Source organism: Cupriavidus pauculus, assembly GCF_002858765.1.
In the GTDB taxonomy this organism is placed as follows: domain Bacteria; phylum Pseudomonadota; class Gammaproteobacteria; order Burkholderiales; family Burkholderiaceae; genus Cupriavidus; species Cupriavidus pauculus_B.
Genome location: NZ_PJRP01000028.1, coordinates 1 through 48,404 on the forward strand (window position 1 = coordinate 1; position 48,404 = coordinate 48,404).

General features: G+C 66.2%; 43 protein-coding genes and 1 tRNA gene. 19 read left to right on the forward strand and 25 right to left on the reverse strand.

The features are described from left to right. Positions 1-101: 101 nt before the first annotated feature. Positions 102-773, reverse strand: a complete 672-nt coding sequence (gene trmB, locus CYJ10_RS32345; RefSeq protein WP_180863141.1) for a tRNA (guanine(46)-N(7))-methyltransferase TrmB — start codon at positions 771-773, stop codon at positions 102-104. A gap of 125 nt (positions 774-898) precedes the next feature. On the opposite strand from trmB, the gene CYJ10_RS32350 reads away from it, so the two are divergent. Both CYJ10_RS32350 and CYJ10_RS32355 read left to right on the forward strand, forming a co-directional pair. Beyond that, positions 899-2,485, forward strand: coding sequence for an ABC transporter substrate-binding protein (locus tag CYJ10_RS32350; RefSeq protein ID WP_101685525.1), 1,587 nt, complete (start codon positions 899-901; stop codon positions 2,483-2,485). A 214-nt stretch (positions 2,486-2,699) separates the two neighbouring features. Further along, positions 2,700-3,868 (forward strand): IS3 family transposase gene (locus tag CYJ10_RS32355; protein WP_101680030.1). Its coding sequence is split into 2 segments (ribosomal slippage): positions 2,700-2,967 and positions 2,967-3,868, totalling 1,170 coding nucleotides; the frame shifts between segments, so codons are not numbered across the junction. Positions 3,869-3,896: 28 nt separating this feature from the next. On the opposite strand, the gene CYJ10_RS32360 is transcribed toward CYJ10_RS32355, so the two are convergent. Further along, entirely contained in the window at positions 3,897-4,778 is an 882-nt protein-coding gene (locus CYJ10_RS32360) for a spermidine synthase (RefSeq protein ID WP_101685526.1), read from the reverse strand. A 29-nt stretch (positions 4,779-4,807) separates the two neighbouring features. Further along, complete coding sequence (locus CYJ10_RS32365) at positions 4,808-5,581, reverse strand: tetratricopeptide repeat protein (RefSeq protein WP_101685527.1); 774 nt, start codon at positions 5,579-5,581, stop codon at positions 4,808-4,810. Positions 5,582-5,726: 145 nt separating this feature from the next. Between CYJ10_RS32365 and CYJ10_RS32370 the strand changes: the two genes are divergently transcribed. From CYJ10_RS32370 to CYJ10_RS32380, 3 genes are all read left to right on the forward strand, one after another. After that, entirely contained in the window at positions 5,727-6,236 is a 510-nt protein-coding gene (locus CYJ10_RS32370; RefSeq protein WP_101685528.1) for a hypothetical protein, read from the forward strand. 196 nt (positions 6,237-6,432) lie between these two features. After that, positions 6,433-6,798, forward strand: coding sequence for an ArsR/SmtB family transcription factor (locus CYJ10_RS32375; RefSeq protein WP_101685529.1), 366 nt, complete (start codon positions 6,433-6,435; stop codon positions 6,796-6,798). Beyond that, positions 6,795-7,880 carry an SRPBCC domain-containing protein gene (locus CYJ10_RS32380; RefSeq protein WP_101685530.1) on the forward strand — a complete coding sequence of 362 codons (1,086 nt, stop codon included), beginning with the start codon at positions 6,795-6,797 and terminating at the stop codon, positions 7,878-7,880. The genes CYJ10_RS32375 and CYJ10_RS32380 overlap by 4 nt, the downstream gene beginning before the upstream one ends. A gap of 36 nt (positions 7,881-7,916) precedes the next feature. On the opposite strand, the gene CYJ10_RS32385 is transcribed toward CYJ10_RS32380, so the two are convergent. The 3 genes from CYJ10_RS32385 to CYJ10_RS32395 all read right to left on the reverse strand — a co-directional run bounded on the left by CYJ10_RS32385 (position 7,917) and on the right by CYJ10_RS32395 (position 12,073). Beyond that, complete coding sequence (locus CYJ10_RS32385) at positions 7,917-8,411, reverse strand: DNA-deoxyinosine glycosylase (RefSeq protein WP_101685531.1); 495 nt, start codon at positions 8,409-8,411, stop codon at positions 7,917-7,919. Positions 8,412-8,497: 86 nt separating this feature from the next. Further along, positions 8,498-10,399 carry a molecular chaperone HtpG gene (gene htpG / locus CYJ10_RS32390; RefSeq protein ID WP_101685532.1) on the reverse strand — a complete coding sequence of 634 codons (1,902 nt, stop codon included), beginning with the start codon at positions 10,397-10,399 and terminating at the stop codon, positions 8,498-8,500. 117 nt (positions 10,400-10,516) lie between these two features. Beyond that, complete coding sequence (locus CYJ10_RS32395) at positions 10,517-12,073, reverse strand: aminotransferase-like domain-containing protein (RefSeq protein WP_101685533.1); 1,557 nt, start codon at positions 12,071-12,073, stop codon at positions 10,517-10,519. Between the two features lie 84 nt (positions 12,074-12,157). Between CYJ10_RS32395 and CYJ10_RS32400 the strand changes: the two genes are divergently transcribed. The 7 genes from CYJ10_RS32400 to CYJ10_RS32430 all read left to right on the forward strand — a co-directional run bounded on the left by CYJ10_RS32400 (position 12,158) and on the right by CYJ10_RS32430 (position 17,668). Beyond that, positions 12,158-12,835, forward strand: a complete 678-nt coding sequence (locus CYJ10_RS32400; RefSeq protein ID WP_101685534.1) for a VOC family protein — start codon at positions 12,158-12,160, stop codon at positions 12,833-12,835. Positions 12,836-12,874: 39 nt separating this feature from the next. Next, positions 12,875-13,591 carry an alanyl-tRNA editing protein gene (locus CYJ10_RS32405; RefSeq protein ID WP_101685535.1) on the forward strand — a complete coding sequence of 239 codons (717 nt, stop codon included), beginning with the start codon at positions 12,875-12,877 and terminating at the stop codon, positions 13,589-13,591. A gap of 5 nt (positions 13,592-13,596) precedes the next feature. Beyond that, positions 13,597-14,229, forward strand: a complete 633-nt coding sequence (locus CYJ10_RS32410; RefSeq protein WP_101685561.1) for a LysE family translocator — start codon at positions 13,597-13,599, stop codon at positions 14,227-14,229. A gap of 16 nt (positions 14,230-14,245) precedes the next feature. After that, positions 14,246-15,217, forward strand: coding sequence for a DMT family transporter (locus CYJ10_RS32415; RefSeq protein ID WP_101685536.1), 972 nt, complete (start codon positions 14,246-14,248; stop codon positions 15,215-15,217). Between the two features lie 13 nt (positions 15,218-15,230). Beyond that, positions 15,231-15,683, forward strand: a complete 453-nt coding sequence (locus tag CYJ10_RS32420; protein ID WP_101685537.1) for a RidA family protein — start codon at positions 15,231-15,233, stop codon at positions 15,681-15,683. A 114-nt stretch (positions 15,684-15,797) separates the two neighbouring features. Next, on the forward strand, positions 15,798-16,985 hold the full coding sequence (locus tag CYJ10_RS32425) for an aminotransferase-like domain-containing protein (protein ID WP_101685538.1): 1,188 nt from the start codon (positions 15,798-15,800) through the stop codon (positions 16,983-16,985). 38 nt (positions 16,986-17,023) lie between these two features. Continuing rightward, the gene (locus CYJ10_RS32430) at positions 17,024-17,668 is read left to right on the forward strand and encodes a glutathione S-transferase family protein (RefSeq protein WP_101685562.1); all 645 of its coding nucleotides are present in this window, start codon (positions 17,024-17,026) and stop codon (positions 17,666-17,668) included. A gap of 69 nt (positions 17,669-17,737) precedes the next feature. Here CYJ10_RS32430 and CYJ10_RS32435 read toward each other — a convergent pair whose 3' ends face one another. The 5 genes from CYJ10_RS32435 to CYJ10_RS32455 form a co-directional block, all read right to left on the reverse strand. Then, a complete protein-coding gene (locus CYJ10_RS32435) occupies positions 17,738-18,268 on the reverse strand; it encodes a chromate transporter (protein ID WP_101685563.1) in 531 nt (176 codons plus the stop codon). Continuing rightward, on the reverse strand, positions 18,268-18,846 hold the full coding sequence (locus tag CYJ10_RS32440) for a chromate transporter (RefSeq protein ID WP_101685539.1): 579 nt from the start codon (positions 18,844-18,846) through the stop codon (positions 18,268-18,270). Before CYJ10_RS32440 ends, CYJ10_RS32435 begins: the two co-directional genes overlap by 1 nt. A gap of 241 nt (positions 18,847-19,087) precedes the next feature. Continuing rightward, positions 19,088-21,418, reverse strand: a complete 2,331-nt coding sequence (gene parC, locus CYJ10_RS32445; protein ID WP_101685540.1) for a DNA topoisomerase IV subunit A — start codon at positions 21,416-21,418, stop codon at positions 19,088-19,090. Positions 21,419-21,547: 129 nt separating this feature from the next. Next, positions 21,548-22,354 (reverse strand): lytic transglycosylase domain-containing protein, encoded by an 807-nt coding sequence (locus tag CYJ10_RS32450; RefSeq protein WP_101685541.1) that lies wholly within the window; start codon positions 22,352-22,354, stop codon positions 21,548-21,550. A 25-nt stretch (positions 22,355-22,379) separates the two neighbouring features. After that, positions 22,380-24,374: a DNA topoisomerase IV subunit B gene (locus CYJ10_RS32455; protein WP_101685542.1), complete on the reverse strand. Its 1,995-nt coding sequence runs from the start codon at positions 24,372-24,374 to the stop codon at positions 22,380-22,382. A gap of 249 nt (positions 24,375-24,623) precedes the next feature. On the opposite strand from CYJ10_RS32455, the gene CYJ10_RS32460 reads away from it, so the two are divergent. Further along, on the forward strand, positions 24,624-25,835 hold the full coding sequence (locus CYJ10_RS32460) for an MFS transporter (RefSeq protein WP_101685543.1): 1,212 nt from the start codon (positions 24,624-24,626) through the stop codon (positions 25,833-25,835). A 1-nt stretch (position 25,836) separates the two neighbouring features. Further along, positions 25,837-25,962, forward strand: a complete 126-nt coding sequence (locus CYJ10_RS35050) for a hypothetical protein (protein ID WP_257993636.1) — start codon at positions 25,837-25,839, stop codon at positions 25,960-25,962. 163 nt (positions 25,963-26,125) lie between these two features. Here CYJ10_RS35050 and abc-f read toward each other — a convergent pair whose 3' ends face one another. After that, positions 26,126-28,048 (reverse strand): ribosomal protection-like ABC-F family protein, encoded by a 1,923-nt coding sequence (abc-f, locus tag CYJ10_RS32465; protein WP_101685544.1) that lies wholly within the window; start codon positions 28,046-28,048, stop codon positions 26,126-26,128. Between the two features lie 523 nt (positions 28,049-28,571). On the opposite strand from abc-f, the gene CYJ10_RS32470 reads away from it, so the two are divergent. Both CYJ10_RS32470 and CYJ10_RS32475 read left to right on the forward strand, forming a co-directional pair. Continuing rightward, positions 28,572-29,507, forward strand: coding sequence for an amino acid ABC transporter substrate-binding protein (locus tag CYJ10_RS32470; protein ID WP_101685545.1), 936 nt, complete (start codon positions 28,572-28,574; stop codon positions 29,505-29,507). 236 nt (positions 29,508-29,743) lie between these two features. After that, positions 29,744-30,934, forward strand: a complete 1,191-nt coding sequence (locus tag CYJ10_RS32475) for a benzoate/H(+) symporter BenE family transporter (RefSeq protein WP_101685546.1) — start codon at positions 29,744-29,746, stop codon at positions 30,932-30,934. 24 nt (positions 30,935-30,958) lie between these two features. Here CYJ10_RS32475 and CYJ10_RS32480 read toward each other — a convergent pair whose 3' ends face one another. Then, positions 30,959-31,486 (reverse strand): hypothetical protein, encoded by a 528-nt coding sequence (locus CYJ10_RS32480; RefSeq protein WP_101685547.1) that lies wholly within the window; start codon positions 31,484-31,486, stop codon positions 30,959-30,961. Positions 31,487-31,847: 361 nt separating this feature from the next. On the opposite strand from CYJ10_RS32480, the gene CYJ10_RS32485 reads away from it, so the two are divergent. Further along, positions 31,848-32,177, forward strand: coding sequence for a DMT family transporter (locus CYJ10_RS32485; RefSeq protein ID WP_101685548.1), 330 nt, complete (start codon positions 31,848-31,850; stop codon positions 32,175-32,177). Positions 32,178-32,213: 36 nt separating this feature from the next. Here the strand turns inward: CYJ10_RS32485 and CYJ10_RS32490 are convergent, their stop codons facing one another. From CYJ10_RS32490 to CYJ10_RS32510, 4 genes are all read right to left on the reverse strand, one after another. Beyond that, complete coding sequence (locus tag CYJ10_RS32490; RefSeq protein ID WP_257993637.1) at positions 32,214-32,495, reverse strand: hypothetical protein; 282 nt, start codon at positions 32,493-32,495, stop codon at positions 32,214-32,216. Positions 32,496-32,743: 248 nt separating this feature from the next. Then, entirely contained in the window at positions 32,744-32,944 is a 201-nt protein-coding gene (locus CYJ10_RS32495) for a hypothetical protein (protein ID WP_101685549.1), read from the reverse strand. 686 nt (positions 32,945-33,630) lie between these two features. Next, positions 33,631-33,705, reverse strand: a tRNA-Arg gene (locus CYJ10_RS32505). Positions 33,706-34,003: 298 nt separating this feature from the next. Continuing rightward, positions 34,004-34,471 (reverse strand): lecithin retinol acyltransferase family protein, encoded by a 468-nt coding sequence (locus CYJ10_RS32510; RefSeq protein WP_101685551.1) that lies wholly within the window; start codon positions 34,469-34,471, stop codon positions 34,004-34,006. Between the two features lie 449 nt (positions 34,472-34,920). Here CYJ10_RS32510 and CYJ10_RS32515 point away from each other — a divergent pair, with 449 nt between their 5' ends. Then, positions 34,921-35,211 carry a hypothetical protein gene (locus tag CYJ10_RS32515; RefSeq protein WP_101685552.1) on the forward strand — a complete coding sequence of 97 codons (291 nt, stop codon included), beginning with the start codon at positions 34,921-34,923 and terminating at the stop codon, positions 35,209-35,211. Positions 35,212-35,313: 102 nt separating this feature from the next. Continuing rightward, entirely contained in the window at positions 35,314-36,093 is a 780-nt protein-coding gene (locus CYJ10_RS32520) for a PP2C family protein-serine/threonine phosphatase (RefSeq protein WP_101685553.1), read from the forward strand. Positions 36,094-36,117: 24 nt separating this feature from the next. Here CYJ10_RS32520 and CYJ10_RS32525 read toward each other — a convergent pair whose 3' ends face one another. The 8 genes from CYJ10_RS32525 to CYJ10_RS32560 form a co-directional block, all read right to left on the reverse strand. Further along, positions 36,118-37,440: a sigma-54 interaction domain-containing protein gene (locus CYJ10_RS32525; RefSeq protein ID WP_101685554.1), complete on the reverse strand. Its 1,323-nt coding sequence runs from the start codon at positions 37,438-37,440 to the stop codon at positions 36,118-36,120. Continuing rightward, on the reverse strand, positions 37,437-40,535 hold the full coding sequence (locus tag CYJ10_RS32530) for a peptidase domain-containing ABC transporter (RefSeq protein WP_101685555.1): 3,099 nt from the start codon (positions 40,533-40,535) through the stop codon (positions 37,437-37,439). Before CYJ10_RS32530 ends, CYJ10_RS32525 begins: the two co-directional genes overlap by 4 nt. Further along, positions 40,516-41,268 (reverse strand): peptidylprolyl isomerase, encoded by a 753-nt coding sequence (locus tag CYJ10_RS32535; RefSeq protein ID WP_101685556.1) that lies wholly within the window; start codon positions 41,266-41,268, stop codon positions 40,516-40,518. The genes CYJ10_RS32530 and CYJ10_RS32535 overlap by 20 nt, the downstream gene beginning before the upstream one ends. Positions 41,269-41,285: 17 nt before the next feature. After that, on the reverse strand, positions 41,286-42,668 hold the full coding sequence (locus tag CYJ10_RS32540) for an HlyD family secretion protein (protein ID WP_101685557.1): 1,383 nt from the start codon (positions 42,666-42,668) through the stop codon (positions 41,286-41,288). Beyond that, the gene (locus CYJ10_RS32545) at positions 42,665-45,310 is read right to left on the reverse strand and encodes an FHA domain-containing protein (protein WP_101685558.1); all 2,646 of its coding nucleotides are present in this window, start codon (positions 45,308-45,310) and stop codon (positions 42,665-42,667) included. Before CYJ10_RS32545 ends, CYJ10_RS32540 begins: the two co-directional genes overlap by 4 nt. Before the next feature lie 210 nt (positions 45,311-45,520). Beyond that, positions 45,521-46,972, reverse strand: a complete 1,452-nt coding sequence (locus CYJ10_RS32550; RefSeq protein WP_101685564.1) for an efflux transporter outer membrane subunit — start codon at positions 46,970-46,972, stop codon at positions 45,521-45,523. A gap of 278 nt (positions 46,973-47,250) precedes the next feature. Beyond that, the gene (locus CYJ10_RS32555; RefSeq protein ID WP_101685565.1) at positions 47,251-47,517 is read right to left on the reverse strand and encodes a hypothetical protein; all 267 of its coding nucleotides are present in this window, start codon (positions 47,515-47,517) and stop codon (positions 47,251-47,253) included. A 364-nt stretch (positions 47,518-47,881) separates the two neighbouring features. Further along, positions 47,882-48,370: a DUF4399 domain-containing protein gene (locus CYJ10_RS32560; protein ID WP_374703330.1), complete on the reverse strand. Its 489-nt coding sequence runs from the start codon at positions 48,368-48,370 to the stop codon at positions 47,882-47,884. Positions 48,371-48,404: the final 34 nt, after the last annotated feature.

Genomic DNA, 48,404 nt, shown 5'->3' on the forward strand with positions numbered 1-48,404 from the left:
ACGCCGAACTGCCCGAGGATGCCCCGACCCAGCAGCCGCTGTTCCACTAAGGCGTCGCACACGCACCTCAACGAAAAACCCGCCAGTCACGGCGGGTTTTTTTATGCCAGCCGCAGGCTGGTGCAGCGCCAGAGCCCATGGCCGGACGCGCCATACTTGCGCTCGAACGGCGTCATCGGCGTTTCCGGCTGCCAGGCTTCGGTCTGCGCCGGGCGCCCGACCATCGTCAGCGCCGCCGCAAATTCGTCGATATAGACCTTCCAGTTGCTGCGGCATTCCAGGTAGTCGCCGCAGGCTGCCAGCGCAGGGAACACCGCGTGCCCCTGCCAGCGCCGACCCAGGTGCCCAATCTTCGGCCACGGATTCGGATACAGCACATAGTGACGCACCACATGCACCCCGCCCTGCTGCAGCAGGCGCCAGAAATCAACGAGATCGGCCCGCGCCCAATGAAAATTCACTGGCATCTCGGCATCCCACCAGTCCTTGCCCGCGGTTAATCGCTTTTCCGACTGATCGACGCCGATCACGTAGTGATCGGGAAACGCCGTGGCCAGCCGCAGCGTGCTCTCCCCGATTCCGCAGCCCGCGTCGATAATCAGGGGCTTGGCGCCAGCGCGCTGCCAGGCTTCGCTGGCGGCATCAAACGCCTGTTGGCTCGGGGCGCCGATGGGCTTGCGGAACGGCTCGTCCAGATGACGCTGCACGCGCGCCGCCAGCTGGTCGTGGATATCGGTCTGCGCCGACGAAATGGTGCGGGAATTGGCAAACATGGGCGCGATTGTACCGGGCACCCTGCCGCGTCCCGCATCCATCCTGCCTTCCGTCCCGGATGTATCGGACATGGAAGTACATTTGACGGCACAATAGCGGCCAACACCGTACGAGGAGCCCACTCATGATCCGCCGCACGCTGCTGCAAGCATCTGTTTCGATTGCGCTGAGCGCCACGGCGCTGACGCTGATTCCCGTCCACGCCGCCCACGCGGAAGACCTGCGCATTGGCCTGGCTGCCGACGTGACGTCGATGGACCCGCACTGGAACAACGCGGGCCCCAACAACGCCATCGCGCTTCATATCTTCGAGTCGCTGGTGTTCATGGACAAGAACGCCCGCTACATTCCCGGCCTGGCGTTGTCCTGGAAGCCGGTCAACGCCATCACCTGGGAAATCAAGCTGCGCCCCAACGTGAAATGGCACGACGGCTCGCCGTTCACGAGCGAAGACGTCAAGGCATCGCTGGAACGCCCCGAGAAGCTGACCAACGCGCCGGGATCGTTCACCAGCTACACCAAGCCCATCGCACGCATCGACACCCCCGACGCGCTCACGGTGCGCCTGACGATGAACGTGCCGAACTACGCCAACCTGGCCAATGACCTGAACAGCGTGCCGATCATGCCGAAGAAGATCGCCGCTGACCTGAGCCAGGCCGATTTCGACTCGGGCAAGGCCATGATCGGCACCGGTCCGTACAAGTTCGTGCGCTTCGCGCGGGGCCAGGAAATCGTGATGCAGCGCAACCCCGACTACTGGGGTCCGAAGCCCGAGTTCGACCGCGCCATCTTCCGCATCCTGACCGATAACGGCGCGCGCACCGCCGCGCTGCTGGCCGGCGATGTCGATGTGATCGAGAGCATCCCGGCCGCCGATGTGGCCAAACTTAAGCAAAATCCGAAGTTCAAGATCGAGCAGACTACGTCGTGGCGCACCATCTTCTGGCAGATGGACCAGTCGCGCGACAACCCGCCGTTCGTCACCGACAAGGCCGGCAAGCCGCTGGGCAAGAACCCCTTCAAGGATGCCCGCGTGCGCGCCGCAATCAGCAAGGCGCTGAACCGCGACGCCATCGTCAGCCGCATCATGGAAGGCCTGGCCGTGCCGGCATCGTCGATCGTGTCGCCGCAGATCTTCGGCCATCCGGGCACCAAGCCCGACGCCTATGACGTCGAAGGCGCGAAGAAGCTGCTGGCCCAGGCCGGCTATCCCGATGGCTTCGCGCTGACGCTGCACGCCACCAACAACCGCTATTTGAACGATGCCCAGGTGGCGCAGGCCACCGCCGGCATGCTGACGCGCATCGGCATCCAGACCAAGGTCGAAACGTTGCCTGTGGCCGCCTACTTCACGCGCGCCCGCCAGGGCGACTTCGCCTTCGAGATGCTGGGCTGGGGCTCGGCCGCCGCCGACGTGGCGCTACGCTCGATCACCGGCACGCCAAACCCGAAGACCGGCTATGGCACGTGGAACTGGGGCAAGTACAGCAATCCGAAGCTGGATCAACTGATCGAGAAATCGCTGACCACGGTGTCGAGCGACAAGGACCGCGAGCAGAACGCCCGCACGGCCGCCAAATTTGCGCTGGACGACCACGCCATCGTCCCGTCGCACAGCCAGCTGGCGATGTGGGCCATGCGCAAGGGGCTGAAGTACGAGGCACGTACCGACGAATGGTCGCTGGCGCAGTTCTTTCACAAGGAATAAGTCGGGCAACCTTTCCGCCGGTTGCCTCCCCTCTCCCATTGATGGGAAAGGCGCCGGGAGAGAGGGGAGACGGTCCAACTTCCAGTCGTCGGATCTTGCACCGCTCGCCCTCTCCCCCAACCCCTCTCCCGCGCGCGGGAGAGGGGAGTGTAGTGGTCCAATTTCCTCAGACAGGTCGATAGGTGGAAAATCACGATCGACGAGGAAAGACGACATGACAAAGCAACGCCGCAAGTTTGACGCTGCCTTCAAGCTGGAGGTAGTCCGGATGATCCGGGATCAGGGCCTATCGGTCGCCGAGGTTTGCCACACGATGGCGATTGGCGAGACCGCCTTACGGCGCTGGCTGGTCCAATACGACCTTGAAGTGGCTGGCGGCAAGGGAGTGGGCAAGCCGCTGACGCCTGAGCAGCAGCGCATCCGCCAGCTCGAAGAGGAAAACCGCCGACTGAAGGAGGACAACCTGATCCTAAAAAAGGCATCGGCCTTCTTCGCCCGCGAACTCAAGTGATCTATCGAGTGGTTAGCGGATTGCAGAAGGAGGCGATCTCCATCAGTCGGGCATGCCGGGTACTGGGCGTGAGCCGGGCGGGGTATTACGCGGCCGGGCGAGAGCCTGCCACCAAGGAGAAGGCCTTGCGGCAGGCGGTGTATGTGCGGGCGGCGTTCGAGGCCAGCGGACGTACCTACGGCAGCCGGCGCGTGGCGCAGGATTTGGACAAGCAGGGGGTGAAGATCGGGCGCTATCGGGCCCGCACGCTGATGCGCCAGGAGAATCTGCACCCGGTGTGGAAGCGCAAGTTCGTGGCGACGACTGACAGCCGGCATGGGAGGCCGGTGGCGCCGAACGTGCTGAGCAGGCAGTTCAGGCCCGCACAGCCCAACCGGGCCTGGGTGTCGGACATCACGTATGTGCGCACGGGGGAAGGCTGGTTGTATCTGGCGGTGGTGTTGGACCTGTATTCGCGCAAGGTAGTGGGCTGGGCCAGCGCAGCGGCCATGCCCGCCGCGCTGGTGGCGTCGGCCTTGAAGATGGCCATCCTGCAGCGCAATCCGGCGCCCGGACTGATTGTGCATTCGGACCGCGGCAGCCAGTATGCAAGCGAGGAGTACCAGGGATTGCTGGCGCGCCACGGCCTGGTTTGCAGCATGAGCCGGGCCGGCGATTGCTGGGATAACGCTGTAGCCGAACGCTTCTTCCTGAACCTGAAGATGGAGCGCGTCTGGCAGAGGCGGTACGTCGACCGGGCGGAAGCCCGGCGCGACATCACGCAGTACATCGTGGGCTTCTACAACCCGGTGCGCTTGCATTCGACACTGGGCTACACGTCGCCAACAGACTACGAGGACAAGTTCCAACAGACCACCCTAATACCTGTCTGAAAAAACTTGACCACTACAGAGCCTTCCCTCAGATCACCAGCCGTTCTTCCTGTCGCGCATTCGCCGCGCGCAGTTTCTTGACCCAATCCCGGGCCGGCAGCTTGGTCGAAGCCTCGATCACCTCGGCCCGTGCCTCCAGCGTCTGCCACGACACTTCGATTGCCGGGCCATTGAACGCCAGGGCGATGATGTTGCCGTCATGCACCTCCGGGAACACCAGCACGCGATCGTCGAAGGCATCGCAAATCCGCTCGATATTCTTCGGAAAGCTGTCGTGGTCGCCGAACAGGTTGATGGTCATCACGCCTGGCGCCTTCAGCACGCGGCGGCAGGCGCGGTAGAACGCCGTGGTATCCAGCACCGGCCCACGCGCCGTGGCGTCGTACAGGTCCACCTGCAGCGCATCGATGGCAGCCGTATTGGCGCCATCCATCACGTAATCCCAGGCGTCCTGCTCACGCACGGTCAGCCGGGCATCATCCTCGCGCAGGCCAAACATGCTGCGGCCCGCCACGATCACGGCCGGGTTCAGCTCCACAGCCGTAACTTTCGCTTTGGCGAAATGGCGATGGCAGAACTTGGTCAGCGCGGCCGCGCCCAGACCCAGCTGCGCCACGTGGAAATCGGCCGACGACGGCGACTGGAACAGCAGCCAGGCCATCATCTGCTGCGCGTATTCCAGTTCGATGGCTTCGGGCTTGCGCAGGCGCATGGCGCCCTGCACCCATTCGGTACCGAAGTGCAGGTAGCGCACGCCGTCCATCTCGGAAAACGTCACCGGCGCGAATCGCGGCGTCATGCGCTTTTCGTCGGCGGCTTTGGACAGGTTCTTGCGCGAGGTTTCACGGTTGCCGCGTGCGGGGCGGCGCGAGGCCACTGCCTCGATCGATTTGCGTTTCAGAAGCGTCATGGAAGAAAGTAGTGCGCCCAAGGCACGGATCATTGGCCCAGCGCGGTTTGCGCGCGCTGCAGCCATTCACGATTATGTTCGCGGGCATGGCGCGGCCAGTGGCGCGCGTCATGAACGATTTCGGAATACAACGACTTCGCGCGTTCGCGGTCGGCCGCTTCGGGCTGCGTCGCCAGCCAGTCGGCAAACAGGCAGCGCGCAGCTACGTCGCTGGCGTTGGTCAGCGCCCGCTCGAAAGCTTCGCGCGTGCCGGTGGCATTCTGCGCGGCCAGTGTCCGGGCATAGAGCAGCGACGGATCGGATTGATCGCGGGCGCGTGGATTGCCCGCGAACAGCTTTTCCAGTGTGGCCTGGGCTTCTGCATGACGGCCCGTGGCCAGTTGCGCGCGGGCCAGCCCCTCCAGCAGCGCCGGGTCCGATGCAAACGGGCCGTTGGCCGCGGCTTCGTAGTGCTCCAGCGCCTCGGCCGGGTTGCCGGCGTCCAGCAGCGCGGCCCCCAGGCGCATGCGATGGTCGACGGTCGGCGCGCGGTCGAACGCCTGCCGCGCTTCGCGCACGGCCCGCCCCGGATCCACGATCTGGTTGATGGCGCGCTTGGCCACCTGCGCGCCGCGCGTCTGGCGCAGGCCCGGCAGGTAGATCGCAAAGAAATAGACAACGCTGCCAAGCCCCGGGAAGAGGAACAGCAACAGCAGCCAATACATATTCTGGTGGGTACGGACGGCATGCACGGCAAAGAAGATCGCCACGATGACATGCAGGCCGATGCCGCCAATACCGCCGAGACCAAGGGAAGACAACATGGGAATCCAGTAAGGTGCGGGGGTGTCCGAACGCCGGACAGCCGCGATTGTGACAGATGCCGATCAGACCGCGCCCGCATCGCTAAAGTTTTACGCGGAATGGCCGAAGAAGGATGTGGGCTCTCTCTTCGATCGGACTCCAACAATGACATCCATCAGCAGCGTTACACCCCAGGTCATGGTGGCCAGTGACGCGACGGTCACCAACACCCGCCGCTTCACGCAGACCACGGACGACACCACCGCGCAGACCCCCGACGGCCAGGCCAACGGCTCCGCCGAGGGCGCTTCGGCTTCGGGTTCCACCTCTTCGGCCAACGCCGGCGGCCGCATTGCCGGCCCAGCTGGCGCTGGCAAGGCCGGCGGCGCGGCCGGCGCCGACAGCAGCAGCAGCGACACCGAATCGGCCGTCATCAAGGCCCTGAAGCAGCAAATCGAAGCCCTGCAGAAGCAACTGGCCGCCCAAATGGCCCAGATGCAAGCCGCACAGGCCGCCCCGACCGACGACCAGACCAAGACCAGCACGGTCGCCACGCTGCAGGCCGGCGTGACCGCCACCCAGGCTGCCCTGTCGGCCGCGATGGCCAAGCTGTCGGAGGCGTACCAGGAGGCCACGGGCAGCAGCACCGGCAACATCGTCAATACGACGGCCTGAGCGGCCCGCCTTCTCCGCTCTCCTTTCTCTCTCGAGACGCCCAACGTTCCGGCCGGAATTCGATCTCCGGTCGGACGCTTTGCCGCCCCTGGTTTCCCCTGTCGGCGCTCGGCCCTCCCGCGCATTCCCGCTTTTCCCGCAAACCCCAGTTGTAACACCCCTTGATCTTCATTTAACCAATGCGTTAAATGATCACATGCCCAATGTCACCGATCCACTTTCGTCCGTGTTTGCCGCGCTGGCCGATCCCACGCGGCGCGCGATTCTGGCGCGTCTTGCGGAAGGCGAGGCGCCGGTCAGCGAACTGGCGCGGCCGTTCGACATGTCGGCGCCGGCCATCTCCCGGCATCTGCGCGTGCTGGCCGATGCCGGGCTGATCGAGCGCGAGGTCAATGCGCGCTGGCGCATCTGCCATCTGCGGCCCGGCGCGCTGCGTGATGCGCATGGCTGGCTGGAGACCTACCGGCGGCACTGGGAAGACAACCTCGACAGGCTGGTGGCCTTTGTCGAGCAGGCGCAATCCGACATCGATGTCACACCGAAACAGGGGAACAAGTCATGAGCGAAGCCGCGACCTTTCATCTGGAAATGACCCGTCAGATCCGCGCCCCGCGCGAGCGCGTGTTCGATGCCTTCACGGACCAGACCGCGCTGGCCACCTGGCATTGCCCGCGCGGCATGTCGGTGCTGGAAGCGCGTGCCGATGCCCGCGTGGGCGGCAAATACCGGCTCGTGATCGGCGCCCGGGACGGCGAGACGCACCGCGTGCACGGCGAATACCAGACGCTCGATCGGGCCAATTTCCTGGCCTACACGTGGGAATGGGAAGGCGGCACCGAACTGCCCGCCGGCATGCGCACGCTGATCGAGGTGACCCTGACCGCCAAGGACGGCGGCACCCACATGCACATGCGGCACAGCGGCTTTCCCGATGCGGCGACGCGCGATGCGCACGTCAGCGGCTGGCAGTCGGTGTTCAACAACCTCGTCGATTACCTGGACCCGGAGGGCAGCGCGGGCACGCTGACCGTCTACGGCGACGCCCGCAGCACCTATGTGCGCACCGTCCGCCTGGCGCTGGAAGAAAAGGGGCTGCGCTACACGCTGGACCCGGTGACACCGCGCGACGAGGCATTGCTCGCCCATAACCCGTTCGGCCGCATTCCGGCCTTCGCCGACGGCCCGATCGAGTTCTACGAAACGCGCGCCATCCTGAGCTATATCAACGAGGTTTTCGCTGGCACCAATCTGATGCCGCAGACCGGCCCCACCGCCCGCGCGCGCTGCGAGCAATGGATCAGCCTGATCAACTGCCATGCCTATGACGCGATGGTGCGCCGCTACGTGCTCCAGTACGTGTTTCCAAAGGGAGAAAACGGCCAGCCCGACCGTGCAATCATCGACGCCGCCGTGCCGGAAATGGCCAAACAGCTAGATGCCCTGGAACAGGCGTACGGCGGCCGGGATTTCCTGGTGGGCAACGCGCTGTCGATGGCCGACCTGTTCTTCGCGCCGATCGTCGAGTATCTGGGGATGTTCCCGGAAAGCCAGGCGCTGCTGGAGACGCGACCGAATATCCGGCGCGGCCATGCAGTCATGCGTGCGCGGCCGAGCTACGCGGCGACGCAGCCGAAGTTCGATTGACCGGGTGATTGACCGGCTGGTTGCCTCGGCGAGCGGCTAGGCCAGCCACTCGCGCAACGCCTGCCACGCGATCAGCTTCTGCGCATAGGCCAGCGTATAGGCCGGGCTGCTGGATGGCAGTTTTACGATGGCGTGCCGGTCGCCATGCCCGGCCAGCGCCTTTTCGCCGATCTTTGCCGCCGTGCCGCCGTTGAAGGCAATCGCCCGCAACTCCGGCAACGTGGCGATCAGGCCGATCAGGTCGTTGCCCTGGTGATCGCGGATGCTGCTGTCGAGGCTGCCCTCGCGGCGCGCCTCGGCCACGACATCCCACAGGCCCACGCGGTGCTGGCGTAGCGTGGCCAGGCGGCTTTCATAGTCCAGCCCGACCAGATCCACGCCCAGCACGTCGGTCATCAGGTGCCAGAAGCGGTTCTGCTTGTGCGCGTAGTACTGCGCCTGGGCCAGCGAGACCTCGCCCGGCAGGCTGCCGAGCACCAGCACGCGGGTGTGCGGGTCGACGACCGGCGGGAAGCAGCGTTTGGTGGTCATCGCGTCGAGTCGGAAGATCCCATGGATCGAGTCAGGCCAGAAATGAACAAGGCGCCCGCAGGCGCCTTGCTTTCGTTACAACGACATCAGGCCAGCAGGCGGTTCACCCGCTGCACATAGGCCGCCGGATCGTCGAGCATGCCGCCCTCGGCCAGCAGGGCCTGGTCGAACAGCACGCGCACGCGGTCGCTGAAGCCATCGCCCTCGGGCACGTCGCGCAGCTTCTTCACCAGCGCGTGCTCGGGGTTCAGTTCCAGGATCGGCTGCGCGTCGGGCGCCTTCTGGCCGGCCTGCTTCAGCAGGCGCTGCAGATAGCCGCTCATGTCGCCGTCATCGGACACCAGGCACGACGCCGAATCGGTCAGGCGCAGCGTCACGCGCACGTCCTTGGCGTGCCCTTCGAGCACGGTCTTCGCGCGCTCCACCACGTCCTTCCATTCGGTGGATGCCTTCTCCTGCTCGGCCTTCTCGGCTTCGTCGGCCAGCGCGCCCAGGTCCAGGTCGCCACGGGCCACGGACACCAGTTCCTTGCCGTCGAAGTCGTGCAGGTACGACAGCAGCCATTCGTCGACGCGGTCGGTCAGCAGCACCACTTCGATGCCCTTCTTGCGGAACACCTCCAGGTGCGGGCTCGACTTGGCCGGCGCCCAGGCATCGGCCGTGACGTAGTAGATCTTGTCCTGGCCTTCCTTCATGCGGCCCACGCAGTCGGCCAGCGACACCGATTGCTCGGCCGTGTCGTTGTGGGTCGTGGCAAAGCGCAGGAGGCGGGCAATGCGCTCGGCGTTGGCCTGGTCCTCGCCCATGCCTTCCTTGAGCACCTGGCCGAACTGCTCCCAGAACGTCTTGTACTTGGCGCGGTCGGCTTCGTCCTCGCTGTCGGCCAGCGTTTCCAGCATCGACAGCACGCGCTTGCTGCAGCCTTCGCGGATGGCCTTCACGTCCCGGCTTTCCTGCAGCAGTTCGCGCGACACATTCAGCGGCAGGTCGGCCGAATCCACCACGCCCTTGACCCAGCGCAGGTACGACGGCAGCAGCTGGTCGGCGTCGTCCATGATGAACACGCGCTTCACGTACAGCTTCAGGCCGGCCTTGCGGTTGCGGTCCCACAGGTCGAACGGCGCGCGGGCCGGGATGTACAGCAGCTGCGTGTACTCGCTGCGGCCTTCCACGCGGTTGTGCGTCCAGGCCAGCGGGGCATCGTGATCGTGCGCAATGTGCTGGTAGAACGCCTGGTACTGCTCGTCGGTGATGTCGGACTTGTTGCGTGTCCACAGCGCGCTGGCCTGGTTCACGCTCTCCCACTCGCCCGTCAGCTTCTGCTGCTGCGCCTCGGCATCCCATTCTTCCTTGGGCATGCGGATCGGCAGCGAGATATGGTCCGAGTACTTGCGGATGATGTGTTGCAGGCGATACGAGGACAGGAAATCGTCTTCGCCTTCGCGCAGGTGCAACGTGATCGTGGTGCCGCGCTCGGCGCGGTCGATCGCGTCAATCGTAAATTCGCCATCGCCGGTGCTTTCCCAACGCACGGCTTCGCTGCCAGCCAGGCCGGCGCGGCGCGTTTCCACGGTGACCTTGTCCGCGACGATAAAGGCCGAGTAGAACCCCACGCCAAACTGGCCGATCAGCGCGGCGTCCTTCTGCTGGTCGCCGGACAGCTGCTGGAAGAACTCCTTGGTGCCAGAACGGGCGATGGTGCCCAGGTTGCGGATCGCCTCGTCACGGCTCATGCCGATGCCGTTGTCGGTGATCTTCAGCGTGCGGGCGGCCGGGTCGGCTTCGATGCGGATCGCCAGGTCGGCGTCGTTTTCGAGCAGGGCCGGGTTCCCGATCGCCTCGAAGCGCAGCTTGTCGGTGGCGTCCGAAGCGTTCGATACCAGCTCGCGCAGGAAGATTTCCTTGTTGCTGTACAGCGAGTGGATCATCAGGTGCAGCAACTGCTTCACTTCCGCCTGGAAGCTCATCGTCTCGTGCGGTGCGGTCATGGTTCTCCTCTTGAATCGGATCTATGCGCAAGGTGCCCTGCCCCGTGCATCCGGAGCGGGTCGATGGCGCAGGAAATAGGGACGGGACGGGGCATTTTCAAGGCCCCGTCCCCTGGCTTACGTGCCGGCGCCGGCCGGCAGGCCGGACAGGCGCTCCATCCGGCCTGCCAGAAAGCGCAGCATGCCCGGATCGGTGCTGCTGGCCACATTGAAGCGGGTCCAGGTGGACGGCATCTGCGACGGCGAAAACAGGCTGCCCGGCGCGAACAGATACCCTTCCTCGTGGCCGGCCGTAGCGATGACGTTGGTATCCACGCCGGTATCGGCCCACAGGTACATGCCGGCCACCTGGCCTGGGAAGATGCGCAGGCCCAGCCGCTCCAGCTGCTCGCGCGTCTCGTCGCGGGCACGGTCCAGCCGCACCCGCACGCGCTCGGTGTGCTTGCGGTAGTGCCCCTCCGTCAGCACCTTGTAGACCACCCGTTCGTTGATTTCCGGCGTGGCCATGCCGGTCACCAGCTTGCTGTCGGTCAGCGTCACGGCCAGTTCCGGGCTGGCGGCGATAAAGCCCACGCGCAGGTTGGCGGCCAGCGTCTTGGAAAAACTGCCCAGGTAGATCACCCGCTTCAGTTGGTCCAGGCTGGCCAGCCGCGTGGCCGCATGGCCGGGCGGGCACAGGTCGCAATAGATGTCGTCCTCGACAATCGTGAAACCGTACTGTTCGGCCAGTTGCAGCAGCCGGAACGCCCGGGCGGCCGACAGCGACGTGCCCGTGGGGTTGTGCAGCACCGAATTGACCACCACCAGCTTGGGCCGATGCGCCTGCGCGATGCGCTCCAGCGCCTCCAGGTCGGGGCCATCGGCCGTGTAGGGCACGCCGATCACATTGGCGCCCTGCGTGGCAAAGCGGGCAAACATCACGAACCAGGCCGGGTCGCCCACCACCACGGTATCGCCCGGATGCAGAAACTGGCGCGCGATCAGGTCGAAGGCCTGGGTGATGCCCGACGTCATCACGATCTGCTCCGGCGTGACGCCGATTTCCAGTTCTTCCAGCCGGGTACGCAGTTGCTGCCGCAGCGGCAGGAAGCCCATCGGGGTGCCGCTGGACAGAAAATGTCCGCCGGGTTGCCGCCCCAGGCTGCGCATGGCGCCCGACAGCAGTTCGCCATCGAGCCATTCGGTGGGCAGGAATCCCCAGCCCGGCGCCTTGTGGCTCTCGGCAGAGTGGAACATGCTGCGCAGCAGCCAAGTGACGTCGACATTGCGGATGGCCGGCGACGCCAGCGGTGCCGCCACCGACGCATGCGGCAGGCGGTCGCGCACGTAGAACCCCGACCCGCGCCGCGATTCCAGGTAGCCCAGCGCCACCAGGCGCTCGTAGGCTTCCACCACCGTAAAGCGCGAGATGCCCTTTTCCGACGCCAGTTGGCGGATCGACGGCATCCGCATGCCCGCCCGGAACACCCGTTCGTCGATGCGCAGCCGCGCCCATTCGGTCAGCTGTTCCACCAGCGTCATCTGGGCGGAGGGAATCGGGTCCGGCAGCTGGGGATGACCGGCGGCCGGCATCACCAGCCGCAACGGGCGCGTGCCGCCGCTCGCAACGCCACCTGATGTGATCGTTGAGGCACTATCATTTTCGCCGTGGCGATTCTTCTGGTTGCCTTCCATGTGGCGCTCCCGCAACTGTACTGAAGACGATTTGCTGAACTGTATCGGTACTGTACCGACAAGCTTGACTACCATCAACCAACGATGAAACTTGCCATTGACCACCTCGTGATTGCCGCCCCCGACCTGGAGTCGGGTGCCGAGCATGTCGCCAACCTGCTTGGCATCGCCCCGCAAGGCGGCGGCGCGCACCCGCGCATGGGCACGCACAACCGCGTGCTGGGGCTGTTTGGCGGGCTGTACCTCGAAGTGATCGCGATCGACCCGGCCGCCCCGGCGCCGGATCGTCCGCGCTGGTTCGGCCTGGACAGCGACCTGATGCAGCAACGCCTGCGCGACGGCCCGTTCCTGGCGCACTGGGCGGCCCGCGTGGAGCGCCCCGCCGACCTGTCGCGCTGGCAGTCGCAGTACCCGGACCGCATCGCCCCGGCCATCCCGATGGATCGCGGCGCGCTGCACTGGCGCCTGACCGTGCCCGATGACGGCAGCCTGCCCACGTGGCATGGCGAGGCCGCCAGCGCCGGCGAGGGCCTGTTCCCGACGTTGATCCAGTGGGACGTGGCCAACCACCCCGGCATCAGCCTGCCGCGCCAGGACCTGGCGCTGCGCCGGCTGCGCGGCCAGCACCCGCATGCGGAACTGCTGCGGCAGGGGCTGGCGTGGCTTGGCGCCGCGGACCTGATCGAGATCGACCAGACCGATGGGCCGCCGCTGCTGACGGCCGACATCGACACCCCAGCGGGCATCAAGACCCTGCGCTGAACCACAAGACCCCACAAGACACACCCGAGGAGCCCCCCGATGTCCGCCACCACCGCCAAGCGCTTCGACGACGACGCGTATCTCGATCACTGCCAGGCCACCGTGGTGGCGGTGAGCGACACGGGCATCGAACTGGACCAGACCGTCTGCTACGCACGCAGCGGCGGCCAGGCCGGCGACACCGGCACGCTGAATACCGCCGATGGCCGCGTGGTGGTGCTGGCCGACACGGTCTACGCCGATGACCGCACCCGCATCCTGCACGTGCCCGCCCCCGATGCGCCCGCGCTGGCCGTGGGCGACCGCGTCGAGGTCAGGATCGACTGGGCGCGCCGCCACCGGCTCATGCGCCTGCATACCTGCCTGCACCTGCTGGGGTCGCTGATTCCGGTGCCGGTCACCGGCTGCAGCATCTCGCCCGATTCGGCGCGCATCGACTTCGACCTGCCTGAATCCACGCTCGACAAGGCCGTGCTGACCGATCAGCTCAACGCGCTGATCGACGCGAAGACGCCGGTCAATATCGACCGCATCACGCCCGAGCAACTGGCCGCCCAGCCCGACCTGGTCCGTACGATCGGCGCCGCGCCGCCGGCCGGCACGTCGACCATCCGCATCGTCGACATCCCCGGCGTGGACCGCCAGCCTTGCGGCGGCACGCATGTGGCAAACACCGGCGAGATTGGCGCGATGGTGGTGACCAAGATCGAGAAGAAGAGCCGCACCAACCGGCGCGTGGTCGTCAACTTCGCATGACCGGCATGGAAACCTGGCTTACGGGCCTGTCGATGGCCCAGTTCCTGGCATTGGTCACGCTGCTGGCAGTGGGCGCCTTCACGCCCGGTCCGAACACCACCGTGGCGGCCGTGACCGGCGCCAACTTCGGCCTGCGCGCCACGCTGCCGCACTGCGTCGGCGTGTCGGTCGGCTTCGCCAGCATCATCGCGCTGTGCGCCACGGGCGTGGGCGCGCTGATCCTGGCCAGCCCGATGCTGGCAGCGGCCATCCGCGTGGTGGGCGTGCTGTACCTGCTCTGGCTGGCGCTGCGCATTGCCCGCAGCACGTCGCTGGCCGAAAAGAACGTGCTCAAGCCGATGAATGTCTGGCAATCGATCGCCATGCAATTCGCCAACATCAAGGCGTGGATGATGGCGCTGGCCGTGGCCGCGTCGTACATGGATAACGCGCCGTCGCTGGGCCAGCGCGTGCTGCTGGTCAGCACGCTGTTCGCGACCTTCGGCTTTTTCAGCAACGGCGCCTATGGCGTACTGGGCGCGTCGCTGCGCGAGTGGCTGATGCATGGCAACCGCGTGCGCTGGTTCAACGGTGTGATGGGGCTGGCGCTGGCGCTGACCGCCCTGTGGATGGCCGTGGCCGCCGCACACCCCCAATGATGCGCCCCTGAACGTCATGAGCCAGAACCCTTCCCCCCATTCCGGCGGCATGCTGCTGGGCTTTATCGGCGTGGCCATCTTCAGCCAGACGCTGCCGTTCACGCGCATGGCCGTGGCCGAGCTGGATGCCACGTTCGTGGCGCTGGCCAGGGCCGTGATCGCGGCCATGCTGGCGCTGGCCTTGCTGGCGGCCCGCGGCGCGCTGGTGCCGTCGAAGCGGCCGCGCGGTCGGCAGTGGCTGCGGCTGGCCGTGACCGCGCTGGGCGTGGTGGTCGGCTTTCCGGTGTTTTCGTCGCTGGCCATGCGCGAAGTGCCGGCCGGGCACGGTGCCATCGTCATCGGCCTGCTGCCGCTGGCCACGGCCGTGTTCGCAGCGTGGTTCGGCAACGAGCGCCCGTCGATCGGATTCTGGCTCTCGGCACTGGCCGGCAGCGCCCTGGTGGTCGGCTTTGCCCTGTGGCAGGGCGCGGGCGGCCTGCAGCATGCCGACTGGTTCCTGTTCCTGGCCGTGGTGCTGGGTGCCCTCGGCTATGCCGAAGGCGGCAAGCTGTCGCGCGAACTGGGCGGGCTGGAGACGATCTCGTGGGCGCTGGTGGTGTCGCTGCCGGTGCTGGCGCCGGTGGTGGCGTGGCTGACACTGGGGCATGCGGACGAAATTGCCGCCGCTTCCCCACGTGCGTGGGCCGGCATGGCCTATGTGTCGGTGTTCTCGATGTTCATCGGCTTCCTGTTCTGGTACGCCGGGCTCGCAAAAGGCGGCGTGGCCCGCGTAGGGCAGATACAATTGCTGCAGCCGTTCCTCACGCTGGCGGGCGGCGCCGTGATCCTGGCCGAGCCCCTCGATGCCGCCACCGTCGCTTTTGCAGTGGCGGTGATCGCCGTGGTGGCCCTTGGCCGACGCGCCGCCGTGCGCAACACCGCACCCGCCACGCCGCCGGCCCCCGTGGCCGGAGAAACGCCCCCAGTTTTTTCAGGACGCATTCACTGACAGGAGTCACCGCATGTCCGTCTACGACACCCTTGCCAAACTCGGCGTGGAACTGCCCACCGCCGGCGCCCCGGCCGCTGCCTATGTGATGGCTGCGACCACCGGCAACACCGTCTTCCTGTCGGGCCATATCGCCCGCCGCGACGGCAAGCCCTGGGCTGGCAAGCTCGGCAAGGATATCGATACCGCCACCGGTCAGCAGGCCGCCCGCGCCATCGCCATCGACCTGCTGGCCACGCTGCACGGCCATATCGGCGACCTGAACCGCGTCAAGCGCATCGTCAAGGTGATGAGCCTGGTGAACTCCACCCAGGAATTCACCGAGCAGCACCTGGTGACCAACGGCTGCTCCGAATTCCTGGTTGAAATCTTCGGCGAGAAGGGCAAGCACGCCCGCAGCGCCTTCGGCGTGGCGCAGATTCCGCTGGGCGCCTGCGTCGAGATCGAGATGATCGTCGAGATCTGAAGCAGCCCCCTGCCTGACGAGCCTTGCCAGCCTGACCTGACATATCAGACGTATTAGAGACATTAGCCGGGCCCGCGGGCCCGGCCCTGAATTACCCCCACCACGAGACCAATCATGAAATGGGCCATCTCCCGCCGAGCACAGCAACTGACCAGCTCGGCCATCCGCGAAATCCTGAAAGTCACCGAGCGTCCGGAAGTCATTTCGTTCGCCGGCGGCCTGCCCTCCCCGGCGTCGTTCCCGGTAGCGGCCATGGAAGCGGCGGTGGCCCGTGTATTCGCCGATAACCCGCAAGGCGCCCTGCAGTACGCTGCCACCGAAGGCTACCTGCCGCTGCGCGAGTTCGTGGCCAGGCGCTACAACGTGGGCGTCGAGCGCGTGCTGATCACCACCGGCTCGCAGCAGGCACTGGACCTGATCGCCAAGATCATGATCGACCCGGGTAGCCCGGTGCTGGTGGAAACGCCTAGCTACCTGGGCGCGCTGCAGGCGTTCTCGCTGTTCGAGCCGGAATTCGTGTCGATTCCGTCCGACGAGAAGGGCCTGATCCCCGAGGCGCTGACGGCCGAACTGACCGCCAACGCGCGCTTCCTGTACGCGCTGCCGAACTTCCAGAACCCCACGGGCCGCCGCCTGCCGCTGGAGCGCCGCCAGGCGCTGGTCAAGCGTGCGCAGGAACTGGGCGTCCTGCTGGTGGAAGACGATCCGTACGGCGAACTGAGCTACACCGGCAACACGCTGCCGACGCTGCTGTCGATGAACCCGGACGGCGTGATCTACATGGGCTCGTTCTCGAAGATCCTGGCCCCCGGCATGCGCCTGGGCTTCGTGATCGCCCCGCCCGACCTGCATTTCAAGCTGTGCCAGGCCAAGCAGGCATCGGACCTGCACACGCCCACCTTCACGCAGCGCATCGCCTACGAGACGATCAAGGACGGCCTGCTGGAAACCCACATCCCGACCATCCGCGAGCTCTACGGCAAGCAGTGCGCCTACATGCTGGACGCCCTCAAGCGCCACATGCCGGCCGGCGTGACCTGGAACGCGCCCGAAGGCGGCATGTTCATCTGGGTGGAACTGCCGGAAGGCCTGAACAGCATGACCATCCTGGAAGAAGCCGTGCGCCGCAACGTGGCCTACGTGCCGGGCGCGCCGTTCTACGCCGGCAACCCGCGCATGAACACGCTGCGCCTGGCCTTCGTGACGGTTTCGCCGGAGCGCATCGAACAGGGTGTGTCGATCCTGGGCGAGCTGTTCCGCGAAGCCATCGCCAAGGCCGCCCCGCAACCGCGCGCAGCCTGAGGACGATGGCCGACATGGATCTGGAAGAGCCGCAAACCATGCTGCGCATCTGGGGCCGCCTGTCGTCGATCAACGTGCAGAAGGTGGTCTGGTGCGCGCGCGAGCTGCACCTGGACCACGAGCGCATCGACATTGGCAACCACAAGGGCGAGCTGGACGCCGAAGCCTATGTGCGCCTGAATCCGAACCGGCTGATCCCGGTCATCGAGGATTTTCGCGACACCGACGTGGCCGGCGAACCGTTCGTGCTGTGGGAGTCGAATGCGATTGTGCGCTACCTGTGCGCGCGCTATGGCGAAGACACGCTGTGGCCATCGGACGTCAAGGCGCGTGCATCGGCCGACCGCTGGATGGACTGGCAGACCACCACCTTCAGCCCGGCCATGGTGCAGGCCTTCCTGCAGATGGTCCGCATGCCCGAAGACCAGCGCGACCAGGCCGTGATCGACAAGTCGTGCGAGCGCACCGAGCCGCTGGCGAAGATGCTGGACAACGCGCTGGCCGACCGCGAGTTCATCGGCGGCGACCGCTTCACGATGGCCGACATCTCGCTGGCCTGCGCCGCGCACCGCTGGATGGGCACGCCGGTGCCGCACGCGCCCCGGCCGAACCTGGAGCGCTGGCTTGCCGACATGCGCGCCCGGCCAGCGGCACTGAGCATCCTGGTGCTGCCGCTGAAATAGGACGTTGCGCTGGATTGCGCCCCTCTCCCGCCCAGCGGGAAGGGGCGCGCATCACAAGCGCCATCCGTTTTACACCAGCCCCAGCAACCCCGCCCCCGCACCGAGGGCCACCAGCAGCAGCGGGTGGATCTTCGTCTTCAGCATCAATCCCACCGTCAGCAGCGTCACCGCCGCGGCCGTCCAGCTATGGTCGACGCTGGTGGCGAGCACCCATCCCGTCGACATCAGCAGGCCGATGGTCAGCGCCGATAGGCCGCGCTTGATCAACACCGGCCAGACCGCGTGTGGCGAACGCCCGGCGAAATACTCGAAGCCCAGCGCGATCACGCTGGATGGCCCACAGATGCCGAGCATCGACGCGAACGCGCCGGCCGGGCCGGCGACCTGCCAGCCGAACAGCGCCACGAACAGGATGTTCGGCCCCGGCGACGCCTGCGAGATGGCGTAGAGCGCGGCGAACTGCTCGTCGGTCATCCAGTGGTTGGCTTCCACCAGATACCGGTGCATGTCGGGGATTACCGTGCCGCCACCGCCAACGGCCAGCAGCGACAGCATGCCGAAGTGGCCCAGCAGGTCACGCAGGATCTCGGGCGACGCCATCATACCCCCTTGCGCATGGCGCGGTATTCCAGCACCAGCGCCACGGGCACCAGCACGGCCATAACCGGCAACAGCGGCCAGCGCAGCCAGCCGATGGCCAGGAACGCCGCCACGCCGATGACCAGCGCACGCACCGAACGCGGCTGGCTCTGGGCCAGCTTCACGCCCGTCGACAGCACCAGCCCCGCCGCCACGGCCGTCATGCCCGACAACATCTGCCGCACCTGTGGCACGTCCTGGTAGCGCAGGTACAGCCCCATCGCGCACAGCACCACCACCATCGGCACGAACACCAGCCCGCTGAACGCCGCCACGGCCCCGCGCAGGCCGGCGAAACGCAGGCCCAGCATCAACGCCAGATTGATGACGTTCGGCCCCGGCAGCACCTGCCCCAGACTGAGTATTTCAACGAAATCACGATCGTTGAGCCAGCGATTGCGCTCAACGACCGAGCGCCGCACGAACGGCAGCACGCCGCCGAAGCCGGACAGGCCCATGCGGGCAAACTCGAAAAACAGGGTACGGGCGGTAGGCGGCGGGGCGAGCTCGGGCTCGGCGAGCAGGGGCGTGGCGGACATGATCGTGATGAGGATCGCCTGCCATGCGGAATGGGCAGGGTGCCGACATGGTACGGCAGATACTCGCCGCCGGGCAGCGGCGAGGCATCACGAAACGGCAAGAGGGGGTCGCGGTTGGCGATGGCGCCTGGATGACGGGTGACCGGCTCCCCTCTCCCGCCATGCGGGAGAGGGGAGCAAACCCGCAGGGGTTCATAACCGGAGCGGCAAGGAACCCCGTGGGTGTTCCTTGCGCGCCCGCTTACTCCGAACCCTTCACCGGTTCCAGCTTCACTTCCTTCAGGCGCGGCTCGATGGCCTTGCCCTTGCGGGCGCGCTTGCCCACGTACGGCAGCAGCGTCTTGCCGGCCAGCTTCTGCGGCGGCAGCTTGCCGCCACGCACGCCGGTACCCGAGATCAGCAGGCCAGGCGCGCCCACCGGCACGGCCTGTTCCAGGGCTTCCTTGGGCTCCAGTTCCATCAGGATCACGCCGCGGCCGCCGGCCGACAGCACCTTGACCTCGTCGAGCCCCACCAGCAGCAGGCGGCCATTGGCCGAGAAGCACGCCACATGCGTGGCGTCGTCGCCCACCGGCGCCGGCTGCAGGAAGGTGTCGCCGTCATCCAGCGTGATGAACGCCTTGCCACCCTTCTGGCGGCTGATCATGTCACCGACCTTCGTGACAAAGCCATTGCCGCCGGCCGTGGCAATCAGCATACGCTGGTCCGCACCGCCCGCGAACGTATGGGCGATCTGCGAACCCGCAGCCAGGTCGATCAGCGTGGTCACCGGCACGCCATCGCCGCGCCCGCCCGGCAGGCCGGAAACGGCCACCGAGTAGACCCGGCCATTGCTGCCGAACGCCAGCATGGTATCGACGGTACGGCACTCGAACGTGGCGTACAGGCTGTCGCCGGCCTTGAACGTGAACTGCGACGAATCGTGGCCATGGCCCTGGCGCGTGCGCACCCAGCCCTTGCCCGACATGATCACCGTCACCGGCTCGTCGATCACCTTCACCTCGGCGGCGGCGCGGCTGGCCTCCTGGATCAGCGTGCGGCGCGGGTCCTTGTCTTCCGGGCTGTACTGCTTGGCGTCCTGCTCGATCTCCTTGATGATCTTGCGACGCATCATGGTCTCGGACTTCAGCAGCACGTCCAGCTCGGCCTGCTCGTCTCGCAGTTTCGCCAGTTCCTGTTCGATCTTGATCGCTTCCAGGCGCGCCAGCTGGCGCAGGCGGATTTCCAGGATGTCCTCGGCCTGCCGGTCGCTCAGGCGGAACGCCTCGATCAGCGCGGGCTTGGGATCGTCGCTCTCGCGGATGATGCGGATCACCTCGTCGATGTTCAGCAGCACCAGCATCCGCCCTTCCAGGATATGGATGCGTTCTTCCACCTTGTTCAGCTGGAAGCGCGTGCGGCGCGTGACCGTGGCGAAGCGGAACTCGATCCACTCGCGCAGGATTTCCTGCAGTCCCTTCTGGCGCGGACGCCCGTCGGTGCCGATCATCACCAGGTTGATCGGCGCACCCGATTCCAGGCTGGTATGCGCCAGCAGCGTCTGGATGAAGTCCTGCTGTTCGGTGTTCTTGCTCTTGGGCTCGAACACCAGGCGCACCGGGGCGTCCTTGCCCGATTCGTCGCGTACGGCGTCCAGCACGGACAGCATCGTGGTCTTGAGCTGGGTCTGCTCGGGCGTCAGCGCCTTCTTGCCGGTACGGATCTTCGGGTTGGTGATTTCCTCGATTTCCTCGAGCACCTTCTGCGCCGACGTGTTCGGCGGCAGTTCGGTCACCACCATCTGCCACTGGCCGCGCGCCATCTCCTCGATGGTCCAGCGTGCACGCACCTTCAGGCTGCCGCGGCCGTTCTCGTAGATCTGGGTGATTTCCGACGCCGGCGAGATGATCTGGCCGCCGCCCGGATAGTCGGGGCCCGGCATGATTGCCAGCAGTTCGGCCAGCGAGATGTTCGGGTTGCGGATCATCGCCACGGCCGCGCCTGCCACCTCGCGCAGGTTGTGCGGCGGGATTTCGGTGGCCATGCCCACGGCAATGCCCGATGCGCCGTTCAGCAGCACGAACGGCAGGCGCGCCGGCAGCAGCTTGGGCTCTTCTTCCGAGCCGTCGTAGTTGGGCAGGAAGTCCACCGTGCCCAAGTCGATCTCGTCGAGCAGCAGACGCGAGATCGGCGTCAGGCGGGCTTCGGTGTAACGCATGGCCGCCGCGCCGTCGCCGTCGCGCGAGCCAAAGTTGCCCTGGCCGTCGATCAGCGGATAGCGCAGCGAAAAATCCTGCGCCAGGCGCACCAGCGCGTCGTACGCGGACTGGTCCCCGTGGGGGTGGAATTTACCCAGTACCTCGCCGACCACGCGGGCCGACTTCACGGGCTTGGCGTCGGCGCGCAGCCCCATCGCCTGCATTGCATAGAGAATGCGGCGCTGCACGGGCTTCTGGCCGTCCGCCACTTCGGGCAGGGCGCGCCCCTTGACCACGCTCACGGCGTAGTCCAGGTAGGCGCGCTCGGCGTACCGCGCGAGCGTCAGCGAATCGGCCGGCTCTTCGGGCTGAAACGTAGTATCTGCTTGATCCATGGTTGGCAAGGGTTCGGCTGCCGGGCGCGGGCGCGCCGGACATCCGCTTGTTTGCGGTCAGCGTGGGATTCTAAAGGAAGTGGGTGACGATGCCGCCGGAAATAGCGCCCGAAATCCGGACAGGCGGCATCAGGGCATCGGCCGGCGGCCGCCGATCACCATCCGCACGCGGTCAGCCGCCACGCCGGTGCGGATCACGCCGCCCGCCGCCGGCTGGTACAGGCGGTAGAACTCAAGCACGGTGCTCACGTACTGGCGGGTCTCGGGGTAAGGCGGAATCTGGTTGTTGTAGCGTTGCACCGCGCCTTCGCCGGCGTTGTACGCGGCCAGCACCAGTTCCAGGTTGTTCGGAAACAACTCCATCAGAAAGCGCAGGTAGCGCACGCCGGCCGAGATGTTCAGCTTCGGGTCGGCCAGCTTCTGCTCCACTGTCCGGCGATTGTCGGCGGCAATGCCGAAGCGCGTGCCGGTGTCCGGAATGACCTGCATCAGCCCGATGGCGCCCTTGGGCGACACGGCCGCCGGGTTGAAGCCGCTTTCCACGGCCATCACCGCCTTGACCAGGGCCGGGTCCACGTTCTGGGCGTCGGCCACCTGCGCGATGATCGGGTCGACCGTGCGCAGGTTCGGGTGGTTGAGCAGGTATCGGAACAGCTTGTCGCGCGACGGGCTGGTCTTGTCCGTCAGCGTGATGACGCCCCGGTGCCCGAGGTCGCCCGAATCGAACTGGCCGCCGTCCTTCATGAACAGCTTGTAGCGGTCGTCGAGCTTCGTATCGGCGAAGTGGGCCACGCCCTCGCCGTCGATATAGCCCCAAAGCGCCGCATGGGCCGGCGCGGCGATGCCGAACGCGCCGAGCACGGCCAGCGTGCAGGCCAGGCGCTTCGCCTGTGCCTGGATCCGCCTGATCCGCTGTTGGCCTGCTCGTTCGTGCATCGTCGTTCCTCCAGATTTGGTGCCGTCAGATGTCGGCCACCACCTCGTTACCCTTTTCTTCAAGCCAGGTTCGGCGCTGCGACGCCTCGCCCTTGCCCATCAGCATGTTCATCATGGTGACGGTCTGCAGCAGGTCGAATTCGCCCAGCGCCACCGGCAGCAGGCGGCGAGTGTCCGGGTTCATCGTCGTTTCCCAGAGCTGCTCGGCGTTCATCTCGCCCAGGCCCTTGAAGCGCGAGATCTGCCAGGCGCCGTCCTTGACGCCATCCTTGAGCAGCTTGTCCTGGATGGCCTCGAGTTCGCCTTCGTCCAGCGCGTAGAGCTTCTGTGCGGGCCGCTTGCCGCGCGCCGGCGCATCGACGCGGAACAGCGGCGGGCGCGCCACGCAGACATGGCCCAGGTCGATCAGCTTCGGGAAGTGGCGGAAGAACAGCGTCAGCAGCAGCACCTGGATGTGCGCGCCGTCCACGTCCGCGTCGGACAGGATGCAGATCTTGCCGTAGCGCAGGTTCGACAGGTCGGGCTCGTCTTCCGGGCCGTGAGGGTCCACCCCGATGGCCACGGCGATGTCATGCACCTCGTTGTTGGCGAACAGGCGGTCGCGCTCGGTTTCCCAGGTGTTCAGTACCTTGCCGCGCAGCGGCAGGATGGCCTGGAATTCCTTGTCGCGGCCCATCTTGGCCGAACCGCCCGCCGAATCGCCCTCCACCAGGAAGATCTCGTTGCGCGTGACGTCGGTCGATTCGCAGTCGGTCAGCTTGCCGGGCAGCACGGCCACGCCGGAGCCCTTCTTCTTTTCCACCTTCTGCGCGGCGCGCGTGCGGGCCTGGGCCTGGCGGATCACCAGTTCGGCCAGCTTCTTGCCGTAGTCGACATGGTGATTCAGCCAAAGCTCCAGCGCCGGGCGGCTGAACGTGGACACCAGGCGCACGGCGTCGCGGCTGTTCAGGCGTTCCTTGATCTGGCCCTGGAACTGCGGGTCCAGCACCTTGGCCGACAGCACGAACGACGCCCGCGCGAACACGTCCTCGCTCATCAGCTTGACGCCCTTGGGCTGCAGCGAGTGCATCTCGATGAAGCTCTTCACGGCCAGGAACAGCCCTTCGCGCAGGCCGGACTCATGCGTGCCACCGGCCGGCGTGGGAATCAGGTTCACGTACGACTCGCGCACAGGCGCGCCTTCGTCGGTCCAGGCCACCACCCACGACGCGCCCTCGCCTTCGGCAAACCCTTCCTCGCCGGCATTCTTGTCCGGATCGGCAAAGTGCTCGCCCTCGAACATCGGGATCACCAGCTCGGCGCCGCTGCCCTGGGCCAGCGCTTCCACCAGATAGCCCTTCAGGCCCTGCTCGTATTGCCAGACGGTCTGCTCGCCGGTCTTTTCCAGCACCAGCGTGACCTTCACGCCGGGCAGCAGCACGGCCTTGGAGCGCAGCAGGCGCTGCAGTTCGGCCATCGGAATGGCGGCCGAATCGAAATATTTCGCGTCCGGCCACACCTGTACGCGCGTGCCGTTCTTCTTCTCGCCGCGCTCGATCTTGCGCGATGCCAGCGCCTTCGTGACTTCGCCGCCGTGCTCGAAGGTCAGCGTGGACTGCGAGCCGTCGCGCCAGACGGTGACGTCCAGGCGCGTGGCCAGGGCGTTGGTGACGGACACGCCCACGCCGTGCAGGCCGCCCGAGAACGCGTAGGCGCCGCCCTTGCCCTTGTCGAACTTGCCGCCCGCGTGCAGGCGCGTGAAGACGATCTCCACCACGGGCACGCCTTCTTCCGGGTGAATGCCCACCGGAATGCCGCGGCCGTCGTCTTCCACGCTGATGCTGCCGTCCTTGTGGAGCGTGAGCAGGATCTCTGTGCCATGGCCGCCCAGCGCCTCGTCTGACGCGTTGTCGATCACCTCCTGCACGATATGCAGGGGGTTGTCGGTACGGGTGTACATGCCGGGGCGTTGCTTGACCGGTTCCAGGCCCTTCAGGACCCGGATGGAAGATTCGCTGTACTGACTGGTTTTGCTCGCCATGGAGTCGATACGGATATTGGTCTTGCCGGCCGTCGGCGGCCGGGATGCGCTGCATTGTAATGGAAGGCCGTGGCAGCCATCCTTTTTGAAAAGCCCCAGAAATTCGTAGTTCGGCACAAATCCGGTGCCCGGCTTAAACTAGGCGCCGACCATCAGGGCGCCCCCCAGCGTCACCCGATCACCGGCAGCGCGCCGGCCGCGCCTCACCAGAAAAAAAGACAAAACAATAGAGACAATACCGAGCCCGACATGACCGATCGCAAACTATCCCTGACCACCGTGCTTGTGTGCGGCGGCCTGCTCGTCACCCTTTCCATGGGCATCCGGCATGGCTTTGGCCTGTTCAACCTGCCCATCACGCAGACGCACGGCTGGAACCGCGAGACCTTCGCGTTTGCGCTGGCGCTCCAGAACCTGATGTGGGGCGCCAGCCAGCCGATTACCGGCGCGCTGGCCGACAAGTTCGGCGCCATGCGCATCATGATCGTCGGCGTGGCGCTGTATGTGGCCGGCCTGATCGTGATGGCGATGGCCACCAGCGGCACGGCGTTCGCCACCGGCGCCGGCGTGCTGATCGGCATCGCCCAGTCCGGCACCACCTATAGCGTGGTCTACGGCGTGATTGGCCGCGTGGCCAGCGCCGAGAAGCGCGTCTGGGCCATGGGCATTGCCGCCGCGGCCGGGTCGTTCGGCCAGTTCCTGATGATTCCGGTGGAGCAGACGCTGATTTCCACCACGGGCTGGCAGAACGCGCTGTTCATCCTGGCCTTCCTGGCGTGCTTCATGCTGCCGCTGGCCCTGACGCTGCGCGAGCCCAAGATGGCCGCCAGCACCGGTGGCCACCAGCAGACCATTGGCGAAGCCACGCGCGAGGCCTTTGGCAACCGCAACTTCCAGTTGCTGACGCTGGGTTATTTCGTGTGCGGGTTCCAGGTGGTGTTCATCGGCGTGCACCTGGCGCCGTATCTGAAGGACCGGGGCCTGGTCGACGTGAAGATCGCCACGGTGGCGCTGGCGCTGATCGGCCTGTTCAACGTATTCGGCACCTACACGGCCGGCGCGATGGGGCAGCGCATGCCCAAGCGCTACCTGCTGTCGTCGATCTATATCGCGCGTTCGGTCGTGATCGCCGGCTACCTGCTGCTGCCGCTGACGGTCTGGAGCACCTGGGTCTTTGCCGCGCTGATGGGCTTTCTGTGGCTGTCCACGGTGCCGCTGACCAACGGCATCATCGCCCAGGTGTTCGGCGTGAAGTACCTGTCGATGCTGTCGGGCGTGGTGTTTTTCTCGCACCAGATCGGCAGCTTCCTGGGCGCCTGGCTGGGCGGCTACCTGTTCGACCGCACCGGCAGCTACAACACGGTGTGGCTGCTGGCGATGGGGCTGGGCGTACTGGCCGCGCTGGTCAACCTGCCGATCCGGGAGCAGGCGCTGGTGCGCCCGCAACCGGTGGCACTCTGAGATGAGCTGGGCGCGCGGTGTCGGCTACCTGGCCCTGGCGGCGGTGCTGACGCTGGGGTTCCTGGCCTACCTGCGCCCGGCGTTCATGGTCGACCTGACCAATATGGTGCTGGCGTGGTGCGGTTGACGCTGGCCTGCTGCAGACTTGTTCCCCTCTCCCGCGCGCGGGAGAGGGATTAGAGGGAAGGCAAAGCGGTTCTGCTGGCCGACCTGTCGCGACTGGAACGGCCGGGCCCTCTCCTCCAGCCCCTTTCCCGCATGGCGAGAGAGGGGCGCACACCAGGGTGTCGTTACACCGCCTCGCCCTTGGTCTTCTTCTCCAGCACTTCCCAGCGCTCCAGCGCCTCCAGCAGTTCCATCTCGATCTCGTCGTGGCGGGTGGCCAGTTCGGCCGCGCGCGCCGGGTCGGTGGCGTAGAGCGAACCGTCGGCCAACTGGGCGCCGAGAGTCTTCTGCTCGGCTTCCAGGCTCGACATCCGCTCCGGCAATCCGTCCAGTTCGCGCTGTTCCTTGTACGACAGCTTGACCGTGCGGTTGGCGCCGCGCGCCTCGCGCGTGCTGGCCTTGGACGCTTCGGCCGCCTTGGGCTCGGCCTTGGCGGCCTGCAGCGCCTGGGCGCGTGCCGACTGCTGCTCCCAGTCGGAATAGCCGCCCACCGATTCACGCCACTGGCCATCGCCTTCGGCGGCAATCGTCGATGTCACCACGTTGTCCAGGAACGCCCGGTCGTGCGACACTAGGAACACCGTGCCGCTGTAGTCCTGCAGCAGTTCTTCCAGCAGTTCCAGCGTGTCGATGTCGAGGTCGTTGGTCGGTTCGTCCAGCACCAGTGCGTTGGCCGGCCGGGCGAACAGACGCGCCAGCAGCAGGCGATTGCGCTCGCCGCCGGACAGCGACTTGACCGGCGACCGCGCGCGCTCCGGCGCGAACAGGAAGTCGCCCAGGTAGCTCATCACGTGCTTGCGCTGGCCGTTGACTTCCACCCAGTCGCTGCCGGGGCTGATGGTGTCGGCCAGCGACTTCTCCAGGTCCAGCGCCGAACGCATCTGGTCGAAGTACGCCACCTGCAGGTTGCTGCCATTGCGCACCGTGCCGGCGTCTGGCGCCAGGTCGCCCAGGATCAGCCGCAGCAGCGTGGTCTTGCCGGCGCCGTTCGGGCCGATCAGGCCCACCTTGTCGCCGCGCATGATGGTGGCCGAGAAATCGCTCACCACCGGCTTGTTGCCGTACGACTTCGACACGTCGACCAGTTCCGCCACGATCTTGCCCGAGCGGTCGGCCTGCGACACTTCGAGCTTGACGTTGCCCTGCACCTCGCGGCGCTGGGCGCGTTCGACGCGCATGTCCACCAGCCGCTGCACCCGCGCCACGCTGCGCGTGCGGCGCGCTTCCACGCCCTTGCGAATCCACACTTCTTCCTGCGCCAGCAGCTTGTCGAACTTGGCCTGCTCCACGGCCTCGTTGGCCAGCAGTTCGGCCTTGCGCGCCTGATAGGCGGCAAAATTGCCCGGGAACGACAGCAGCTGGCCCCGATCGAGTTCGACGATGCGCGTGGCCACGCGATCCAGGAACGCGCGGTCGTGGGTCACCAGCAGCACGCTGCCCCGGAAGCCCAGCAGCAGGTCTTCGAGCCAGCGGATGGCTTCCACGTCCAGATGGTTGGTGGGTTCGTCCAGCAGCAGGATATCGGGCTCCGCCACCAGGCCCTGCGCCAGCGCCACGCGCTTCTGCAGGCCGCCGGACAGCGCATCCACGCGTACATGGGGGTCCAGGCCCAGCCGGGCCAGCGTGGTTTCCACGCGGGTACGCAGTTGCCAGGCATCGGCGGCGTCGAGTTCGGCCTGCACGCGGTGCAGTTCGGCCAGCGTGGCCTCGTCGTGATGGGATTCCAGCTTGGCCAGCGCCGCTTCGTAGCGCAGCAGCAGGTCGTGCGCGGCGCCCATGCCCTGGCTGACCGCATCGAATACGGTCAGGCCGGGCTCAAATTGTGGCTCTTGCGCAACACACGCCGACGTCACGCCGCTCTGGCGCGAGATCAGGCCGTCGTCGGGTGCGGACGTGCCCGCCACGATCCGCAGCAGCGACGACTTGCCGGTGCCGTTGCGGCCGATCAGGCCAACGCGTTCGCCGGCTTCGAGCGAGAAATCGGTGTGGTCGAGCAGCGCCACGTGGCCAAAGGCCAGCTGGGCATCGGAAATGGAAAACAGGGCCATGATTGCGAGGAAGGATAGGCGGCGCACGACCCCGGGGTTGGGCGCGCAGGCAGGCCCGAATTGTAGACGACGCGGGCGTCCCGCCGTTGCCCCCCATGCCGGGCGCCGCGCCAGCGGGCAAAAGCCGGCGGACAAAAAGAAAAGGCCCGTTCGCCTGAACGGGCCCCAAGAGTCTCTCCTCGGTGCCCTGCTCGCAAGGCACGACTGAAGCATAGCCAGCGGCGCGGTACATCAGAAGTCGGACAAATCCGTAAGGGAAAATCCTCGTCAACCTGCCCCCTCCCGGAGCGTTGCGTGCCAGGAACGTTGAGCATGCGCACTAGCCGCCGCTGTTGTGCCGGGATGGCCGCCCGTGGAACAATCGGAAGCATCGGATTTCTCCGAAATTCCTGAAAAGCATAAAAAGCACAACGACAGCAGTACCCAGTAGCAGCAGTCATAGAGCCGGACCCCATCCGGCCAGCGGTGGCGCAACACGCCACCAGGGTTGTTCCTAGAAAATTTCTTTCGACGGGTGTCATTCATGACCAATTCGGGCCTGCCGCGCCGTGCCTCGCTACGAGGCATGGCGCATGTCGTACTTTCACTAGCCGCGCTGCTTTGCCTGCCTGCCGCACCGGCGGCCCAGGCGGCCATGCCAAATTCCGTGGTGCTGCGCATCCAGCAGACCGGGGTCATCCGCATTGCCCACCGCGAGAGTTCGGTGCCCTTCTCGTTCGTGGTGGACGGCAAGCCGATGGGCTACGCCGTGGACCTGTGCCTGAAGGTAGCCGATGCCGTGCGCACGCAGCTCAAGCTGCCGCAATTGCGCGTGGAATGGGTGCCGGTGACGCCGGCGTCGCGCATCCCGGCCATCGTCGATGGCAAGGCCGACCTGGAATGCGGGTCTACCACCAACAACCGCGAGCGCCGCGACCAAGTGGCATTCACCATTCCGCACTACATCGCCGGCAGCCGCATGCTGGTGAAAGCCGACTCGGGCATCCGCAAGTGGGGCGACCTGCGCGGCAAGACCGTGGTGTCCACCACCAAGACCACGCCGCTGGAAATGATCCGCAAGATGGACGAAGCGGGCGCCATGGGCTGGAAGGTGGTGGAGGCCAAGGACCATGCCGAGGCCTTTGCCATGGTCGAATCGGGCAAGGCCGACGCCTTCGTGATGGACGACGTGCTGCTGTTCGGCCTGCGCGCCAACGCGAAGAACCCGGCTTCGCTGGCCGTGACCGGCGACCTGCTGACGATCGAGCCGTACGCGGTCATGCTGTCGAAGCACGACGTCGAGTTCAAGAAGATCGTGGACAAGGCCATGGTCGCATCGATTTACGACCAGGAAACCCAGAAGCTCTACCGCAAGTGGTTCCTGCAGCCGATTCCGCCGAACGGCATCACGCTGGACATTCCGATGAGCTACCTGCTGCGCGACTCGTTCAAGTTCCCGAGCGACAAGGTGGCCGACTGAGCCGCCTGCCCGCAGCCCCCCGCCCCCCCTCTGTCGTGACGTGAGAGGAGAGAGGGGGAGCGGACGTTGCGCTTCTGCTTGCCGGCCATCTCGAAGCCGATACGTCGCCCCCGCTCTCCCCGCCCCTTTCCCGCCCCTTGCCCCTTTCCCGCCTTGCGGGAAAGGGTAGAAACCATCCATCGCCCCGCCTCCCGTGCGAAGATACCGGCCCGTTCCGTACTTCGCCTGCCCCTTCGATGACCCCCGCCAACGCCCCGAAGCTGTCCGACCTTTCCGTTTCCACGCTGGTGGCCGGGCTGATCGCCATGCTGACCGGCTACACCAGTTCGCTGGTGCTGATGATCCAGGCCGGGCAGGCGGCGCACCTGACCGATCCGCAGATTTCGTCGTGGATCTGGGCGTTGTCGATCGGGATGGGGGTGACCACGCTGGGGCTGTCGCTGGCCATGCGCGTGCCGATCGTGGTGGCCTGGTCCACGCCCGGCGCGGCGCTGCTGATTGCCAGCCTGCCCGGCGTGCCCTATCCCGAAGCGATCGGCGCCTTCCTGATGGCCGCGCTGCTGATGACGGCGGCGGGCCTGACCGGCTGGTTCGACAAGCTCATGAAGGCGCTGCCCGCCAGCATCGCATCGGCATTACTGGCCGGCATCCTGTTCCGCATCAGCGTGGATGTCTTCGTGCAGGCCCAGTACCAGATGGTGCTGTTGCTGGCGATGTTTGCCGCCTATCTGGTCGGGCGGCGCTGGTGGCCGCGCTATGCGGTGCCGGGCGTGCTGGCCGTGGGCGTGGTGCTGGCCGGCGCGATGGGCCAGTTGCATTTCGAGCAGTTTCATTTCGCGGTGGCGCTGCCAGTGTGGACCACGCCGGCGTTCTCGCTGGCGGCGTTCGTCAGCATCGCCGTGCCGCTGTTCATCGTGGCCCTGGCGTCGCAGAACATTCCGGGCCTGGCCGTGCTGCGTGCCGACGGCTACCGCGTACCGGCCAGCCCGTTGATCGCGGTGACGGGCATCGCGTCGGCCATCCTGGCGCCGTTCGGCTCCCACGGCATCAACCTGGCGGCCATCACGGCGGCCATCTGCACCGGCCCGCAAGCCGATGCGGACCCGCGCCGCCGCTACATGGCGGCCGTAGTGTGCGGCGTCGGCTATCTGGTGATGGGCGTGATGGCGGCCAGCATCGCGGCGCTGTTCGCCGCGTTCCCGAAGGCGCTGGTGGTGGCCGTGGCGGCCTTCGCCTTGCTGGGATCGATCGCCAATGGGCTGACCGTGGCCATGCAGACGCCGGCCGAGCGCGAGTCGGCGCTGCTGACGTTCATGATCACGGCATCAGGCATGACGCTGGCGGGCGTAGGCTCCGCCTTCTGGGGCGTGGTCGGCGGCATGGTCGCGCTGCTGGTGCTCAAGCCGCGCGAGCCGAAGTCCGCCTGATCCTGGCGTGGCCGGGGGCCCGATTCAGAGCAGCAGGAACGCCACCTCGGCCGCACTGATCTCGGTCACGGGCACACCCTTGCGCCGCTGGAACAGCACATGTTCGAGCACGCGGTCGCGATGCTCGGCAAACACGGCGGCCTCGAAGCGCAGCGCGGCCGTGCCATAGTGCTCGGCCAGCAGCTTGTAGACGCGATGCCGAACCAGCAGCATCTCGTTGTCGGCCTGCAGCCGCGTCATGTCGGTGGTGTGATCTTCCTCGAGCTGGCGCATGCTGACCACCACGCGCGCATGCATGCCACGGTAGCGGTCGATCTCGGTGTGCGCGCGGCGCAATTCCTCGCGCAAGGCACGCACTTCCTGCTGCAGCTTCAGGGTATGCTGGACGCCCCGCTGGATGCGGGATGCTTCCTCCAGCGCGTGATCGGCGGCGGCAATCGTGTTCTGCCAGACGCCCTCGCCGGTTTCGGTACGCTGGTCGGACGTTCCCTCGACGTCTGCCGGCCGCGTGATGGCAGGCCATGCCGTGGCCGCACCCAGATCGGTCTTCATACAGCTCCCCATTAATCCCGTCTACCCGCGTCCAGCCACCGGCGCATCGTTTTAAGTGCCGGCATGGTCAGGCCACTGGTTTATCTGTCGCCGCGACTTTTATTGTTGGCCGCCTCGATTTTCGTCCTCGGGCAGCTATGGCGTACACGTTGCATTCAAGACCGGTATTGGATTTGGCACAACCACCGCGAGGGAGGGTAACCCAACCGCCCGAAACCCGCATGCAGACTGGATTTTCGCCATTTTCGGCAGCGTTTTGCAGTCCCCAATTGAGTGCATCTTGCATAATGATGCGACCAAGCGCCTTAATGATCTCTTTTTACCGATTTTAAATGCTGTCTCTTTGCATTCCGCCCCTGCCATGAACGGATATCTGCTTCTTGCCCTGGCCATCGTCGCCGAAGTGATTGCCACCAGCAGCCTCAAGGCCGCCGAGAATTTCACGCGCCTTTGGCCGAGCGTGCTGGTGGTGACCGGCTACGTGGCCGCGTTCTGGCTGCTGATGCAGGTGATGAAGACCGTGCCGGTGGGAGTGGCCTACGCGATCTGGTCGGGCGCGGGCATCGTGCTGGTGACGATGATCGCCGTGGTTTTGTACCGTCAGGTGCCCGACCTGGCGGCCGTGGTCGGCATCGCCCTGATCATCGCCGGGGTGGCGGTCATCCAGCTGTTCTCGAAGATGGGCCACTAGGCGCGCCAATGCGCACCCGGGCGCCTCGGCGCCCGCTCAGGTCTTGGGCGGCAGCGTGCGCAGCAGGCGGTTGACCTGGACCAGCGTCTCGCACTCGTCCGCCTTGCGCTTGCGGCGCTCTTCGACGATATCCAGCAGCGCCCGGATCTGGCCGTTCTTGGCCTCGCAGGTGTCCTTGCCGTCCTTCGGACATATCACGTCGATCTCGCCGCGCAGGCTCTCCTCGACGATATCGATCAGCGCCGTACATCCGGACGTGTCGTTCAACGCCGGATCGGACGCAGGCTGCACGGCCGCCACGTGGGCGGCGGCAATCATGGCTAGCGCTGGAAGCCAGCGCAGAGGCATCCGGAAAAGAGGCATCGATCGGCAGATTTGAGCAGGACAGCAGCGCCGCGGTTGCGGCGTGCGGGCTACATGATAGCGGGTTGTTGAATTTGCCCTGCAGAAATCGGCCGCTTCGCGCACATGGCGGCGGCGAAATGAAACAGGCCACATCGTGGCCTGTCTTGGAGGATTGCCTGGACGGCGCAACATGCTCCGTTGCCGGTGCCAGTGCGTGCTACCTAGTAGCGTGGCCCGCCCTGCCAATGGTCCCGATCATAGTCCCGGTGATCGTCACGGTCGTGGTCCCAATGGGCGCGTTGTTGATCCATGTGCCCATCTCCGCCGTAATAACCGTCCCGATGCCCATCATGATCGGGCGCCACCACGCAACCGCCGAGCAACACTACGGAAGCGGCAGCCAGTACAAGAATGCTTTTCATGAGGCGCTCCTGATTCGTCCTTCGGTTATTTCCAGCTTATGTACTGGTTCAAAGGACGAATGTAGGCGGGTGGAACGACCCGGGGTGGGCGACTTTCCTACAGGGGGCAGGGACAGTCAGGTCAAGGCCTTCCTCTTCGCGGCCCGTCTCCCGCCAGCGGCTTCCATCTCCTCGCGATATCGCTGGCGCTTTGCCACATGTTGTCCGAGTGGGATATCAGCAACCTTGCCCCAACTCTTCTTCGTGCGCCTGGCTACACGAACGCGAAATTCCGCAGTGTTCAGAAGCTCGTCGGATGGCTCAGTCTTCAGTGTGCTGAGAGGCTGGTTCTGCGACCTGCGCACGATACGCGCAAAGGAACGCTTCCGCTTGGGGATACAACAACCCCGCTCCCCATAGCTCGCTCTATGGTCTTTGCCGTAGCTCAGACGCTTCTTTTCCTGGGGCGTTCTGAACTTGCCTCTCCGCAGACGAAGCGGCACGAAATCTTCGCCCGGCTCGTCAGTTTTCTCTGCATGCATTTGGCAATCCAGCGCGTACGTAACGAGAATACCAAGAATATGGGCACGCAGCTTTGAGCGCAAAGAGGGGTGTGTCGCTTGCGAGACGGAGCATGGCAAGCCGTCGACTGGACGAGCACAGCGTCGCTCTGGGAAATCCTCGGAAAACCACTGCGGACTTGATGATGGTCCCGCCGACAGGAATCGAACCTGTATCTAGCGCTTAGGAGGCGCTCGTTCTATCCATTGAACTACGGCGAGCGGACCGTCTGCACGGTGCCTGCGCCGCGCTGGGGCGGGCGGACCGGAAGACGGGGCGGAGTATAGCAAACTCCGCCACCGGCGGATCGCGCCGATCCCGTTCGCGACGCATTTCCCGCCGTGGCCGGGTGGCGCCACGGCCTTGGCCGCAAGCGCGGTGGCAGGCGCGGCCGCTGCGGGCGTTGCAGCTTTCCCAATCGATCAGTCCGGACATGGCGGGCCTCCCTCCTGATGGTGATGTGTATCGATGGATCTATCGGCGTATCTATCGGCGTATCTATCGGCGTATCTCGGCGGATCAGGCGGCGTGCAGGCTGGCGAGGTGGATGCCCGACAGCAGGGCCAGCGCCATATGCAGCACGGTGACCATGGCAGTGCCCGGATTGCGCAGGCAGGTTTCCACCTGTTCGCTGCGCGCCTGGCCCAGCAGGCACCATGTGCAGAAGTGTTCGCAGTTGTTGGTCAGCAGGTGGTAGCGGTCTTCGCCCATGCGGCTGCGGGCGCGGGACACGGCTTCGATACCCAGGTAGCGGGCGCAAGGTTCGGACTTGGCCGTCACGCCGTGGCCATCGGCAAACTGTTCGAGCGTGGTTTCTTCCACGGGGCCGGCGTGCAGCGCGTGGCAGAAGCCGGCGTAGTGGATGACACGGCCCTGGCCGGCGTAGATGCCGTGGTGGGCGTAGCCATTGCGTTCCGTCACCAGATGCGCGCCGGGCAGGTAAGCATCATCCAGGCAGCTGACTTGTTGTTGGTCTTGGGCGGTCATGGCAGGTCTCGGTTCGGTGTCGGTGGCTGGCAGCCAGGGCTGCGTTGTTGCCTACCCAACCGCATCAAGCGTGCCAGACGGCCAGAGCGACGGCAGCACAACGGTTTGCGGGAAATCCGGGGATTTGGACGCGGCCGATTCGTCGGGACGAATCCAACAGAACTGACCGGATTGTGTTGGCGTACCACCGCCAGCCACCCGGCTCAACCCGGCCACAACCCCACTGCAACCGCCCGATCAGGCCTGGCGCGCAGCCCACGCATGCCTGCCGGCGCCGACCCACCACATCGAGCCCGGCTGTTGGGTCCCACCCAACGGGCTATGTGCTTGATATGACACAAGACCTCCGCCATGGGCGACGGGTAGGCTGCATGCGCCACACTTGGCGTGTGGCACACCGCTTGCTCCTAACCGGCACAGACCTTTCGATGCCAGCCCAGGAGACCATCATGGCTACGCTCACCATCCGCGACCTGAACACCCAACGCGCACTGGATTTCCGCGCCATGTCGGCCGTCCGGGGTGGCGGCGCCCCGTGGGTCTTCGGCTGGATCCAGCCCTATGTGGCGTCGCGCCCCAGCGCGTTACCGGTCGTGAACTTTTACGAGATCAACTACAGCTTCTATGCTGATCAGATGAACAACCAGTTCCAGAACGTGAACGTCCAGAACACGGCGCCGAATTCAAACATCACGGTCGACGCCAGCATGGACGCCCGCAACAAGGGACGGCTGGTCTGAGCCCTGCAGCAGCCGGCAGGGCTTTCGCGGTGACTTCCAAATACCCGGCGCCCCGGGGGCGCCATACGCGCGAGCCGGAATCGGCACGCGCTGGAGCATGCCGTGACCTGCGTATCGCAATTCCGCTGGACCTCCGCCGCCTGTACAGACGTCGGTCGGGTGCGGACACGCAATGAAGACGCCTGCCTGGCCATGCCCGACCGTGGCATCTGGGCGGTGGCCGATGGCATGGGCGGCCACGCCGTGGGCGACTTCGCCAGCCGCGCCATCGTCCAGGCGCTATCGGCACTGCCCGAGCCCGACAGCCTGGAAGGCGCCGCCGAGAGTGCGCGCCAGGCCATGCAGACCGTCAACCAGTTGCTGATCGAAGAAGCGCTGCGGATGAAGGTGCGCGTGATTGGCAGCACGGTGGTCATGCTGCTGGCCTGCGAGCGCCGCTGCTGTTGCCTGTGGGCCGGCGACAGCCGGCTGTACCTGTTCCGCGATGGGCACCTGAAGCAGCTGTCGCGCGACCACAGCCAGGTGGAACGGCTCAAGGCGCGCGGGTTGATCACGGCCGACGAGGCCAAGCACCATCCCGCCCACAACACCATCACGCGCGCCGTGGGCGCGGCATCCACGCTGGACCTGGAACGGCTGACGCTGGAGATCGGCGATGGCGACGTGTTCCTGCTCTGCAGCGACGGGCTCAGCAACGAGGTCGAGGACGACCAGATCGCCGCCCTGCTGGCTCCGGAAGGCACCGGCCCTGCGACGGCAGCCGAAGCGCTGCTGAAGCTGGCGCTGGAAAACGGCGGCCGCGACAACGTGTCGGTGGTGGTGATCCGGGCCGAAGACATCGGCGGCGGATCGGACATGACGCTGCTGAATCCGGAGGTTTGAAGTTACCGGGCAGCGGGCAGCCCCCTACTTCCCATCCGCCTGCCGGTTGTTCCTGAAGTCCTTTGAGTGAATCCCGTGCTTCTTCAGCAGCATCTGGATGTGCGACCGGTTCATGTCGAAGCGGCGCGCCAGTTCGGCTACGGTGCCCCCTACTTCCTGCAGCCCGCGTTCCAGGAAGGCCCGCTCGGCTTCGTCGCTGGCGGCGCGCTTGGCCTCGCTGAGCGACGTGGCCGTGCTCAGGTCGGTCACCGTTGCCTTGCCACCTGCTGCGGCCACGGCCTGCAGGCCCGCCGGCTTGGGCCGGATGTCCTGGGGCAGGTGGATGAAGTCGGCCGTGTCGCCGGCCAGGCATGACAGCCGGTACATCAGGTTGCGCAGTTCGCGGATATTGCCCGGGTACTCGTAGTGCAGCAGGAAGTCGCGCAGCCGGGGCGTCAGCTTCAGCGGCCGCCGCTTGAGCTGCCCGGCCGCCTCGTCGCCAAAGTAGGCCACCAGCAGCGGGATCTCGTCGCGGCGTTCGCGCAGTGCGGGCAGCGTCACGTGAATCACGCTGAGCCGGTAGAACAGGTCTTCGCGGAACGTACCCTCCTGGCTCATCCTGCGCAGGTCCTTGTTGGTGGCCGCGACGATACGCGTATCGACGGCAATCGGCTCGTCCGAGCCCACCCGCTGGATCTCGTGTGCTTCCAGCACGCGCAGCAGCTTGACCTGCCCGGTCAGCGGCAACTCGCCGATTTCGTCCAGGAAGATCGTCCCTGTATGCGCGCTCTCGAACTTGCCGCGCCGGTCGTTGGCGGCGCCGGTGAACGCGCCCTTCTTGTGGCCGAACAGTTCGGATTCGAGCAGGCTGTCCGGAATCGCGCCGCAGTTGACCGAGATAAAGGGCTTGTCGTTGCGCAGGCCATTGGCGTGAATCACCTTGGCCATCAGCTCCTTGCCGGTGCCGCTTTCGCCGTCGATCAGCACGGGCAGGTCGGTGGGCGCGGCCTTCTCGGCAATTTCCAGCGATTCCAGCAGCTTGGGGTTGTCGCCGAACGTGCCCTCGAAGACAAAGCTGCGCTCCATCAGCGCCTGGCGCCGTTCGCGTGCCGACATCTCCACCGGCTCGACCACCGCTTCCTCGACCTCCGCCTCGCCTGTGGCCGACGCCGCCGCCACGAAGCGTTCCTTGTGCGACAGCCCCATGACCTCGTCGCGCAGCGTGGTGGCCTGCTTGAGCAGCTTCTCGATGTCGGGCCGCTCCAGCCGCGACGACCAGCGCAGCGTGGAGCGCAGGATCTCGATCCGTTCGATCAGGCCCGCGAACGATACCGCGGAGGTGACGGGGGTGGGGTTGTATAGCTTCATGCCGCACTCAACTGCTTCTGGACCAACTGGTAGTACATGCCGCGCCGCTCCAGCAGTTCCTCGTGCCGCCCCTGCTCCACGATGCCGCCTTCATACAGCACCAGGATCTTGTCCGCCTGCATGATGGTGCTGAGCCGGTGCGCGATGATCACGGCCGTGCGGCCCTTCAGGATCTCCTGCATGTTGGCCAGGATGTTGCTCTCCGACTGCGTGTCCAGCGCCGACGTGGCCTCGTCGAACACCAGCAGCCGGGGGTCGTGATACAGCGCGCGCGCAATGCACAGCCGCTGGATCTGCCCGCCCGACAGCCCGATACCGCGCTCGCCCACCACCTGCTCGTAGCCCAGCGGCAGCTTGGAGATGAAGGCGTGTGCATCGGCCATCTTGGCCACTTCCTCGATCCGACGCCGCTCGGGGCTGTCGTCGCCGCAGGCAATGTTCTCGGCCACCGTGCCCGAGAACAGCAGGTTGGTCTGCATCACATAGCCCACCTGGGCACGGAAGAACTCGGTGTCGATCACGTTCATGTCGTAGCCGTCCACCTTCATCGTGCCGTCGGTCGGCTTGTAGAAGCCCACCAGCAGCTTGGCCAGCGTCGTCTTGCCCGACCCGCTGCGGCCGACGATGGCTACCATCTCGCCGGGCCGCATGTGGAAGCTGATGTTCTCCAGCACGTAGGCCGTGTCCTCGCCGCCGTAGCGGAAGTACACGCCATCGAACTGGATCTCGCCCTGCAGGTCCGGCAACGACACGCGCGACATCACGTCCTGCGGCTTCTGCTCCGGATCCAGGTCCAGCACGTCGCCCAGCCGCTCCATCGCCACGCCGGCGTCGTTGAGCTGGCCCCACAGCGCCACCAGCCCCATCAGTGGTGCCAGCACGCTGCCCATGAAGGCATTGAACGCGATCAGCTGCCCGATCGTCAGTTCCCGCTGCAGCACCAGCGTGGCGCCCACCCACAGGATCGTGATGGTGGTGGCCGCGTTCAGCACCTGGCTGGCCAGCCCCACCAGGATATGGAACGACTGCGCCTGATACTGCTTTTCCAGCGCCTTGGCGTATTTGCGCTCCCAGCGCAGCCGCACCGGGCGCTCGATCCCCATGCCCTTCACGGTCTCCGCGCCGCCGAGCGTTTCCATCAGGTAGGCCTTGGCGTCCGTGGATGCCGCGAACACCTCGCGGGCGTAGCCCTTCACTTTTGGCGTGACCACCACGGTCAGCGCGGCAATCGGGATCACGAACGCAATCAGCAGCAGCGTCAGCTTCACGTTGTAGAGGAACATGATGCTGAAGTAGATAAACACCATCAGCAGGTTCAGCGCCGTGGTGACCGTGGATTCGGTCAGGAACGCGCGGATGGTCTGGTTCTCCTGGAAGCGCGCGAAGATGTCGCCGGTCTTGCGCTTGGCGAAGAACGACAGCGGCAGCGACAGCGTGTGCTTGAAGAAGTGCGACATCATCGCGAAATCCATGTTGCGGACCATGAAGTTCGCCAGGTACGCGCGGATGGTCACCATCAGCTGCGTAAAGACATTCGAGATCACCAGCCCCAGGATCAGCAGGTGCAGCAGCCCGACGTTCTGGTGTACCACCACGCCGTCGAGAATGTTCTGGATGATCAGCGGCGGCACCACGCCCAGCATCTGGATCACGAACGTGGCCAGGAACAGATGCGCCAGGATGCGCTTGTACGGCGACAGGTAGCTGATGAACCGCAGCCACGGCGAGCGCGACACCGCCAGTTCGTTCATCTGCGTACCGGGCGAGAACAGCAGGCAGGTGCCGCTCCACCCGCGCTCGAACTCCTCGGTGCTCATCTTGCGGAAGCCGATGGCCGGGTCCGCCACCCACACGTACTGCGCCGACACCCCATAGACCACCACGTAGTGATAGCCCTCCCAGTGGATGATGAACGGCAGTTCGAAACCCGTCAGCGCATCGCGCGTGCATTGCACGCCGCGCGTGGTTAAGCCCAGCGATTCGCCCGCCCGCGCCAGGCTGTCGAGCGTGGCACCGGCGGTGGTCACATTGGCCAGTTCGCGCAGCTTGCCCAGCGTCATCGGGATGCCGTAGTGCCGGCAGATCATCGCCAGACAGGCGGCGCCGCAGTCCATCTCCTCGGCCTGCTCCACCAGCGCAAAGCGGCGGATCAGCCGTTCGCCCAGCGCGGGTTTCGACTGCAGGTCCAGCAGCACCGGCCGCTTGCGGCGTTCCGCCAGCCGCTTCTGCCGATGCAGTTCCCGATCCACGGTGCGGATGCGCTCTTCCAGCACCTCGCGCAGGCGCGCATTGCGCTCCAGGATCAGTTGCACCGTCTTCTCGGGGATCACCAGCAGCCGCGTGTCGGTCTCGGCAATGGCCGACGCGATCTGCTCCTGGCGCATCACGCAGGCGCGCTCGCCGAATATCTCGCCCTGCCCCAGCGTGGCCAGCTGGAACGTATCGCCATCCTCCTCGCGAACGATGCGCACCGTGCCCTGGCGCACCACATAGAGGCGGCGATCCTCCCGGCCGTCCTGCTGCAGGATTTCCTTGCCCGCCGCCACCCGCTTGACGCCCACGCTGCGTACCGCGTCTTCCAGCTCCAGCTTGTCCAGCTTGCCGCGCAGGTCGAACAGCCGCGCCACGAAGCCGCCTGCCGAACTGATGGCCACGTAGCTCGTGATGAAGGCCAGCGCCGCCGGGTTGCCGCCCACCGTCGGCTCGGAGACGGTGCGCGGTATCGTGATCAGCTCGGTCTTGCCCGACGACCGCACCGACGACTCATGCCGGTACTCGCGCAGCAGCGCAATATCGGCAAACACCTCGCCGGTCTTGCGCACCCCCATGCTGATTTCCTTGCCGTGTTCTTCGTTGAACACGCGCACGGAGCCGCTGCGCACGATAACGATGCCGTCCGCCGGTTCGCCCGCGTTGCAGACCGTGTCGCCAAAGCCGAAATGCAGCGTGCGGGCGCTGGCCGCCATCCGCTCGATCTCGTCGCGCGACAGCGGCGACAGGATCTCCACCGTGGCCAGGAAGTCAGCCAGCGACTGCCCGGCTGGCGCTGCGGAAGCGGCCGGCGCCGCCACCTCGCTAGCGGGCTTCGATGACATGTTCCTGCGCCCTTGCCATCAGCCATTCCTCCCGAAGCAGGCGGCGGATCTCCACGGTCACGTCCGGGTCAAGCCGGGCCGGATGCTTGGCGCGCACCAGGAAGACCTCGAAGAACGACTTGTCCGGCGCTGGAAACGGCCCCAGCAGGTCGCCGGCCTCGGCATTGAACACCTTGGCCTCGATGTCACCCTTGAGCGATCCGCGCAGCACCTTGCCGATGTCGCCGCCCTGCTCGCGGGTATCCGCAATCGAATGCTCGCGCGCCATCTCGGCAAAGGCGTCGGGATCGTCCTGCAGGTACGACACCAGTTCCTTCGCCTTGCCTTCGGTGTCCACCACGATGTGGCTGACCTCGATGCTGTCGAACTTCGGCGAATTGAGCTGGAAGTACGTCTCCACGGCCTGGTCCGTACCAACCTGCTCCATCATCTTTTCCTGGTAGAGGCTGTCGGTGATGAAGCTCTCGAATTCATCGAGCGTGATGTTCAGCGCGTCGAGGTAGTGGTTCATGTCCGCCGCCCGGTGCAGGCCATGCACGCGACGGAACTGGTCGGCGCGCTCCTGCACGTCTTCCGGCGCCAGCTTCACGCCCTGGCGGCGGGCCGCGTGGACGGTCAGCTTGTCGCGCACCAGCTGTTCCACCAGGCCCTCGAACTGCCCGGTCAGCTTCAGGACCCTCACGAATTCGTCGACGCCGATCATTTCGTCGTCGATGCGTACGATGGCTGTCATCGCCCTCTCCTCAACGTTCAACCCGCGACCTGCCTGAAGGGATCGAGCCCCAGGTCGATCAGGCGTCTTTCCCGCACCACGATCTCGGCCGTGGCGGTCATGCCGTAGCGCAGCGGATACTTGCTGCTGGCCACGCTGTAATAGTCCTGCGCCAGCCGCACGCGGCCCTCGTACACCGGCTGCTTGTCCGGCCCGGACGGCTTGGTGGCCGGCGAAATGTATTCGAGCGTGCCCGCAATCAGGCCGTAGCGCTGGTACGGAAACGCGCTGAACTTGAGCTTGACCGGCAGCCCCTCGCGCAGGAACGCGCGGTCGCGCTCGGCAATCTCGATCCGCAGCATCGGCCGGGCATCCTTGGGCGCGATGCCGCCCAGCGGCGTGTTGGCCTGTACCTTGTCGCCGCGCTGCGTGGACGTGACATCGGTAATCACGCCCGACACCGGCGCCAGGATCAGCAGGAAGTTGTCCTTGTCGATGTTCTCGAACTTGATGCGCGCCGCGGCATCCGCCACCAGTCGCGCCGTCTGTACCTGCAGGCGCAGCTTGTCCTCGGTGCCGGTAATCTCGCGCACGGCGGCGTCGTACTGCACGCGCAGGCTGGCCAGTTCCTGGCCGCTGCCTTCCAGTTGTGCGCTGGCCTGCGTGAATTCCTGCGCCAGCCGTGCGTCCAGTTCGGCCAGCCGCGACTGGGCCACGCGCAGGTTGTTCTCGGCCTCCTGCGTGGTGGCGCGCTTGGCCTCGACCTGCGATTGCGACACCCCGCCGCCGGCGGGCAGCGCGAACAGCCGCGCATAGCGGTCCTGCTCCTGGCGCGCGAATTCGCGGGCGCGGCGCGCGTTCTCTAGATTGCTGCGCGCTTCGGCCAGTTGCGCGCGCTGCTGCTCGGCCAGCCGCGTCGTACCTTCGGCCAGACGGTTCTCGTGCTGGCGCGAATTGAGTTCGATCTGCTGCTTCAGCGCCAAAGCCTTGCGCTCCAGCAGCGCCTTGCGCTCCGGAAACTGCTTCCATTCGCGTTCGGCGTCTTCGAGCTTGAGCTGGGCCTGCAGCGCATTGGCCGCCGCCTCGATGGCGCCGCGCGCGTTCAGCCGTGCCACCACGTCGTCCTTCGACACCGGCTGGCCCTCGGCCACGTAGAGATCGACCAGTTCGCCGTCGACCGGCGCGTAGAAGCGCCGCACCTCGGACTCCGGCGCCAGCGTGCCCTGCGCGGTCACGATCACGTCGGCATGACCGAAGAATGACCAGAGCAGCGCGCACAGCAGCAGCACGCCCGTGATCACTACGGCCAGCAGTGTCAGCCGGCGCGGCTCGGCGCTGAGCAGCGCGATACCTTCGGCGCTATGGTCTTCCAGCGCCTCGGTCAGCGGCCGTAGCTTGTTGTCGCGGTTCTCGTCCTTCATGGCGTACTCCCCGCTTCGGGTTTCGCGGCGGTTGCGGCGGTTGCGGCCGGCGCGGCGGCGCTGACGTCCTTGTCCCCGCCGTCCTTGCCACCCTCCTTGCCACCTCCCTTGCTGCCCTCGCCCACCAGCGCCAGCTTCGCCTTGAGCACCGCCGGGTCCAGCACCATGCGCAGGTCATTGAGCGAGCGGCGCTGGGTGTCCACCTCGGCCTGGATGTCGTCGCGCACCTTGGTCCACTGCGCCGAATCCTCGATCTTCAGCTGCGCGTAGATGCGCAGCCCCTTGCGGGCGTCGTCCTGGGCATCGGCCAGCAGCCTGGCCTGCGAGCGGAACTTGGCCGAGATGCCCGATTCCAGCCGCTGTTCGCCGGCAATCAGGCCGTTGTTGCGATACTGGCGCCACCCCGTGGCCGCGCGGTTCAGCAACTGGTTGGCGCGGCGCAGGGCCGCGTCCCGGATGCTGTTGACATCGGCGTCGATGCTGCTGGCGAAGTACCCATCGGTCTTCGGGTCCAGCGACTCGTAGAACGCCAGCAGCTGCTCCTCATAGCCAGGCGATCCGCGGCCGGCCTTGACCGCGGCGTACTGCGCCAGCACCTGCTCCTTGTGGGCCACATCCTTCGCCACGTCGGCGGCCCATGGCCCGGCCGTGACGGTCTTCAGCGTGGCCAGCGCGGCCGCACCGTCGCCCTGCTCCCATGCCTTGCTGGCCGCCAGGTACTGCTTCTGCACGTCGTCGCCGGGCAGGCGCGTGGCCTTGAGCTTCTGATAGGCGGTCTGGAACGGCGGCGTGGCAAAGCTGGCCTGCTGCATCAGCGCCACCAGCGGCCCCGGGGCCCGGATGCGCAGCGATTCGATCATCGCCGTGTACTGGCGCAGGTCGTTTTCCACGCTGTCCAGCCCGGACAGCCGCTGGTACTTGTCCTTGTACTCGGCCAGCATCGGCTGAAGCGCTTCGGGCTGGTCGCGGCCCAGTTCCGTGGCGATGGCCGCATTGAGCCGGTCGATGGCGGCCAGCAGCACCGACTCGTCGTTTTGCAGCCGGCGCAGGTCGCTCAGGGCGCGCGCGTAGGTGTCGCGGAACGGCGGCACGTCGTTGGCGATACGTCCGAGCAGCCGCTGATGCGACGCGGTGTCGTCCTCCCACCGCCGCAGCAGATCGCGGATCTTCGCTTCGTCGGCGTACATGCGGATTGGCCCGTCGATGCCACCGCGCTGGGCCACGTAGCGCTCCAGGTCGGCCACCCAGGCAAGCTGGGCGGTCAAGGCCTGGCCGTCGGTATTGTGCTGGCTGCGGGTGCGCATCTGGTCCAGTACCGCCGTGGCCCCTGCGGCGTCATTGGCCTGCAGCCGTGCCGACCATTGCGGCACGTAGCCGCGCATCAGGGCCTCGGCGCCAAGCGCCTGGTAGCGCGCCTCGTCGGGGTGGCGCGACAGCACCTTGTCGGCCACTTCCGCCGCCCGCGCATACTTGCCTTCGTCGACCAGCGCCTGCAACGACCGGTCCGGCGCGCCGCGCCACCAGAGATAACCGCCGCCGATCACCAGCACGGCGATGACCAGGATGGCCACGCGCGCCGCGCGCTCCAGCTGATGGCGATCGGTGATGCCGAAGCTGCGCATGGCCTCCAGCAGCAGCATCGTGATCCGGCCGCGCGGCGCCGGTGCGTGGGCCGGGTCGGCCGCGTCGGGCATGGCTTCGGGGTTGACCTCGTCCTCCTGGGCGGCGCGATAGTCCACGCAGAAGATATCCAGGAAGGAATCGGCGGCGCCCACGAACGTGGTCTTATCGGGATCGACCTCGCCCGGCGTGGCCTCCGCGCCATTGACCGGGGGCTGGCGCAGCATGTCGGGCACATCGGGCGCTTCGGACGGTGCCGGCACCGCCAGCGACGTTCGCGTGGCCGTGGCATCGGCATCGGTCTCGCGCTCGATCCCGACCCGGTAGACAAAGTGGCTGCCGCCGAACGCCACCACATCGTCGGGCTCCAGCCGCACCGACTGGTCGCGCAGCCGCACGCCATTGACGAAGGTGCCGTTGGTGCTGCCCAGGTCTTCGATCCACGGCACGCCGTGCTTCAGGTACACGTGCGCATGGCGGCGCGACAGGTAGTTCACCTGGTGCGGATACAGGTCGCGATAGCGGGCAAACGTGTCGTCCGCCTTGTTGACCATGAACGGGAAGCCGGCGATGACCACCGGCTGCAGGCCCAGGTCGTCGCGCATCGGGACCAGCGTGACCGCCACGCGGGGCGGCTCCGGCTCGGCTGGGCGCGGATAGAGCCGCACGCGATAGGCCAGATCGGCGCCAAAGCTGACCTCGTCGCCGTCGCTCAGTCGCGCCGGCTGCTGGGCCACGCTGTCGCCGTTCACGCGCGTGCCGTTCTTGCTGCCCAGGTCGGCCACGTAGACCGCCCCGTCTTCCGAGAAAATGCGCGCGTGCCGCCGCGACAACACCGACACGGCGTCGGTCGGATACGCGGCAAACGGCGCCTCGCCCCGCCCGATCGCGAACAGGTCTTCGTCGATACGGATCTCGCCAAGCTCCGGGCGCGACACGGGCATCAGCAGTACATCGAATGCCTGGCCAGCCTGGGGCGCCATGACCGGCACATCCATGAAGGGAGCTTCGTCGCGCGTCATGTTTCACCTGAGCCAACAGTGCAGCCTGTGGCGCGCAACCGCGCACCAACGCAGCGACGGGGTCGGCATGCGTCGGCAAGGGGGCGGCAGGTCACGGGTAAGAACATAGTAGGCCACGCTTGAGGGGAGTCAATGCGCTGCGGCGCAGCGTTGCGCAAACGCCAGCGCCATGCGGGTTTCAGGCTTGAAACGGTTTGTACGCCGCTGCGGCTAACGCGTCGCCTTGGGCGTGGCCGCGCCGGCCGGCGACGCGGCATCGGCAGTGGTGTCCACGCGGCCGTTGCGCACGTCCACATTGGTCCAGCCGCCGCCCAGTGCCTTGTACAACGTGACGGTATCGGCCAGGATTTGTTGGTACGCCCCCAACAAGGATTGCTCGGCGGTCAGCAGCGAACGCTCGGACTCGAAGACATCCAGTTGTGACGCGATGCCTTCGCGCGCCTGGGCGTCGATCTGTGCGCCCACCACGCGCAGCTGGCTCACCTGCTGCTGCAATTCCACGCGCTGCTTCTTGTGCGCGTCGACGTTGACCAGCGCACTCTCCACTTCCTCGAACGCGGTCATCACGGTGCGGCCGTATTCGTTCTCGACCACGCCCACATTGGCCTCGGTGGTCTTCACCCGGGCCCGCACGTTGGGGTCCAGCATCGGCAGGTTGATACTGGGCATGAAGCCGAACGTGAAGGACTTCATCAGGTCGGACAACGCAAAGCTGGCAGTGCCGCCGCGCGCGGTCAGGCTGATGCTTGGCAGTTGCGCCAGGCGCGCCTGGCCGACCAGGTCGTAGGCGGCCAGCACGCGATACTCGGCGGCGACGATATCGGGCCGCCGCGCCAGCAGTTGCGAAGGCAGCCCGGCCGGCACCACGGGCAGCTTGATACGCTCCTGCAGCTTGCCCGGCGGCACCTTGAGTTCGCCGGCTGGCACCCCGACCAGCGTGGCCAGCGCGTTCTCGGCCACGTCGCGCGACCGGCGCAGTTCCAGCAGGTCCTTGGTCAGGCGATTGATTTCGGCCTGCTGCTGCATGACGCGGATCTGCGGCAGCAGCCCATTGGCCAGCATGGCCTTGTAGGTGCCCAGGATGTCGTTGTTGCGCGACAGCGTATGACGCTGCTGCGCCACCTGTTCGTCGAGCAGCAGGATCGTGAAATACGTGATCGAGACGTCGGATGCCAGCGACAGGTAGCCTGCGCGCCAGTCGGCCTCGGTGGCGCGGAATTCGGCGGTCTGGGCCTGCACGCCCTTTTCCACCTTGCCCCAGACGTCGATATCCCAGTTCACGGTGCCGCCCAGGTTATAGGTGCGCGACACCGGCTGGCCGGTGGTCTTGCTGATGTCCACGCCGGCGCCGATATCGAACACCGGCAGCGCGCCCGCGCGGGCTTCGGCAATCTGCGCGTTGGCCACGCGGATGCGGGCGGCCAGCACCTTGATGTCGTAGTTGCCCGACAGCGCCTTCGCCACGAGCTGGTCCAGGTACGGATCGCCAAAGCCCTGCCACCAGTTCGGCACGATGGTCTCGGCTGGCGAGACGGTGATCGACTCGTTGCTGGTCCACGCCGCCTTGGCGGGCGTCTCGGGACGGTGGTACTCGGGCGGCCGGAAATCGGCACAGCCGGCCAGCAGCGCCACGGACAGGGCCACGCCCGACAGTTGGGACATGCGGTGCGGAGCAAAGGCGAATGCGTTCACGATGGCTTCCTGCTTGAAACGCCAGCGGACCGTGGCAGGGCGTCCTGGCGTTCGATCTGTATTGTGGGTCGGCATGCGGCGGACGCCAACCTCGGCGTGCGTGCCCGGAAAATCGATGGGCAAGCGAAAACGACGGGCAAAAAAAGCGCCGGGGCGGAGGTGTCCCCGGCGCAAGCTCCCCGTGCGGCTGGAGCGGCGGCGGCCTGTTGGCCGGCCTGCGCGCCGCTGCCGCCTGAACCGTACGAAAATCAGGCGTTGTTCTGGGCGTACTGGTTCGTCGTCACGTTGTTGCGCATGTGATCCTGGAAGGCCGAGCCGTTGCCGAAGTAGTTGGCCACGTCCTGCAGTTGCTGGTTCGACTGCGTGATCGTCTTGTGCGAATCGAACGACAGGCTCACCGGCGTGAAGATCGAGGTGCGCGGGGCAAACACCGCGATGCCGCCGCGTACGGCCTGCAGCGCCTTGGCGTCGAGGGTTTCGGTCGAGGACAGGTCCTTGATGGTCAGCTTGGTCATGATGATCTCCTGGATGAGGAAGGTGCTGCGTTGGGTCTGGGTGATGAGCATCGGGTTGGTGTCGCGCTCGGACCAGATATCGCAGCAAGCGTGCCAGCCCGTGCCACGGAGCCGAAAAAAGTTGGCGGATCGTTGTGGGGCAAGGGCTGGCGGGCGATCAGGCCGTGTTGGACCGTGCCCGGCCGCATGCCGGCGGCCCAGCTTGTGTTGGGCTACCGCCCACAGTGTTGGCGTGACGTGTTGGCGATTCGGCAACAGCCGGCATGCCACCGGCCATCCGGGCAAAAAAAAAGGCGCACATCGCTGTGCGCCGCGCCGGAGACAGGCGGACCGCCCCGCCTTCTCGCTCCGAGCCTGGTGTCGGTCATTTCACATAGATCGTGATCTTCTTCGAGTAGACCGGCGGATTGGTCGGGATGTGCTTCTCGTCGCCCATCAACAGTTGCAGCGTGTGCTTGCCCGGCGGCAGTTCGATCGTGGTTTCCGTTTCGCCCGCGCCAAAGTGCAGGTGGTTGCGGTCGTTCGGGATCTCCTTGTCCATCGGCGGCAGGTCGACGTCGATCAGCAGGTGATGGTGGCCCGTGTTCGGATACTTGACGTCCTTGGGCGCCACGCCCATGTTGCGCAGCCCGAACCAGACCTTGATCGGCTTGCCGGCCGGCATCGTCTGATTGTTGTTGGGATAGCCGATATAGAGATAGGCGTTCTTCGGGGCCGGCGTGGGGCCCGAAGCCGGGCCCGATGTGGTGCCCGCCGAGGTGCCCGCCTGTACGTTCGATGGCGCGCCCGTGGCGGGCGCCGAGGCATGACCGGCATGCGCGGCCGGCGCCGACGCATCGGCTGCACCCGCCAGGCCCGCCGGCAGCCAGGCAGCGGCGGACAGCAAC

Excerpts from the sequence above, each read along its gene's own strand:
- trmB (WP_180863141.1), bottom strand. The coding sequence starts at position 773 with ATGTTTGCCAATTCCCGCACCATTTCGTCGGCGCAGACCGATATCCAC.
- CYJ10_RS32350 (WP_101685525.1), top strand. The coding sequence starts at position 899 with ATGATCCGCCGCACGCTGCTGCAAGCATCTGTTTCGATTGCGCTGAGC.
- CYJ10_RS32360 (WP_101685526.1), bottom strand. The coding sequence starts at position 4,778 with ATGACGCTTCTGAAACGCAAATCGATCGAGGCAGTGGCCTCGCGCCGC.
- CYJ10_RS32365 (WP_101685527.1), bottom strand. The coding sequence starts at position 5,581 with ATGTTGTCTTCCCTTGGTCTCGGCGGTATTGGCGGCATCGGCCTGCAT.
- CYJ10_RS32370 (WP_101685528.1), top strand. The coding sequence starts at position 5,727 with ATGACATCCATCAGCAGCGTTACACCCCAGGTCATGGTGGCCAGTGAC.
- CYJ10_RS32375 (WP_101685529.1), top strand. The coding sequence starts at position 6,433 with ATGCCCAATGTCACCGATCCACTTTCGTCCGTGTTTGCCGCGCTGGCC.
- CYJ10_RS32380 (WP_101685530.1), top strand. The coding sequence starts at position 6,795 with ATGAGCGAAGCCGCGACCTTTCATCTGGAAATGACCCGTCAGATCCGC.
- CYJ10_RS32385 (WP_101685531.1), bottom strand. The coding sequence starts at position 8,411 with ATGACCACCAAACGCTGCTTCCCGCCGGTCGTCGACCCGCACACCCGC.
- htpG (WP_101685532.1), bottom strand. The coding sequence starts at position 10,399 with ATGACCGCACCGCACGAGACGATGAGCTTCCAGGCGGAAGTGAAGCAG.
- CYJ10_RS32395 (WP_101685533.1), bottom strand. The coding sequence starts at position 12,073 with ATGGAAGGCAACCAGAAGAATCGCCACGGCGAAAATGATAGTGCCTCA.
- CYJ10_RS32400 (WP_101685534.1), top strand. The coding sequence starts at position 12,158 with ATGAAACTTGCCATTGACCACCTCGTGATTGCCGCCCCCGACCTGGAG.
- CYJ10_RS32405 (WP_101685535.1), top strand. The coding sequence starts at position 12,875 with ATGTCCGCCACCACCGCCAAGCGCTTCGACGACGACGCGTATCTCGAT.
- CYJ10_RS32410 (WP_101685561.1), top strand. The coding sequence starts at position 13,597 with ATGGAAACCTGGCTTACGGGCCTGTCGATGGCCCAGTTCCTGGCATTG.
- CYJ10_RS32415 (WP_101685536.1), top strand. The coding sequence starts at position 14,246 with ATGAGCCAGAACCCTTCCCCCCATTCCGGCGGCATGCTGCTGGGCTTT.
- CYJ10_RS32420 (WP_101685537.1), top strand. The coding sequence starts at position 15,231 with ATGTCCGTCTACGACACCCTTGCCAAACTCGGCGTGGAACTGCCCACC.
- CYJ10_RS32425 (WP_101685538.1), top strand. The coding sequence starts at position 15,798 with ATGAAATGGGCCATCTCCCGCCGAGCACAGCAACTGACCAGCTCGGCC.
- CYJ10_RS32430 (WP_101685562.1), top strand. The coding sequence starts at position 17,024 with ATGCTGCGCATCTGGGGCCGCCTGTCGTCGATCAACGTGCAGAAGGTG.
- CYJ10_RS32435 (WP_101685563.1), bottom strand. The coding sequence starts at position 18,268 with ATGGCGTCGCCCGAGATCCTGCGTGACCTGCTGGGCCACTTCGGCATG.
- CYJ10_RS32440 (WP_101685539.1), bottom strand. The coding sequence starts at position 18,846 with ATGTCCGCCACGCCCCTGCTCGCCGAGCCCGAGCTCGCCCCGCCGCCT.
- parC (WP_101685540.1), bottom strand. The coding sequence starts at position 21,418 with ATGGATCAAGCAGATACTACGTTTCAGCCCGAAGAGCCGGCCGATTCG.
- CYJ10_RS32450 (WP_101685541.1), bottom strand. The coding sequence starts at position 22,354 with ATGCACGAACGAGCAGGCCAACAGCGGATCAGGCGGATCCAGGCACAG.
- CYJ10_RS32455 (WP_101685542.1), bottom strand. The coding sequence starts at position 24,374 with ATGGCGAGCAAAACCAGTCAGTACAGCGAATCTTCCATCCGGGTCCTG.
- CYJ10_RS32460 (WP_101685543.1), top strand. The coding sequence starts at position 24,624 with ATGACCGATCGCAAACTATCCCTGACCACCGTGCTTGTGTGCGGCGGC.
- CYJ10_RS35050 (WP_257993636.1), top strand. The coding sequence starts at position 25,837 with ATGAGCTGGGCGCGCGGTGTCGGCTACCTGGCCCTGGCGGCGGTGCTG.
- abc-f (WP_101685544.1), bottom strand. The coding sequence starts at position 28,048 with ATGGCCCTGTTTTCCATTTCCGATGCCCAGCTGGCCTTTGGCCACGTG.
- CYJ10_RS32470 (WP_101685545.1), top strand. The coding sequence starts at position 28,572 with ATGACCAATTCGGGCCTGCCGCGCCGTGCCTCGCTACGAGGCATGGCG.
- CYJ10_RS32475 (WP_101685546.1), top strand. The coding sequence starts at position 29,744 with ATGACCCCCGCCAACGCCCCGAAGCTGTCCGACCTTTCCGTTTCCACG.
- CYJ10_RS32480 (WP_101685547.1), bottom strand. The coding sequence starts at position 31,486 with ATGAAGACCGATCTGGGTGCGGCCACGGCATGGCCTGCCATCACGCGG.
- CYJ10_RS32485 (WP_101685548.1), top strand. The coding sequence starts at position 31,848 with ATGAACGGATATCTGCTTCTTGCCCTGGCCATCGTCGCCGAAGTGATT.
- CYJ10_RS32490 (WP_257993637.1), bottom strand. The coding sequence starts at position 32,495 with ATGATTGCCGCCGCCCACGTGGCGGCCGTGCAGCCTGCGTCCGATCCG.
- CYJ10_RS32495 (WP_101685549.1), bottom strand. The coding sequence starts at position 32,944 with ATGAAAAGCATTCTTGTACTGGCTGCCGCTTCCGTAGTGTTGCTCGGC.
- CYJ10_RS32510 (WP_101685551.1), bottom strand. The coding sequence starts at position 34,471 with ATGACCGCCCAAGACCAACAACAAGTCAGCTGCCTGGATGATGCTTAC.
- CYJ10_RS32515 (WP_101685552.1), top strand. The coding sequence starts at position 34,921 with ATGGCTACGCTCACCATCCGCGACCTGAACACCCAACGCGCACTGGAT.
- CYJ10_RS32525 (WP_101685554.1), bottom strand. The coding sequence starts at position 37,440 with ATGAAGCTATACAACCCCACCCCCGTCACCTCCGCGGTATCGTTCGCG.
- CYJ10_RS32530 (WP_101685555.1), bottom strand. The coding sequence starts at position 40,535 with ATGTCATCGAAGCCCGCTAGCGAGGTGGCGGCGCCGGCCGCTTCCGCA.
- CYJ10_RS32535 (WP_101685556.1), bottom strand. The coding sequence starts at position 41,268 with ATGACAGCCATCGTACGCATCGACGACGAAATGATCGGCGTCGACGAA.
- CYJ10_RS32540 (WP_101685557.1), bottom strand. The coding sequence starts at position 42,668 with ATGAAGGACGAGAACCGCGACAACAAGCTACGGCCGCTGACCGAGGCG.
- CYJ10_RS32545 (WP_101685558.1), bottom strand. The coding sequence starts at position 45,310 with ATGACGCGCGACGAAGCTCCCTTCATGGATGTGCCGGTCATGGCGCCC.
- CYJ10_RS32550 (WP_101685564.1), bottom strand. The coding sequence starts at position 46,972 with ATGTCCCAACTGTCGGGCGTGGCCCTGTCCGTGGCGCTGCTGGCCGGC.
- CYJ10_RS32555 (WP_101685565.1), bottom strand. The coding sequence starts at position 47,517 with ATGACCAAGCTGACCATCAAGGACCTGTCCTCGACCGAAACCCTCGAC.